This window comes from Peribacillus sp. CSMR9, from assembly GCF_033141925.1.
Lineage (GTDB): Bacteria > Bacillota > Bacilli > Bacillales > DSM-1321 > Peribacillus > Peribacillus simplex_A.
On sequence record NZ_JAOPHO010000013.1, the window covers coordinates 1 to 57,671 of the forward strand.

Annotated in this window: 53 protein-coding genes and 3 pseudogenes; 35 read left to right on the top strand and 21 right to left on the bottom strand. The window is 38.7% G+C overall.

What is annotated here, in order from left to right; genetic code table 11:
• The first annotated feature begins 758 nt into the window (after positions 1-758).
• From treP to treR, 3 genes are all read left to right on the top strand, one after another.
• Positions 759-2,210 carry a PTS system trehalose-specific EIIBC component gene (gene treP, locus N9I19_RS08915; RefSeq protein WP_089364983.1) on the top strand — a complete coding sequence of 484 codons (1,452 nt, stop codon included), beginning with the start codon at positions 759-761 and terminating at the stop codon, positions 2,208-2,210.
• Between the two features lie 80 nt (positions 2,211-2,290).
• A complete protein-coding gene (gene treC, locus N9I19_RS08920) occupies positions 2,291-3,961 on the top strand; it encodes an alpha,alpha-phosphotrehalase (protein WP_317777568.1) in 1,671 nt (556 codons plus the stop codon).
• Between the two features lie 31 nt (positions 3,962-3,992).
• Positions 3,993-4,706: a trehalose operon repressor gene (treR, locus tag N9I19_RS08925; protein ID WP_089364981.1), complete on the top strand. Its 714-nt coding sequence runs from the start codon at positions 3,993-3,995 to the stop codon at positions 4,704-4,706.
• 208 nt (positions 4,707-4,914) lie between these two features.
• On the opposite strand, the gene N9I19_RS08930 is transcribed toward treR, so the two are convergent.
• Complete coding sequence (locus tag N9I19_RS08930; RefSeq protein WP_317777569.1) at positions 4,915-5,262, bottom strand: DMT family transporter; 348 nt, start codon at positions 5,260-5,262, stop codon at positions 4,915-4,917.
• Positions 5,263-5,287: 25 nt separating this feature from the next.
• A complete protein-coding gene (locus N9I19_RS08935) occupies positions 5,288-5,617 on the bottom strand; it encodes a DMT family transporter (protein WP_317777608.1) in 330 nt (109 codons plus the stop codon).
• 570 nt (positions 5,618-6,187) lie between these two features.
• On the opposite strand from N9I19_RS08935, the gene N9I19_RS08940 reads away from it, so the two are divergent.
• The gene (locus N9I19_RS08940) at positions 6,188-6,649 is read left to right on the top strand and encodes a GNAT family N-acetyltransferase (protein WP_317777570.1); all 462 of its coding nucleotides are present in this window, start codon (positions 6,188-6,190) and stop codon (positions 6,647-6,649) included.
• Positions 6,650-6,720: 71 nt separating this feature from the next.
• Here the strand turns inward: N9I19_RS08940 and N9I19_RS08945 are convergent, their stop codons facing one another.
• The 3 genes from N9I19_RS08945 to N9I19_RS08955 all read right to left on the bottom strand — a co-directional run bounded on the left by N9I19_RS08945 (position 6,721) and on the right by N9I19_RS08955 (position 9,012).
• Positions 6,721-7,023, bottom strand: coding sequence for a CotD family spore coat protein (locus tag N9I19_RS08945; RefSeq protein WP_317777571.1), 303 nt, complete (start codon positions 7,021-7,023; stop codon positions 6,721-6,723).
• A 139-nt stretch (positions 7,024-7,162) separates the two neighbouring features.
• Positions 7,163-8,083, bottom strand: a complete 921-nt coding sequence (locus N9I19_RS08950) for a phosphotransferase family protein (protein WP_317777572.1) — start codon at positions 8,081-8,083, stop codon at positions 7,163-7,165.
• Between the two features lie 704 nt (positions 8,084-8,787).
• On the bottom strand, positions 8,788-9,012 hold the full coding sequence (locus tag N9I19_RS08955) for a hypothetical protein (RefSeq protein WP_317777573.1): 225 nt from the start codon (positions 9,010-9,012) through the stop codon (positions 8,788-8,790).
• Positions 9,013-10,004: 992 nt separating this feature from the next.
• Between N9I19_RS08955 and N9I19_RS08960 the strand changes: the two genes are divergently transcribed.
• Entirely contained in the window at positions 10,005-10,694 is a 690-nt protein-coding gene (locus N9I19_RS08960; RefSeq protein ID WP_317777574.1) for an N-acetylmuramoyl-L-alanine amidase, read from the top strand.
• A gap of 1,001 nt (positions 10,695-11,695) precedes the next feature.
• Here the strand turns inward: N9I19_RS08960 and N9I19_RS08965 are convergent.
• Positions 11,696-12,334, bottom strand: a complete 639-nt coding sequence (locus N9I19_RS08965; RefSeq protein WP_089364973.1) for a LexA family protein — start codon at positions 12,332-12,334, stop codon at positions 11,696-11,698.
• A gap of 134 nt (positions 12,335-12,468) precedes the next feature.
• On the opposite strand from N9I19_RS08965, the gene N9I19_RS08970 reads away from it, so the two are divergent.
• The 3 genes from N9I19_RS08970 to N9I19_RS08980 all read left to right on the top strand — a co-directional run bounded on the left by N9I19_RS08970 (position 12,469) and on the right by N9I19_RS08980 (position 15,323).
• Complete coding sequence (locus N9I19_RS08970; protein WP_061462697.1) at positions 12,469-12,693, top strand: helix-turn-helix transcriptional regulator; 225 nt, start codon at positions 12,469-12,471, stop codon at positions 12,691-12,693.
• Positions 12,694-12,740: 47 nt separating this feature from the next.
• Positions 12,741-13,049: a hypothetical protein gene (locus tag N9I19_RS08975; protein WP_317777575.1), complete on the top strand. Its 309-nt coding sequence runs from the start codon at positions 12,741-12,743 to the stop codon at positions 13,047-13,049.
• A 741-nt stretch (positions 13,050-13,790) separates the two neighbouring features.
• Positions 13,791-15,323 carry an esterase/lipase family protein gene (locus tag N9I19_RS08980; protein WP_317777609.1) on the top strand — a complete coding sequence of 511 codons (1,533 nt, stop codon included), beginning with the start codon at positions 13,791-13,793 and terminating at the stop codon, positions 15,321-15,323.
• 245 nt (positions 15,324-15,568) lie between these two features.
• Here the strand turns inward: N9I19_RS08980 and N9I19_RS08985 are convergent, their stop codons facing one another.
• Entirely contained in the window at positions 15,569-15,850 is a 282-nt protein-coding gene (locus N9I19_RS08985; protein ID WP_061462701.1) for a hypothetical protein, read from the bottom strand.
• Positions 15,851-16,153: 303 nt separating this feature from the next.
• Between N9I19_RS08985 and N9I19_RS08990 the strand changes: the two genes are divergently transcribed.
• Positions 16,154-16,768 (top strand): glucosaminidase domain-containing protein, encoded by a 615-nt coding sequence (locus N9I19_RS08990; protein WP_317777576.1) that lies wholly within the window; start codon positions 16,154-16,156, stop codon positions 16,766-16,768.
• Between the two features lie 244 nt (positions 16,769-17,012).
• Here N9I19_RS08990 and lexA read toward each other — a convergent pair whose 3' ends face one another.
• Positions 17,013-17,636, bottom strand: coding sequence for a transcriptional repressor LexA (gene lexA / locus N9I19_RS08995; RefSeq protein ID WP_061462705.1), 624 nt, complete (start codon positions 17,634-17,636; stop codon positions 17,013-17,015).
• A 155-nt stretch (positions 17,637-17,791) separates the two neighbouring features.
• On the opposite strand from lexA, the gene yneA reads away from it, so the two are divergent.
• The 6 genes from yneA to N9I19_RS09025 all read left to right on the top strand — a co-directional run bounded on the left by yneA (position 17,792) and on the right by N9I19_RS09025 (position 22,339).
• The gene (gene yneA, locus N9I19_RS09000) at positions 17,792-18,103 is read left to right on the top strand and encodes a cell division suppressor protein YneA (RefSeq protein WP_061462707.1); all 312 of its coding nucleotides are present in this window, start codon (positions 17,792-17,794) and stop codon (positions 18,101-18,103) included.
• Positions 18,104-18,122: 19 nt separating this feature from the next.
• Positions 18,123-18,779, top strand: a complete 657-nt coding sequence (locus N9I19_RS09005; protein ID WP_061462709.1) for a YneB family resolvase-like protein — start codon at positions 18,123-18,125, stop codon at positions 18,777-18,779.
• Positions 18,780-18,844: 65 nt separating this feature from the next.
• Positions 18,845-19,078: a DUF896 domain-containing protein gene (locus tag N9I19_RS09010; RefSeq protein WP_061462711.1), complete on the top strand. Its 234-nt coding sequence runs from the start codon at positions 18,845-18,847 to the stop codon at positions 19,076-19,078.
• 223 nt (positions 19,079-19,301) lie between these two features.
• Positions 19,302-21,305, top strand: a complete 2,004-nt coding sequence (tkt, locus tag N9I19_RS09015) for a transketolase (RefSeq protein WP_317777577.1) — start codon at positions 19,302-19,304, stop codon at positions 21,303-21,305.
• A gap of 293 nt (positions 21,306-21,598) precedes the next feature.
• Positions 21,599-22,039, top strand: coding sequence for a sporulation inhibitor of replication protein SirA (gene sirA / locus N9I19_RS09020; RefSeq protein WP_317777578.1), 441 nt, complete (start codon positions 21,599-21,601; stop codon positions 22,037-22,039).
• Positions 22,040-22,123: 84 nt separating this feature from the next.
• Positions 22,124-22,339 carry a YneF family protein gene (locus tag N9I19_RS09025; protein WP_034312934.1) on the top strand — a complete coding sequence of 72 codons (216 nt, stop codon included), beginning with the start codon at positions 22,124-22,126 and terminating at the stop codon, positions 22,337-22,339.
• A 352-nt stretch (positions 22,340-22,691) separates the two neighbouring features.
• Here the strand turns inward: N9I19_RS09025 and N9I19_RS09030 are convergent, their stop codons facing one another.
• Genes N9I19_RS09030 through N9I19_RS09040 form a run of 3 tightly spaced genes read right to left on the bottom strand, consistent with a single transcriptional unit; the run spans position 22,692 to position 24,430 of the window.
• A complete protein-coding gene (locus N9I19_RS09030) occupies positions 22,692-23,828 on the bottom strand; it encodes a zinc-dependent alcohol dehydrogenase (RefSeq protein ID WP_317777579.1) in 1,137 nt (378 codons plus the stop codon).
• A gap of 13 nt (positions 23,829-23,841) precedes the next feature.
• Complete coding sequence (locus N9I19_RS09035) at positions 23,842-24,204, bottom strand: spore coat protein (protein ID WP_317777580.1); 363 nt, start codon at positions 24,202-24,204, stop codon at positions 23,842-23,844.
• A gap of 10 nt (positions 24,205-24,214) precedes the next feature.
• Positions 24,215-24,430 carry a spore coat protein gene (locus tag N9I19_RS09040; RefSeq protein ID WP_089363236.1) on the bottom strand — a complete coding sequence of 72 codons (216 nt, stop codon included), beginning with the start codon at positions 24,428-24,430 and terminating at the stop codon, positions 24,215-24,217.
• A gap of 161 nt (positions 24,431-24,591) precedes the next feature.
• On the opposite strand from N9I19_RS09040, the gene N9I19_RS09045 reads away from it, so the two are divergent.
• The 6 genes and pseudogenes from N9I19_RS09045 (at position 24,592) to N9I19_RS09070 (ending at position 27,743) form a co-directional block, all read left to right on the top strand.
• Positions 24,592-24,795, top strand: coding sequence for a hypothetical protein (locus tag N9I19_RS09045; RefSeq protein ID WP_317777581.1), 204 nt, complete (start codon positions 24,592-24,594; stop codon positions 24,793-24,795).
• Positions 24,795-25,093, top strand: a pseudogene (locus N9I19_RS09050) (spore coat protein). Before N9I19_RS09045 ends, N9I19_RS09050 begins: the two are co-directional and overlap by 1 nt.
• Before the next feature lie 187 nt (positions 25,094-25,280).
• The gene (locus tag N9I19_RS09055) at positions 25,281-25,700 is read left to right on the top strand and encodes an RrF2 family transcriptional regulator (protein ID WP_061466045.1); all 420 of its coding nucleotides are present in this window, start codon (positions 25,281-25,283) and stop codon (positions 25,698-25,700) included.
• 91 nt (positions 25,701-25,791) lie between these two features.
• A complete protein-coding gene (locus N9I19_RS09060) occupies positions 25,792-26,178 on the top strand; it encodes an IDEAL domain-containing protein (protein WP_317777582.1) in 387 nt (128 codons plus the stop codon).
• 46 nt (positions 26,179-26,224) lie between these two features.
• Positions 26,225-26,539 (top strand): thioredoxin, encoded by a 315-nt coding sequence (gene trxA / locus N9I19_RS09065; protein ID WP_089363239.1) that lies wholly within the window; start codon positions 26,225-26,227, stop codon positions 26,537-26,539.
• A 79-nt stretch (positions 26,540-26,618) separates the two neighbouring features.
• The gene (locus N9I19_RS09070) at positions 26,619-27,743 is read left to right on the top strand and encodes an NADH-dependent flavin oxidoreductase (protein ID WP_317777583.1); all 1,125 of its coding nucleotides are present in this window, start codon (positions 26,619-26,621) and stop codon (positions 27,741-27,743) included.
• A 268-nt stretch (positions 27,744-28,011) separates the two neighbouring features.
• Here the strand turns inward: N9I19_RS09070 and N9I19_RS09075 are convergent.
• The 3 genes and pseudogenes from N9I19_RS09075 to N9I19_RS09085 all read right to left on the bottom strand — a co-directional run bounded on the left by N9I19_RS09075 (position 28,012) and on the right by N9I19_RS09085 (position 30,082).
• Positions 28,012-28,411: pseudogene (locus tag N9I19_RS09075) on the bottom strand (DoxX family protein).
• Positions 28,412-28,582: 171 nt separating this feature from the next.
• Entirely contained in the window at positions 28,583-29,323 is a 741-nt protein-coding gene (locus N9I19_RS09080; RefSeq protein WP_317777610.1) for a polysaccharide deacetylase family protein, read from the bottom strand.
• A 585-nt stretch (positions 29,324-29,908) separates the two neighbouring features.
• Positions 29,909-30,082 (bottom strand): aspartyl-phosphate phosphatase Spo0E family protein, encoded by a 174-nt coding sequence (locus tag N9I19_RS09085; RefSeq protein ID WP_076368851.1) that lies wholly within the window; start codon positions 30,080-30,082, stop codon positions 29,909-29,911.
• Positions 30,083-30,346: 264 nt separating this feature from the next.
• Here N9I19_RS09085 and N9I19_RS09090 point away from each other — a divergent pair, with 264 nt between their 5' ends.
• The 6 genes from N9I19_RS09090 to N9I19_RS09115 all read left to right on the top strand — a co-directional run bounded on the left by N9I19_RS09090 (position 30,347) and on the right by N9I19_RS09115 (position 37,323).
• Positions 30,347-31,054 (top strand): cytochrome c biogenesis protein CcdA, encoded by a 708-nt coding sequence (locus N9I19_RS09090; RefSeq protein ID WP_317777584.1) that lies wholly within the window; start codon positions 30,347-30,349, stop codon positions 31,052-31,054.
• A 386-nt stretch (positions 31,055-31,440) separates the two neighbouring features.
• Positions 31,441-31,917, top strand: a complete 477-nt coding sequence (locus N9I19_RS09095) for a CcdC family protein (protein WP_317777585.1) — start codon at positions 31,441-31,443, stop codon at positions 31,915-31,917.
• 155 nt (positions 31,918-32,072) lie between these two features.
• Positions 32,073-32,378 (top strand): DUF3219 family protein, encoded by a 306-nt coding sequence (locus N9I19_RS09100; RefSeq protein WP_317777586.1) that lies wholly within the window; start codon positions 32,073-32,075, stop codon positions 32,376-32,378.
• Positions 32,379-32,458: 80 nt separating this feature from the next.
• Positions 32,459-32,887, top strand: coding sequence for a DUF2621 domain-containing protein (locus tag N9I19_RS09105; protein WP_125162006.1), 429 nt, complete (start codon positions 32,459-32,461; stop codon positions 32,885-32,887).
• A 162-nt stretch (positions 32,888-33,049) separates the two neighbouring features.
• A complete protein-coding gene (locus N9I19_RS09110; protein ID WP_284471083.1) occupies positions 33,050-34,195 on the top strand; it encodes an exonuclease SbcCD subunit D in 1,146 nt (381 codons plus the stop codon).
• Positions 34,192-37,323, top strand: coding sequence for an AAA family ATPase (locus tag N9I19_RS09115; protein WP_317777587.1), 3,132 nt, complete (start codon positions 34,192-34,194; stop codon positions 37,321-37,323). The genes N9I19_RS09110 and N9I19_RS09115 overlap by 4 nt, the downstream gene beginning before the upstream one ends.
• A 71-nt stretch (positions 37,324-37,394) precedes the next feature.
• Here the strand turns inward: N9I19_RS09115 and N9I19_RS09120 are convergent, their stop codons facing one another.
• The 3 genes and pseudogenes from N9I19_RS09120 to N9I19_RS09130 form a co-directional block, all read right to left on the bottom strand.
• Entirely contained in the window at positions 37,395-37,802 is a 408-nt protein-coding gene (locus N9I19_RS09120) for an Hsp20/alpha crystallin family protein (RefSeq protein WP_061462741.1), read from the bottom strand.
• A 669-nt stretch (positions 37,803-38,471) separates the two neighbouring features.
• Positions 38,472-38,695, bottom strand: a pseudogene (locus N9I19_RS09125) (glutamate synthase); the annotation flags it as partial.
• Between the two features lie 57 nt (positions 38,696-38,752).
• The gene (locus N9I19_RS09130; protein ID WP_317777588.1) at positions 38,753-39,499 is read right to left on the bottom strand and encodes a hypothetical protein; all 747 of its coding nucleotides are present in this window, start codon (positions 39,497-39,499) and stop codon (positions 38,753-38,755) included.
• A 1,108-nt stretch (positions 39,500-40,607) separates the two neighbouring features.
• Between N9I19_RS09130 and N9I19_RS09135 the strand changes: the two genes are divergently transcribed.
• Entirely contained in the window at positions 40,608-41,177 is a 570-nt protein-coding gene (locus N9I19_RS09135) for a hypothetical protein (RefSeq protein WP_317777589.1), read from the top strand.
• Between the two features lie 252 nt (positions 41,178-41,429).
• On the opposite strand, the gene N9I19_RS09140 is transcribed toward N9I19_RS09135, so the two are convergent.
• From N9I19_RS09140 to N9I19_RS09150, 3 genes are all read right to left on the bottom strand, one after another.
• Positions 41,430-41,633, bottom strand: a complete 204-nt coding sequence (locus N9I19_RS09140) for a DUF554 family protein (RefSeq protein ID WP_317777590.1) — start codon at positions 41,631-41,633, stop codon at positions 41,430-41,432.
• A gap of 311 nt (positions 41,634-41,944) precedes the next feature.
• Positions 41,945-43,378, bottom strand: a complete 1,434-nt coding sequence (locus N9I19_RS09145) for an aldehyde dehydrogenase family protein (protein WP_317777591.1) — start codon at positions 43,376-43,378, stop codon at positions 41,945-41,947.
• A 26-nt stretch (positions 43,379-43,404) separates the two neighbouring features.
• Positions 43,405-45,039: an acetolactate synthase large subunit gene (locus tag N9I19_RS09150; protein ID WP_317777592.1), complete on the bottom strand. Its 1,635-nt coding sequence runs from the start codon at positions 45,037-45,039 to the stop codon at positions 43,405-43,407.
• Positions 45,040-45,206: 167 nt separating this feature from the next.
• Between N9I19_RS09150 and N9I19_RS09155 the strand changes: the two genes are divergently transcribed.
• The 3 genes from N9I19_RS09155 to N9I19_RS09165 all read left to right on the top strand — a co-directional run bounded on the left by N9I19_RS09155 (position 45,207) and on the right by N9I19_RS09165 (position 49,272).
• A complete protein-coding gene (locus tag N9I19_RS09155; protein WP_089363253.1) occupies positions 45,207-46,802 on the top strand; it encodes an FMN-binding glutamate synthase family protein in 1,596 nt (531 codons plus the stop codon).
• Positions 46,803-46,958: 156 nt separating this feature from the next.
• Positions 46,959-47,900, top strand: coding sequence for a glutaminase A (glsA, locus tag N9I19_RS09160; protein ID WP_317777611.1), 942 nt, complete (start codon positions 46,959-46,961; stop codon positions 47,898-47,900).
• A gap of 943 nt (positions 47,901-48,843) precedes the next feature.
• Positions 48,844-49,272, top strand: coding sequence for a hypothetical protein (locus tag N9I19_RS09165; protein ID WP_089363254.1), 429 nt, complete (start codon positions 48,844-48,846; stop codon positions 49,270-49,272).
• A gap of 865 nt (positions 49,273-50,137) precedes the next feature.
• Here the strand turns inward: N9I19_RS09165 and N9I19_RS09170 are convergent.
• On the bottom strand, positions 50,138-50,782 hold the full coding sequence (locus N9I19_RS09170) for a GntR family transcriptional regulator (RefSeq protein WP_317777612.1): 645 nt from the start codon (positions 50,780-50,782) through the stop codon (positions 50,138-50,140).
• A 796-nt stretch (positions 50,783-51,578) separates the two neighbouring features.
• Between N9I19_RS09170 and N9I19_RS09175 the strand changes: the two genes are divergently transcribed.
• The 4 genes from N9I19_RS09175 (at position 51,579) to N9I19_RS09190 (ending at position 56,913) form a co-directional block, all read left to right on the top strand.
• The gene (locus N9I19_RS09175; RefSeq protein WP_317777593.1) at positions 51,579-52,841 is read left to right on the top strand and encodes a cystathionine gamma-synthase family protein; all 1,263 of its coding nucleotides are present in this window, start codon (positions 51,579-51,581) and stop codon (positions 52,839-52,841) included.
• The gene (locus N9I19_RS09180; RefSeq protein ID WP_089363256.1) at positions 52,831-53,871 is read left to right on the top strand and encodes a homoserine dehydrogenase; all 1,041 of its coding nucleotides are present in this window, start codon (positions 52,831-52,833) and stop codon (positions 53,869-53,871) included. Before N9I19_RS09175 ends, N9I19_RS09180 begins: the two co-directional genes overlap by 11 nt.
• 54 nt (positions 53,872-53,925) lie before the next feature.
• Positions 53,926-55,380 carry an aldehyde dehydrogenase family protein gene (locus N9I19_RS09185; RefSeq protein WP_317777594.1) on the top strand — a complete coding sequence of 485 codons (1,455 nt, stop codon included), beginning with the start codon at positions 53,926-53,928 and terminating at the stop codon, positions 55,378-55,380.
• A 96-nt stretch (positions 55,381-55,476) separates the two neighbouring features.
• On the top strand, positions 55,477-56,913 hold the full coding sequence (locus N9I19_RS09190) for an amino acid permease (RefSeq protein ID WP_317777595.1): 1,437 nt from the start codon (positions 55,477-55,479) through the stop codon (positions 56,911-56,913).
• Positions 56,914-57,671: the final 758 nt, after the last annotated feature.

The window sequence follows — 57,671 nt, forward strand, 5'->3', positions numbered from 1 at the left end:
GGGGAGACCCCGCAGGCGAAAGCCGAGGAGGCTCCCCGACCGCCCGCGGAAAGCGAGTGCCTGGAGTGGAAAATCAACGGCCAAATTGTACAACTCATAAAAAATAGACAAACTCGATTTTCATCGAGTTTGTCTACAGTCTGAGGCCACTAATTGATTAGTGGCCTTTGCTTGTTAAAGATTGGTCTTGGTAGAGAATTTTTTGTTATTTCCCCAAAAAATCTTCCATTCCAAACGATGAACCTGGAGTCGAACAGCGGGACATATGCCCTTTCCGGAATTTTATATGCTATTAAATAATATGTCTAACTTTATTGGGTCAGATCAAAGGAGTTCCATCTAACTGTTAAAACAAAGTTGATTGGAACGAGTGCGAGACTCCTGCGGGAAAGGTGCGTCAGAGGGAGACACCGCAGGGCAAAGAGCACTGGGGGACGGACCGCGAGTGCCTTACGTTCCACGCAAAGGTCAAATTTTAAAAACCTAAAAAAAACTGGTCTATAGGTCTGAGAGGAGCATCCTAGCTCCTCTTTTTATTATTTAAATATAAATAAGTACAGATTATTCATTTTTCTCCGATTTTAATACACCTCGTTAAATCGTTAATGAAAGTAAATGAAAATCAATCCTTTTAAAGTGAGGAAAAAGTTCTTGACAGAACCTGTACGTACAGGATAATATGAAAGCGTATACAAAACCTATACGTACAGGTTGTAAAATAAACTATATTTTGCTTTCTAGGGAAAGGAAGTAGTGAAATGGGTAAATACACAGAACCAGCAATGGATTTGCTTCAACATGTCGGAGGGAAAGAAAATATTGCGACAGTTACGCATTGTGCGACAAGAATGCGTTTTGCTTTGAAAGATCCCGCCAAGGCGGACGTAACGAATATTGAATCGATTAAACTTGTGAAGGGAACCTTTACACAAGCTGGCCAGTTCCAGGTCATAATCGGGAATGAAGTATCATCCTTTTATAATGAATTCGTTTCCATAGCTGGACTGCAGGAAGCGTCAAAAGAAGATGTGAAAACGGCAGCTAAACAGAATATGAGCTGGCTGCAGCGGATGATTTCCCATCTTGCGGATATTTTCACCCCGCTGATTCCTGCCATTGTCGTTGGCGGCCTCATTCTTGGATTCCGCAATATCATCGGGGATATAAAAATGTTCGATGATAGCACAAAGACACTTGTGGATATTTCACAATTTTGGTCAGGGGTCCACGCCTTCCTTTGGCTTATAGGTGAAGCTATTTTTCATTTCCTTCCTGTTGGGATTACATGGTCCATCTCAAAGAAAATGGGCACAACTCAAATTCTCGGCATCGTCCTTGGTCTGACCTTGGTTTCCCCACAACTACTTAATGCATATGCAGTGGCAGGAACGAAGGCAAGTGACATACCTTTTTGGGATTTCGGTTTTGCGCAAGTCGATATGATCGGCTACCAGGCCCAAGTCATTCCAGCTATACTTGCAGGGTTCGTTTTGGCGTATTTAGAACGGTACTTGAGAGATAAAGTGCACAATTCCATTTCCATGATCGTCGTTCCATTTTTTGCTTTACTTCCAACTGTGATCATTGCCCACACCATTTTGGGGCCTTTAGGTTGGAAAATCGGTTCAGTCATTTCTACGGTTGTATATTCCGGATTGAATTCATCAGTTGGCTGGCTATTTGCTGCCGTTTTCGGCTTTGCATATGCTCCGCTTGTCATCACAGGCCTGCATCACATGACGAACGCTATCGATCTGCAGCTTATGAGTGAACTGGGCGGAACGAATCTATGGCCAATGATCGCTTTATCCAATATTGCACAAGGTACAGCAGTTCTTGCGATGATTTACATCAACAGAAAGGATCAGGAGGAAAGACAAGTTTCCATTCCCGCCACGATCTCATGTTATCTCGGTGTAACCGAGCCAGCCATGTTCGGCATTAACCTTAAATACGGCTTTCCGTTCTTAGCCGGTATGATCGGTTCACTTTTCGCAGGCATCGTTTCAGTCGGATCGGGAGTAATGGCAAACTCTATCGGTGTTGGAGGGATCCCAGGTATCCTTTCCATCCAGCCACAGTATATGGGAATGTTTGCACTCGCGATGTTGGTCGCTTTCGTTGTGCCATTCATTTTGACTATAGCATTCTCCAAACGTCCTCAAATGAACTTGAAAACAAGAACGAAAACAACGAAATTAAATGCTTGATAATGCGGAGGGAGAGCATTCTCTCTCTTTTTTATCATACTGATAAATGATACACCCGGGACAGCAGAGGAGGAATTACAATGAATGATTTTAAAAAAAGCATCATATATCAAATTTATCCGAAGTCTTTTAAGGACTCGAATGGTGACGGCATCGGTGACATAAATGGTGTTATTGAAAAACTTGATTATTTGAACATACTGGGAGTGGATTATATTTGGCTGACCCCCTTTTATCGTTCACCTCAAAATGATAATGGATATGATGTAGCGGATTACACATCCATTGATCCTGCATTTGGGACAATGGATGATTTCGAGAGATTGGTGAAGGAAGCTAATTCGCGGGATATCCAGATCATGCTGGATATGGTATTCAACCATACATCAATAGAGCATGAATGGTTCCAAAAGGCATTGGCAGGAGAGAAAGAATATAAGGACTATTATATTTTCAAGAAATCGAAAGATGGAGAGCCCCCAACCAATTGGATTTCAAAATTCGGCGGCTCCGCATGGGAATATCTAGCGGAACATGATGAATACTACCTTCATTTGTTCGATCGGACACAAGCTGACCTTAACTGGGAAAATCCCAGAGTAAGGCGGGAAATCTTCAATGTAGTTAACTTCTGGCTGGATAAAGGTGTTAAAGGATTCCGATTGGATGTCATCAATCTCATTTCGAAACCTGATTCCTTTGAAAATGACAAAGAAGGGGATGGACGTTGCTTTTATACAGATGGTCCCAAAATTCATCAATTCCTTAAAGAGATGAATGAAGAAACTTTTGGGAAGGATGAAGAGGTGATGACAGTTGGGGAAATGTCATCGACGACCATTGATCATTGCGTCAAATATTCATCACCAGATGAAAAGGAGCTATCCATGGTATTCAATTTCCATCATCTAAAGGTGGATTACAAGGATGGGGAAAAGTGGTCCATTGCAGATTTTGACTTCAGGAAGTTAAAGGATATCCTAAGCAACTGGCAATATGGGATGCAAGAAGGGAATGGGTGGAATGCTCTGTTCTGGTGCAACCATGACCAGCCGAGGATCGTGTCCAGGTTTGGGGATGATCAAGAGTATCAAAAGGAATCTGCCAAGATGCTAGCAACAGCCATTCACATGCTTAGGGGGACCCCTTATATTTATCAAGGCGAGGAAATAGGGATGACCAACCCGAAATTCAATGATATTGAACAATATCGGGACGTGGAGTCAATTAATTATTACAATATTTTAAAAGAGGAAGGCAAAGATGAGCAGGAAATAATCGAAATCCTTCAAGCTAAATCCCGCGATAACTCGCGAACTCCCATGCAGTGGGAAAATACGGAGCATGCAGGGTTTACAAAAGGGACGCCATGGATTTCAGTGCCTGATAATGCAAAGTTCATCAATGCTGAACATGCACTGATGGATAAGGATTCCATTTTTTATCATTACCAAAAACTTATATTTTTACGAAAGAAACATGATATCATTGCATATGGGGACTATCAGGAAATTCTTGGCGATCACGATCGATTGTTCGCCTATGTACGCAGTCATGAAGATGAGAAACTTTTGGTCATCAATAACTTTTATGCAAAAGAAGTGCCCTTCGAAATTCCAAAAGATGCAGACCTATCCGGATTCAAGTCAGAGCTCCTACTCTCGAACTATATCGATTCGAAAGACTTTGCAGATGACATTATCCTTCGTCCCTATGAATCGGTTGTCTATTTGTTGAAAAAGGACGAGTAGCAGACTAACAAAAATATATTGTGGTGATGAAATGAACAGCAAATACCTATCACTATATGGTGATATCGTTTCAAAAATTGAAGGAGGAACCTTTCCGACAAATTCAAAGCTTCCTTCCGAAAGCAGCTTCATGGAAGAGTATGACATCTCCAGGGATACTGTAAGAAAGTCCTTGCAATTGCTTGAACAAAATGGGTATATCCATAAAATCAAAGGCAAGGGTTCCTTTGTATTGGATTTCAGCAAATTTAATTTTCCTGTAGCAGGCTTGATTTCCTATAAAGAAATGGTGGAAAAGTTGAATCTGCATTCCAAAACGATCATCCATACCATGGAGCTTGAGTCCCCGGACACAAGCATGATCAAGCTTCTTGACTTAACTGAAGGTGAGGAAGTGTGGAAAGTGTTCCGGGTTCGGCAAATCAATGGGAATAAAATCATTCTGGACAAAGACTATTTCAATAGTGGGTTCGTAACTAATCTGACAAGAGAAATTTGTGAGGATTCGATCTATGGATATATCGAAAAGGAACTCGGGCTCCAGATTGGTTTTTCCAATAAGGAAATTACTGTGGAGCCATGCAGTGAAGAAGATAAACAATTATTGGACATAGAAGACTACGATATGGTGGCAGTGGTGAAAAGTACGGTTCATTTAATTGATGGAAGCTTGTTTCAGTATAGCGAATCCAGGCATAGACCCGATAAATTCAAGTTCACGGACTTTGCTCGACGGACTTGGTGAAACCCTGAGAAATATGCTGGCAAGCTAAGGAGGAAATGAAAAAACAAATAGGTTATCATGAAAAAAAGTCTGTAAAAATTAAATTCAATTGAAGGACTGATTCATGAAACTCAGCTCCATTCAAAAGAGAAGGTCGCGCAGGCGGCCTTTTCTAATGCAGTTCAGGGTATCGTGTTTTTCTTATAGACATAGGAGGAATCGCAAACCATTAGTTTGACGATCCTTCTGCTTGTTTGGGAGTATGGGAAGCATTTAGTAAAACCACTCCACCAATGATTAATACTAAGCCTCCTAATGTAGTGATGCTAAATGGCTCACTCCATAATAGTACGCCTATTAATGCAGTTAAAGCTGTGCCAATTCCTGCCCAAATGGCATATGCCAAGCTTAACGGAATTGTTTTAAGACATATGGATAAGCTATAAAATGCGATTCCGAATCCAATAATGACCCCAAATGAAGCGAATAAATGAGTGAATCCTTCAGATAACTTAAGCATGATTGTGCCAAATATTTCACTTATGATTGATATTCCTAAAGCTATGTATCCTTTCATATAATTACCTCCGTTTCTCAAAATATTAATGAGCGTCGCCACTGGAGAGTTTCAAAACAACCACTCCGCCAATGATTAGGGCTAAACCTAAAATTTTTTTCAGGTTAAAGCTTTCTTTATAAACGATAACTCCCACTAATGCAGTTAAAGCAGTACCTATTCCGGACCATATAGCATAAGCCGTTCCAAGTGGAATTGTTTTAAGAGATAAAGACAGGCAATAAAAAGCCAAACCCATTCCAATTACAACACCAATTGAAGGGAATAACTTTTTGAATCCGTTTGATACTTTTAACATCGAGCTGCCAAACACTTCACTTATGATGGCTATTGCCAAATATGCATATGGATTCAAGATGAACTCCTCCAATATTTTCATTATTTCTTCACCAAGCATCTTAACATCCAAAGGCCCCATAATTAAACTAAAACCACCTATATCCAGTCTAATAATCCTTACCGTTTCAGGATATATCCTATCATGTTCCACAATATTAGGCTTATCCTATATGGAAAGTTATATAATAAGCCACTTCAGATTGTTTAGCAGCAGTTCGGATAATAATGAGAACAAACTTCCTTTATGTTAAAAAAACGTCAAGATAGTCTTTCTTATATTGAATAATACCAGGGCTGCTGCCAAGCGCATCCATTACTCTAGTTATTCTTCATTTGATGGGCCATCTCGTATATCAGTAAGATTAAGAGAATCGGTTTGTACGCATTGTCTGCGAGACTTTTCTTTAAATCGAATGCTACTGGGCTGATCTTTCCTTTTGCAAGGCTCGCAATATAAGAAAGTCAAACAGGAACTTTTAGGAATTTTGCCGAATTAAGTTCATTAAATGATTATGATAGGGTGAACTTCTTTCATTGAATTTATAATAAATAATGAATGTTTCATTGTATAGACAGGGGGATTATTATGTATGTTAGTCAAACCAGGGATCATGAAGTAATTGCAAAATTAAATCAAAATGTCCATAGCCTGCATGCGAAACTATATCCTAAGTATTTTAAGGAATATAATTATAGTGCAATGAAAGAAACTTTCAAAAGTTTGGTTGAAAATAAAAGTTTTGTTTTTCTTCTTTTAAAAGAACATGAAGAACCGATCGGTTACGCATGGATTGAAATTAAAACCTATCCAGAAAGTGCTTTTAAAAATGAATATAAATCAGTATATGTGCATCAGCTTAGTATCGCTGAAAGTCAAACCCAAAAGGGCTACGGTAAGCAACTAATGAATGCGATATATGAAATTGCGAAAAAGAATGATATAGATTTAATTGAACTGGATTATTGGTTTGAAAACACTGATGCAAAAGAGTTTTATAAGAAACAACACTTTAAAAAATATAGGGAGTTTGCATTTAGACAGTTGTAAATCCTTTGAATGTCAAATTTCAAAGGTTGATGGAAGGAATTAATAAAAACCCCGAATCGGGGTTTTTTAAATTAATATCTTAACATTCTCCTCGAAAAACTGGGGGATTGAGGAACTCCGCAAACAAAGCTTTGGGTATAACACTCTTTCACGATACTTCGGGTATGCGGTATATATGTGGTGAAATGTTTATTCACGGTAGTTGTATGTGTCGGGTGAAAAACCGGAATCACAGTGTTAATGACATTAGTTTTAACATATTGCTTTGTCGGGGAAATTTGAGGTGGATTATACTGAGTAGGGATTCTGTGAGGTGGGCAATATTGTAGTGGACATTGACCGCCTTTCGGATGCCCCCAGGGCTTATTATACATTTAAACACCTCCTGGATTTTTTTGGGAAGTCATTGTTAGTTTATGAAAAAAGTTGATAAAGGGACTGGTATAAATGCCTTTATCAAAAGTTCATAGGCATATCAGATCTGTCACTCATTTTAAAAAAATTGAAAATACATTAATTTAAACGAATTTGGTTAATTGCTTGACGAACAAATGACTTGTGTCTTTTCTTCCAGCTATTTTCCTTGCTTTTTTCCAAGCCCCATTCAGGAAAATCAGATAACCGTAATGCGGCAAATAATTGCCAGAAGGGTAAGTTTGTAAAATTCAACTCCGGCATCATGGATTTATATTGAATGGTAAAGTCACTCATTGCATCCATTCCAAAATGAAATAAAATCTCGAGTTGACTATTGGCAAGGTCAGCCAAAGGGTCCCCTAAGCCTGAGTCTTCCCAATCAATTATAGAAACTAGTTTATCTTCTTTCCATAATATATTTCCTGGCCAATAATCACCGTGAAGGATCACTTCTTTATTCATTGGGAGTAATGGCATGTATGATTTTAACAAATCTCTGATCAAGCTCAGATTTAAGGTTTCGTCCAGGATTGCCCCATCTTTACTATCTAACATTTCTCCATATGAATTTTCTAGTTTAGGGAGGAAAGATAAAGGTAGCTTCGCACAATCAACATGATGGATTTTTGCTAGATTGATTGCCAATTGTAGGATATGATCATTAAGATTTGAGGGGGTAAAATCTGGCTTGCCCTCAATAAACTCGATAAGTATACATGGCCTGGAAAAAACCTCACAGGATTGCTCGATGTAATAAGGCTTCGGTACAGGCAAACCTGCAGCCTTCAATATCCCTAAAAGCCTGTGTTCATCTGCCGCAATATTCGGATTCCGTTTCAAGTCATTATCACCATGCTGACGAAGGATCATCCTTATGATCCTCCCTGTAGATTGTAACATTTCAAGTCCTGTCACTTGAGCAGAAATTCCGCCTTTTAATTCCCATGCGCGAATGAGTTTGATGCCTGGATCCAACTTTTGAACCAATTGTTCAAACTTACCATATTCATTTTTCATACGTCTTCTCCTTTTAAAATCCCGGACAATGTTCAGGCGTTTAAGTTCACATTATAGATGGGATATCAATATTAGCGTTCAAACACTTTTTTTTCATGGCTCTTTTCGTAAAGATTGTTGTTTTTAAAACGAAACTATTTAAGGTTGATTGGAGCGGAAGTGCGAGACTCCTGCGGGAGCAGCGGGACAGGTGAGACCCCACAGGCGTTTACGCCGAGGAGGCTCACCGCCCGCCCCGCGGAAAGCGAGCATCTGAAGGGGAAATCAACCACAACTCACTACCTGGTAAATAGCAACAAAGTATGTGAAAACAGCCTTTTTCATCTTTTAAGAAGTACCCACAATAAAAAGAGAAAAAAATAGCACAATAGGGAAAGAAGAATCCATATTGTGCAGGATGCAATTGCGAAAAGGAATTTTCAGCTGCTGTTGGCCCAAAATCATTCTAATATAGATTATTAAGCAGCTTAAATGAGTGGAAAGATAGCCAATGGGAATAAAGGAAAGTTTTACATTCGTTTAAAACATTCATCAATTTTTCACCGGTAACGTTTAAAAAGTATTTTTATATCATCACTGTCTTCATCAGTTGCTTCAAAAGAGTTTTGTATAAGGTTAATCAACACCTGTTTCATTAGGTTTTGATCACATACTGCCTTAAGGGAGGTTGTTTGGATTCAAAAATAATCCGGATGCCTTAAATTTCACTGTGGTTTCATGAATTTAATGATATTCGATATGTTGGAGTAAATATTGTTTCTACTGATTTTAATGGTTTCATCAGGTTTTGCTATAAATATAAATTCATTAACGATGTTATTAATCCTATCCAGTTCCACCACTATGATCCCAAGATATTCTAGGATGCTTGCATCATGTATCCGTTCACTGATGATTTGGTTAAGGAAGTCAAAGGATTCGGATTTCATGGGCTATTCCAGCACCAATTCACATGCAGCCGCTAATTTTTCCAATTCTCGAATTCTGCTTTCACTTCTTTTTTTTCGGTGATATCGATTGCCGTTCCGATAACCTCACATCAACCATCAAAGGATTCTATGGTGCAACAAAATGGTTATCATCGACTTCCCCTTCATTTAATTCACCGTTTCCCCACACCATGCCATTTTATAAAATCTTTGTTTTTGTGTTGCTTGTTCTATTGATTTTTTTCCAGATAACCATAGAAGTTGGAGTGATTGATTTTGTAATGAAATCCCCTTCAACGAAAGTATGAATGAAGTCGTTATCCTTTTTTATAAATTTGAATAAAGGTCCATTTCACGGGATTAAATCTCGGTCATAACATTATCCAAATCCTTAATTTCATTTGTTTCCATGTATCAGCATCCTTAAAAGAACCTGATTAGTGAATTCCATATATTATGGAACCTCTATTTGATTTAAGTTATAGTTCAATTTTACCAAAGTAAAATAATAGAAGATAGCTTTTTCAAGAAGTCAAAAAGATTCTCGTGCATTGTAGGGAATGTTTTAATCCTGCCATTTTAAAACAAAAAAGACTGAAGGCAAAAGAGATTTTATCTAAATTTTATAACAAAGTTGATTGGAACGGGTGTGTGAGACTCCTGCGGGAAAAGCGCGTCTATGGGAGACCCCGCAGGCGCAAGCAGAGGGCGGACGGACCGCCCGCGGAAAGCGAGTTCCCTACATTCCAATCAACGTTCAAATTGTACAAGCCATAAAAAACTGTAGGCAAACTCGATGAAAATCGAGTTTGTCTACAGACTGAAACACCAGGAGAGGTGTTTTTTTTTAGGGAAAAGGAAGAACGCATTTCATGTTAACCGTAGACCTAGTGAGGAAACCGAATCTAATATTATGAAACTTTCTTTAATCCGGTAGTTATGTGTACAGGCATTTGTTAATGTGCAACATAAGATTAATAGAGGTGAGTGAAATGGTAAAAATATTTATTGATCCCGGCCACGGCGGTACGGATTCAGGATCAGTGGGTAATGGATTGAGAGAAAAGGATTTAACTTTATCTATTGCAACTAGAATCAAAGACATATTATTAATAGAATATAATAACGTTTCTATAAAAATGAGCAGGCCCCAAGATACGTACCCCTCTTTAGACGATCGGACGAATCAAGCGAACGCTTGGGGAGCTGACTTCTACCTCTCCATTCACATTAATGCTGGCGGAGGCACTGGGTATGAGGATTACGTTTATACGTCAACCAACCAGATAACGAAAACGTATCAAGATCATATTCATTCAGAGGTCATGAAGCTTATCAGCTTTCAAGACAGGGGACAAAAAACAGGCGATTTACATGTGCTCCGTGAAACGGACATGCCCGCACTCCTGACTGAAAATGGATTTATCGATAATGTCAATGACGCAGCCAAATTAAAAATGGCATCCTTTATTGAAACACTGGCTCGCGGACATGTAAACGGTATAGTTAAATGCTTCAATCTTACCAAGAAAATTACAGCGGTATACCATACTGTCGTTAGTGGGGACACTGTATACTCCTTAAGCGGGGCATATGGCAGTACAGTGCAGCAAATTAAGGATTGGAACGATCTTGACAGCCAGTTCACCATTACCGTAGAGCAGAAATTGCGGGTGAAATGAATAATTTATAGTTGACTGGTTAAATTATTTATAGCTTCCAGAAAGCACATCACGCAGGTAGTCCTTCTCTAAAAAGAGAGGGACTTTTCCCGTTTCCGCCATTCTTTCAATAATGGCGGAAGCCTTTGTGAATATATTGAATATATTTTTAACCTTAACTGTTTTTTGGGGAATTATTAAAAAGCAATTCTAAAACTGATAAACGGGGAAATTAAAGATTGAAAGACAGCGATGGCACAGCCTCTTCACAAATCATAAATTTGCGCAGAAGGCAAAAGGGGACTTTGAATGGTATGCCATATAAGGGGAACTTTTTTAACGGAAGGACAAGCTATAACCCGTGATACAAAGGGGAGATCAATAGGCGTAAAGCCATTCTATAAATCGCAGTTCATCATGGAAACAAGCCCCTGACGGATTCGAACCCGCACTCGCACTCCTTTCGTTAGCTTAGGTTAGGGGAGAACACGCTTCCCTACGGATTTTCACCGGCGGAATTCCACCTGCCTCAGCTTATTTGCTTTTCGGTGCTTCTGAAACCCTTACCTTGCGACCAGGTGGCTACAATGTTTTCCGGCGCTCTTCCCTGCTAGAGCTACAGAGGCAAATACGTATCAACCCATTATACGATTCTTATATAGGCTGGTGGACCAAAGAATAAAAAGTAAGGGCATAGGAGAATGGAAAAATGAAAATTAGATTTTCAAATACAGAAGGTTTTTCTTATTTGGTTGAACATTTACTGGGAAAAATAATGGAGCACCTTGGCTGGGTTGACAAAATGGTTTAGTCTGCATGAAAAGCAAGGAGATTGAAAAAAGCGTCCTGGGCGAAGTTAGTTGCCGAATGCATTCACTCATAAAAAATAATATTAAAAAGCACAAACCAAAATGGCTTGTACCTAATATGTATAAGTGGATAAATGTTTGGCTTAACGAATTGAATTAATCTATGTATTATAGCTTTTCTTTAATTTGCCAATGAAACCCTAGAGTTGGGTATTAATCGTATATTTTAATGGCCTGTACCACTTTTCCTAAAATTCGGACTCTATCATTTTTGATATGATAGGTTTTTTCTTCATAAAAAGGATCCGTGCTGCAGGGGATGAGTGTGATGTTTTCTTCATTGATAATCACTTTTTTGACTGTACCATCGTGACCATTTACTAAGACCACACCAATTTTTCCGCTGTCGACGTAGGTTGTTTTTTCAACGAGGATCAATGATCCGTCACTGAATTCTTTGTTCATGCTGTTGCCTTTTACTCTAAGGAAAAAATATTCCTTGTTCGATTTTAGCATGGAATTTAACGTCGGCATATACGCTTCTATATATTCGTTGGTAAAGTTAGGCTCTCCGGCAGGTATATTTCCATAGACACCAATTAATCTGACATTCTTTTCATTTAAAAATTCCATTGCAGGATCATTTCTAATGATAGGTGCTCCTTCAATGAGGTGGGATAGCGGGATTTCGAAGCATGTGGATATCATGCTCAATTTATCCATTAAAGGTTTATTCCGTCCGGATTCCCATGCTGATACTGCCGTTGGGGCCACTTTTAATATGTTTGCCAAATCTTCTTGTGTCATTTTTCTTTCTTTTCTTAACATTTTAATCCTTTCACCAATGTGCATATTTCTTCACCTCTAACTTGAATATACACTATGAGTGAAAGTGAGTAAACTTAAAGTGCGTGAATTTTACAAAAAATCGTTGGTAACTATACTTCAAGTGTGATATCATTTTTTTAGATAGGTGGTGACAAGGTATGACAAACGTTAAGTTTACACTTAAACAAGCGAGGAAGTATAAAGGGTTAACCCAAGAGGAAATGGCTAAAGTGCTAAAAATGGCCAAGAGGACCTACATTGACTATGAGCAATATAAGATTCCTCTGCGAATCGATAAGGCGTATATGTTCGCTGAATGTGTAGGATTCTCCATCGACGATATCATTTTTTTTGACCCTCATCTACACTTCAAATGTAGTTGAAAGTTCAATCGATATTGTGTGTCTATACTAGAGAAGCCATTCCTGGAATGAAAAATCTAATCAATAGTAATCCTAACCTGCCAAGGGACAAAGTTCATGGTTATGATGATTCGAGTGAGAATGGAAAGAAGGTGAAAAAAGTGGAAAGAGAAATTAGGTCTATTGAAGTTGCAGTAGGAGTTGCTGTTAGCACCTTTGCGATTGGAAAGGAAATTCGTGGAGAAATCATTGAGGATATTATCGTACACAACGGTGTATTCAAACTGTACAATCGAAAGGATGAGCTTATCACTGAAGTCAATTATCCAGTTCTCAGGGTGAAATACAGGTATGATGGGGGAGGGGTAAGTGCTTAACGGAGTTAATAATCCAAACTCCGAATCGGCATGCTGGTAGTGTTTTTATGGAAATGTACTTCGATGGCGGACCCAATTGTTATGGACTCACCCACAGGGGGAAACATTTTGATGGAGTATCATGAGAGCTGTTTAAGTGAAATGTATCGATCATTTGTATATAATAGCCGTTTGATACTGGAATTCTATTATGACAGCCAATTGCTGTGATTTATTTCTTACAAAGGACGGATTTCAAAACAACATGATTAGGGGCAATTGGACAGTGGCATATTCGACGGAAAAATTAATAATGTTGTTCATAAGAAAGTCAAGCCCTCTATCCTTTGCAGGAGAAGGGCTTGTTTTCTTTTTTTCTTCGTGTTTACTAGCAATCGCTATTAACATATCCTTCATAAGTTCTTCTGAAGCCAATCGTTCAGGAAGTGATGTGAACCAGATAAACTCATGTAGGCATCAAACTAACCCGGATTTTTTACAAGGCGCACTCTTTTTAACATCTTCATACTTTATCTCTATATATATAATTTTCTTCTAGTTTTTTTTTCCCATCTTTTATGAAGTTAGCAGGTAATGGCAGGAAAAAGTACAAATATAAACTAATGAATGATATAGGAGACCCGTAAAGGAGGGCATTGATAATAGGTGAATTCGAAAAATACCATGGGAGGAGAATAACAATTGAAAAGGAATGTAATCAATTATGTCGTTTTTCTTGTCCTCATACTAACCATATTAATTATGGCAAAGCCGAGCTTTTCCTCAGCGGGAAAATTGAAGCCGCCATCCGAAACTTTCAACCCAGGGGATTGGTTTCTGGGAAGTACCCCTCCCAATCTTGACCCAAATAAACCACCGATCGTATTTGTCCAAGGTAAAAATGGCAATTCAGCCAGCTGGTACGGTGAAACGGACTATCACGGTGTCAATGATATGTATACTAAGGCATACGAAGCGGGCTATCAAACGGTTTTTGTACAGCTTTACGATTCTGCTGGAAATGGATCAGTTAGCCAATATGCTAACGGAAGGCTGCTAGCTCAAATGCTTGCAGAAATCAGTAACCATTTCGGGGGCGAAAAAGTAAATATTATAGCTCACAGCAAGGGGGGGCCAGACACCCAAGCGGCTCTAGTACACTTTGGAGCACACCAATATGTTGGAAGGGTCATCACTTTAGCTTCCCCTCATCACGGTTCCAACTTGGCTGATTTGGCATATAGCTGGTATGCGGGCTGGCTTGGTTCCCTATTGGGCCAAAAAGATGAAGGAACTTATTCTTTACAGGTTGGTAAAATGGCGGAGTTTCGTTCTGTCACGGATAACCATGTTAACGCCCGGAAAAATATGTATTTCACCGTGGCCGGTATGAATAGAGGGCCGGTTCTTTCCGCTTTATCAATGGGTGGACAATATTTATCTTCATATGGAGAAAATGATGGTTTAGTGAATGTATGGAGTACGAAAATACCCTACGCGTCACATTTATTTACGGATCCCAACTATGATCACGACAATATTCGAATAGGTTCAGCTGTATTTTCAAGGATTGAACCCTATTTAAGAAGCACTTCTATTGCTGGGATTCCTGGTTTAAATGTCAATTATAAAGAAAACGTTGAAGATGATGTCATCACAACCGCTCTTTCGCAAACCGTCCTGGGAGATGTCCTGCAACAAAATGTCTGGAACGAACAAAGTTTCCATGTAAATGAAGCAGCTCCAAGTGATATAACCATATACACTGCCACAAATGATGTCGAGGTTGAATTGATTTCTCCATCTAATAAAAAGTATAGACCTTCCTTAAAAGTTCAATCTGCAAAAAATCAAACTTCCTTTTTTAATGGTGCTACCATACAAACATTTAATAGGAATAAACTTGAAATTGGTGACTGGAGAGTGCGAATGAAGACTAAATCACCAAAAGATGCATACCTTTTCACGGCACAATTTAACGAAAAGAATCCGATTATATTAAGTATGGCTGGTAAAGTTAAGCAAAAAGATGCTAAATTTATCATTAAGAATCCGATGAATGATAAAAAAAGGCCAATCAGCACAACATTTCTGGTTCATCTAATAGATGAAAGCGGGAAAGAAATTAGCGAAAAAAGCACAATTCAGGAAATGGATACCGAAAATTTTTCGGGTACCCTTCCAGAAGTGCCTAAATCAGGTGTTTATAATGTAACAATTGACGTCAAGGAAAAAAGCATGAATGGTCCTGAAAGAACCCGTACGCTGATTCGTTCGGTCTATATTGAAAAGTAGTGGAACTTACCAAAAAATCCCCTCTCTTAATTGAGAGGTTTTTTTAGGTTGAAATGTGAGGAGGTGTGAATTGGTTTTATTTACTTTACTTTGGGTTATGTTGATTCAGCTAAGTAAAAAGCTAGGCCGTAATTGCCATAAAGGAATGAATATTGGATTGTTCGATGGGAATATAAGCTAGTTTGGTCTCCTGGCAAAAACAAGATTGATGACCCGAGGCGTGTGCTATCATGTATAGTTCAATCCTACTTTTGATAAGATTCTCTATAAGACAAAATACTAGTTTTGAGAGCAGCATAGTTGCCAATGCTTGCATAGCCATAAAACCAGCCCATGAAAATTCCTGCAACCAAATGGTGTCGATGGCTGATGAAAATGGAAATGAATAAGCCTAGAACCAAAGCGATGGCAGGGATGAATTTTGGAGGAATTGGAAACATGACCTTAATAAGTTGAGTAAGTGTCATGATGGTAGGAATGGCTATCACTGCATCCCAAAAGTTTGTATGGATGGTTGGGAAGTCCATAATGTCACCACCTTAGAAGTTTTCACAATTAACTTTTACCATTTACAAAGGATTTATACCATATTAATTAATGCAATATAAACGATTGATCAATGAAAGTTGATACAACAAGTTTCGAAGACTTTCAGAGTTCAATGTGAAGCCGCTCAATGTATGCTTGCTCTTTTTTGATCATAGTGAAGACAATTAACCAAATATCAGTACCTTTTTTGCTGGACATGCTGTCACCCTTTTCATGGTTTAGAATACGATATGAATGAAGATAACCAGTTAAGAAAGTGAGTCTTAATAATGGAGGTTCTAATGAGCAAGGAAACGTTTATTAAGGAAATTGCTCCATATGCGCTGAAAATTCAAAAGGAATTTAAAATTTTGCCTTCTGTGATCATTGCACAAGCTTGTTTGGAGAGTGGATATGGGACAAGCTTTTTAGCAAATCAAGGAAAGAATATATTCGGTACAAAAGGTGATTTTAAGGGCGAGTCAGTCATTATACAAACAATGGAATACGTCAACGGTGCATCCGTTCAAGTATGGAACAAATTCAGAAAATACCCAACATGGGAAGAAAGTCTAAGAGATCTTGCCAATCTATATGTAAAGGGAACTTCATGGAATAGAAGTTTGTATACAGCCGTCATTGGAGAACAAGATTACAAAAAAGCACTCAAAGCAATATTCGATGCGGGTTACGCCTCGGATCCGAAATATATAGAAAAACTGGCGAACCTAATCGAAACAAGCGATTTAACTAAATACGATGAAAGCATCGAAGAGGTCTATCATATCGTCAAAAAAGGGGATTCCGTATCTGCGCTTGCAAAAGCATATGGTTCTACGCAAATGCAGATTCAACAGTGGAATGGATTGGTCGATCTTAACCTTATTAAAGTGAACCAAAGATTAAGAGTGAAATGAACATTTACAGGGAGCGGGGTTTTATCTCGCTCTTTATTAATTTTATGGTTTCATATTTTTCCTAAAGTACATATATCCAGAAAGCGATACTTTGCCTATCAACCGCCATAAATGAATAATGTGTTAATACTCCTATGAAAACACGCTTCTATTAAAAAAATATTTCAACCCTAGTCTTCCAAATGCATAATGATAGAATTTCGGACATAAATTAAACAAACAAAAAAAAGCGCGTTTAGCGCTTTTAATGTATTTGTCTATATAAGCCTATTACTTTTCCAAGTATCGAAACATCTCTTAAAATAATTGGTTCCATATTTGAGTTCTCAGGCTGAAGCCTTATGTAATCCGGTTCCTTAAAGAATCGTTTTACAGTGGCTTCATCATCTTCCGTCATGGCCACGACGATATCTCCATTATTGGCACTGCTTTGTTGTTTCACGATGACATAATCTCCATCATGAATTCCTGCTTCAATCATACTTTCGCCCATGATTTCTAGCATGAAAACATGGTCATCATGTGGAACCATGCTTTCGGGAAGCGGAAAGTATTCTTCTATGTTCTCAATTGCAGTTATCGGCATGCCCGCGGTTACTTTACCAAGTAACGGCACGTTCACGACACTAGCTTTGGGGATATTATTCGCTTCCTCCAAGTTCAGTATTTCAATGGCCCTCGGCTTGGTTGGGTCACGTCTTATCAGACCTTTACTTTCCAGGCGGGATAAATGCCCGTGTACTGTTGAACTTGATGCAAGTCCCACTGCTTCGCCAATCTCCCGGACGGAAGGTGGATACCCTTTTTGGCGGACCTCTTCTTTAATGAAATCAAGGATATCTTGCTGCCGTTTTGATAGTTTAGTCATATGTGCACCTCTTCTCCAATGTTCTTTGCTCCATTATAGCATGGCCCCCAACTCTATACAAACATAAGTTCGAATTTAGTTGTTGACTGAAACAAACGTTCGTATTATAATTTTGACATGACATACGAACGAACATTCGCTTTGGAGGGATATTTATGAAAAAAATATACAAAAATTATGTATATACGATTCTGTTAGCTGGATCAGTATTCATCTTTTCAATTTTATTCTCTTGTACATTGGACAATGATCAAAAAAAAGATTTCCTTTCTATAGAAGTAGGTGAAGGCGACACCCTATGGGGAATTGCCGAAAAATATGATGAAGCTGATTTGACAAAAAAAGAATTCATTGGTTGGATAGAAGAGCATAATGGAGTCAGGGCAGATTCGATTAAACCTGGTCAAGTCATTGTCATACCGGTTAAAGGGGAAGAACTTGTTCAGAATTTGGCAAGTCAGCAGTAAGCAGTGAAGGTAGGGTATTATGAAGGCAATAATCTATTGTAGGGTTAGCACAGAAAAAGAGTCACAGGAGACATCATTGGCAAGGCAGGAAGATGAATTAGTCAAATTGGCCGAAAAGTTGGATATGGAAGTTGTTTCCATAATAAAGGAGCAGGAAAGCGGTTATGAGTTAAACCGGGATGGCATTTTTGACATGATCGAACTATTTAAAGCCAAAGAAGCCGAAGTTCTATTAATCCAGGACGAAACAAGACTAGGAAGAGGGAATGCCAAAATAGCCCTTTTCCATGTCATCCTTAAAGAAGACGTGAAAATTTATACGCTCTCACACGATGGGGAAATAGAGTTATCGGATTCGGATGCCATGGTCATCCAGATAGTCGGTATTGTAGAGGAATATCAAAGGAAATTACATAACCTAAAAATAAAACGCGGGATGATAAGAGCCGTTGAAAAAGGCTACCGCCCTCAAAATAATCTTCAGAACCAAAGGAATTCTACTGGAAGGGAACGTATGGAAATTCCCATTGAAGAGATTATTAAACTCCGGGCCAATGGATTGACATTTGCAGAAATCGCAGCCACTTTAAGGGGCTTTGGATACAATGTATCCAAAGCTACGGTGAACAGGCGTTTTCTCGAACATCAACTAAATATACAGGAAAGTCAATCATAGAACTTGTAATTTCGCTTTTTTTTTAATACCATGACAATATCCGCAGATTACGAAGGAGCGAAATTATGCTATCAAAAGAAAAAATAGCCCGTATTAATGAACTTTCTAAAAAGGCAAAGGCTGAAGGTTTAACGGAAGTCGAGGCGAAAGAGCAAACCCAATTAAGAAGTGAGTATTTAGAAACATTCAGACGGTCCATGTCCGATACGTTGGAGCACGTGAAAGTCGTTGATCCAGAAGGTAATGACGTCACTCCTCAAAAGATAAAGAATATTAAAGAAAAAAGAAACTTACATTAATGCTTGGACTATTATCATGAAACACCCCATTTTAAGCTTTAAGGATTAAAAAGGGAGTGCATTCATGTATGTATTCTCCTATTTAGCTTAATCTAAATAGGGGACTTCTTTAATTTCCAGAAAATATTGTAATATCGGGGTTGTAAATAGTGTTTTTAGTTGTGATATTATGCTGGTCACTATAATATAAAGAGGTACATTACAGGAAGGGATGTTTTACGATATGTTAGATAAATTAGATGCACTTTCTATCAATACGATTCGTACATTATCGATAGATGCAATTGAAAAGGCTAATTCCGGCCATCCAGGCATGCCCATGGGTGCAGCGCCGATGGCGTACAAATTATGGACTGAATATATGAATCATAACCCGAAAAATCCAGATTGGTTTAATAGAGATCGCTTCGTTCTTTCAGCTGGTCATGGGTCTATGCTGTTATACAGCCTTCTTCATTTATCGGGCTATGGCTTATCTATCGATGATTTGAAAAGCTTCCGCCAATGGGGAAGTAAAACTCCAGGACATCCCGAATTCGGACATACCGCTGGGGTAGATGCAACGACAGGACCTCTTGGACAAGGTATTGCAATGGCAGTCGGAATGGCAATGGCAGAACGCCACTTGGCAGAAAGCTATAACCGTGAATCTTATAATGTGGTCGATCATTATACATATAGCATTTGTGGGGATGGAGATTTAATGGAAGGTGTTTCTGCAGAAGCGGCTTCATTAGCAGGACATCTGCAACTTGGAAGACTTGTCGTTTTATATGATTCTAATGATATATCCCTTGACGGCGACTTAAGTCAATCATTTAGTGAAAGTGTAGCAAACCGGTTCAAATCTTATGGATGGCAATATGTCCGCGTTGAGGACGGGAACGATCTTCAGGAAATTGCCAAAGCGATTGAAGAAGCGAAAACCGATGAGGCACGTCCAACATTAATCGAAGTGAAAACGGTTATTGGTTACGGTTCACCAAACCGTTCAGGTAAATCTGCTGTTCACGGCGCTCCGCTTGGTGCAGATGAGCTGAAGTTGACTAAGGAAGCTTATAAATGGACATTCGAAGAGGATTTCCATGTTCCAGAAGAAGTTTATTCTCACTTCAATGAATCTGTTGTAGAGGCAGGCGCCCAAAAAGAAGAAGCTTGGAATGAATTGTTCAAAAATTACAAAGAAGCACACCCTGAGTTAGCCGAGCAATTGGAGCTGGCAATCAAAGGTGAACTGCCTGCTGAGTGGGATCAGGAAATTCCGGTTTATGAAGAAGGAAAAACATTAGCTTCCCGTGCTTCAAGCGGAGAAGTATTGAATGCAATTGCCAAAAAGGTCCCTAGCTTCATTGGTGGTTCTGCAGATTTAGCAGGATCTAATAATACTGCCATCAAAGGTGAGACAGATCTATTACCTGGTAATTACAGTGGCCGTAATATATGGTTCGGTGTACGTGAATTCGCTATGGGTGCGGCTTTAAATGGAATGACCCTTCATGGTGGATTAAAAGTGTACGGAGGTACATTCTTCGTATTCTCTGATTATTTGCGTCCTGCTATAAGAATGGCAGCACTGATGGGACTACCTGTAACGTATGTCTTCACCCACGATAGCATTGCTGTAGGGGAAGACGGACCGACACATGAGCCAATCGAACAATTAGCATCATTGCGGGCAATGCCTAACCTAGGGGTAATCCGTCCAGCTGATGGCAATGAAACGGCAGCAGCTTGGAAAGTGGCTATGGAGTCTACAAATAAACCGACTGCCCTTGTACTGACTCGTCAAGGGTTGCCAACAATAAAAGATACTTCCGAAACTGCTTATGATGGTGTTTCAAAAGGGGCTTACATCATATCCGCTGCTAAGAAAGAAGAAGCGGATGCATTACTACTTGCGACTGGTTCTGAAGTGAACTTGGCTGTGGAAGCACAGAAAGCTTTAGCGAACGATGGAATTGATGTTTCGGTAATCAGCATGCCATCATGGGATCGATTTGAAACTCAATCTAAAGAATATAAACAAAGTGTAATCAATCCAGCAGTGAAAAAACGTCTAGCTATTGAAGTGGCTTCACCGTTTGGCTGGGATCGTTATGCAGGTGATGAGGGTGAAATATTGGCCATCAATCATTTTGGAGCTTCTGCACCAGGCGGTAAGATCATGGAGGAATTTGGTTTCACTGTAGAAAATGTAGTTGCTCGTGTTAAAGAAATGCTTAAATAATAGTAATGGGGAACTGACACCAACTAGTTTGGTGTCAGTTTTTTTATCGAACCTTCTAATTGTATGTTGAAAGTGCTCTTATTCTCTGGGATAGCATCCATTCGACAAAAAAAGAAAAAAATTTCTCCAGCAAACAACATATCTTTTTAGTTTGTCAATATATAATGAGAATAAATAATTTTCGTTTAAACGTGTCAGTTAAAGGGGAAAGTCATCAAGGGTAGAAATAATGGAAGGTCCTGATGGTAAGTTGTTCTGGTGACCAAAATAGGAATGCTAGGAGGCGTTGGCTGATGAGAACCTATCAAATCTTTTTAATCGAAGATGAATTTGCCCATCATTATTATGGAAGAGAAAAGCTATTTTTCAATTTGTTTTTGGAGTATATTCAAGCAAGGGGCAGACTGAAGAGTATTTTGCAAAAACAAATCGAATTTGTCACCAAAACAGTCCCCATTATCCAGTTGCAGGTAGCAATTGAACAACGTTTACAAAAAAAGATGAATTTTTGGTCTCAAAATGGAAAATACTATTTAGAAAAAACAAACGGATCAAGTAAAGGCGTGTTAATCATCCAGGATGAGTCCATTACGCTTAAAGCTGAAGGAGACTATGAAGCGGAGACGGCTTTCTTTGAATGCATTCGAAAATATGAAGCGAGTTTTCTAGCCATTGATTTTGAACACGAAAAATACGGTTGGTTAAAACCGATAAAAGAAAGAAAATTTGTCTAAATGGGGGACTTTTCGGTAGCGGGTATTGTATAATAACCTTTGGTCTAGTACACTGATGTTAGACAACACGAAGGAGGAAATAGTATGTGGGTTTACATTCTAGTTGGCGTACTGGCATTGATTGCTGGAGTAGTGCTGGGATTTTTCATCGCTCGTAAATACATGATGGATTACTTAAAGAAAAATCCGCCAATTAACGAACAGATGCTGAAAATGATGATGATGCAAATGGGTATGAAACCATCCCAAAAGAAAATTAATCAAATGATGAGCGCCATGAATAAACAACAAACAAAATAATAAGCATGAAATACCGCTATTATAACCTTGTTTTTATAAAAAGATAGGATAAATGTAAAGTTATAACGATAAACCACGTAAGGATCGAACCTTCAATTGATTTAAGTGATAATTAAGTTTATCTTCCTTTTTAAACGTAAAGCCACTTTTCCTGGACGAGTTTCAGGAAAAGTGGCTTTTATTTTGGAGTTTGAATATCATTGGTAACAATTTATGAGGATGGGAAGCAATAAAGGTTTTGGAACTAGAAGAGAAGCAATAGTGGACTTGAACTTGTGAACTAAGCTAAATAGCTTGAACAATAGTACCTGGAGTCAATAAATTCAGTAACCTACAAAATATCACTGCTATGTCAGGGCTTCAGCACCACTTTAATGCATCCGTCTGTCCTTGTATCGAATACTTGATAACCATGTTTAGCTTGATCGATTGGAAGTACGTGGGTTACGACATCGCCAGGATCAACCTTTCCTTCAGATATAAGGTTATAGAGATATGGCATATAAGGGATAACAGGAACTTGTCCGGTCTTGATATCCACGTTTCTTTGAAATATATCTCCTAACGGAAATCCGTTATAACGCCCTCCGTAAACACCTGTTATTTGAATGGTTCCAGCTTTACGCACGGCTTGGGAGGCAATTACAATACCACCCATGGCACCTCCATGCAGCTTAAGGCCAGTTGCAAGATATTCCATAGGAGTCATTTTACCGCTCATGCCAGAACAGTCAATTACGATGTCGGCTCCGCCTTTAGTTATTTCTTTGAGATATTCCCCTACGTTTTCATATTGTTCGAAATTAACAATTTCGACTTTATTTGTCCGTTTAGCATGTTCCAAACGATAGTTGAGATGATCGACGGCAATGACCCTTTTCGCTCCTTTGAACCAAGCGAATTTTTGAGCGAGTAATCCAACGGGACCGCAGCCTAAAATGATAACTGTATCACCAGGTTTAACTCCTGCATGGTCTACGCTCCAAAATGCAGTTGAAGCTGCATCTGCGAGTAATACCAATTTTTCATCTTCTACCTCACAGTCTTCTGGAATCTTAAAAGGTGTGAAATTTCCATAAGGAACCCGCATGTATTCTGCTTGTCCTCCCGCATACCCACCAGTTGTTTCTGAATATCCTAAAAAACCACCCATTTCGCCATGAGGGTTTGAGTTATCGCACTGACTTGTAAGGTCGTTCTCGCAATACCAGCAGCTTCCGCAGCTAACGTTAAAGGGGATGATTACACGATCTCCCTTTTTTAACTTATTTACACCTGGACCGACTTCCTCGACAATTCCCATTGGCTCGTGGCCAATAACATAATCAGTTGGCATATTTGGAATCATTTGATGAATCAAGTGCAAATCCGAACCGCAAATGGCTGAAGTTGTAACTTTTACGATAATATCATCTGAATTTTTGATATGGGGGTCTTTAACATCTTTGACCTGCACGTTTTTATTGCCCTGGTAAGTTACGGCTTTCATAAAACTTCCTCCTCTATTTATTTGGCGTTGCGAACATCCCGAGTCTATCTGTATCGTTAGGGAATAACCTCATCCGAGCGATGCTGATTGCCATTTCAGCTGATTTCAAATCCAATTCACCTTGCTTTCCTATATCATTTGGATAAAGCCAGCCTTTACTTATCATTAAATCGGATATTTCGGCATGTAAATCAATGGATTGCTCCATTTGCCGGTATAGGGCTTGTCCCAATTCTGGACTTATTGTTTCCGTTATAGCTATTGCATACGTATGAATCCCGCTTTTGATTGACAGTAGGAAATCCAGGGCAAAAGAAGAATCAGCCATTTCAGGCATATGTTCAGCGCCTTGGGGATCTAAATAATCCATTTCCATAACGTTCACCTCATTGTATATAGTTTGTTCGGGCACCTTGGTAAAAACTTTTCAGTTCATTAATGGCTATTATGGATTGCTGTACGTCTTTTTCCATTAGTGCCTTTAAATCATTATCGAAACAAATTCCTTGCATTAATTTGGATTTCATCAAGCTTATTGTTTTAAAATTTATTATTTCATGCGTCTCCATGGTCTCATGAAAGGCCAGTTTTTCATTTTCCATCCAATCACCCCCTAAGTGTATGTAACAAAAGTAATTTTCCCTATTCAACTCATTGGTATACAGGGGGTCTAGGTTTTACCTTCTTTAAGAAACAATGAATAAGACCATTTGAACAACGAAAGATAAGTAAGTGAATGTAAATGAAAGGAGAGATACTTTTAATGGGAAAGTTAGGACTGCATGAAACGTTAGAGTTGCATGAAATATTGAATTTCAAAAGCCTTTGTCTATCTAAAAGTTCTATAATGAACGGATTAGTTCTAGATACGGAATTAAAAAACATTCTATTACAAGACATCAGCAGCGGCAGAGAGCAAATTCAAAGATTACAGGAAATTCTGGTTAATCAAGGAGAGGGGAAATAATGACCAATTTTTTGCAAAATATGGCGGGTATGAGTGGAATGACCGATCAGGTGATTGCAACTGACTTTCTGATTTCTGCCAAATCAGGAATTAGAAATGCGGCTTTCGCTGTAACTGAAACAGCTTCACCTGAACTGAGGGCTGCATTACGGGAACAGCTTAGGTCCGCTGTAGAAACACATGGGATCATAAGTGATTATATGGTTTCAAAAGGATATTATCATCCTCAGGATATAAGTGAGCAAGCGCAGGTGAATTTAAAGCGGCTAATACGGCATTGAATCTTTCTCAACAATAAGATTTTGGCGAGTTTGTGAAAAATGGTTCCGCTTTCCAAAAGCTAACTGATGAAGTGCCCTCTATCCTTTGATAGGGGGAAATTTCATTGCAATAATAAACAGATCAACAAAGTTGAGTTTTTTGAGTTGACTTTATCAACTGTAAATATTAAGATTACAGTAATCTCCTTGAGGAGGATGCAAAAAGTGAATAGTGATTTTACAATAGCTGTGCATAGTTTGGTCTATTTAGCTTATCTACCAGATCATATGGCTAGCAGTGAGTCTATCGCAGAAAACGTTTGTACAAACTCGGCAAGGATTCGGAAAATGATGAGCTGCTTACGGAATAAAGGATTTGTTAAGACTAAAGAAGGTGTGGGCGGAGGCTATATTCTGGACTGTAACCCTGAAGAGGTGAGTTTGGCAGATATTTATATAACGGTCTCGCATGGAACCTTGAAGCCAAAGTGGTGTACAGGTAATCCGGAGAAAAAATGTGTCATATCTTCCAATACCCAGGTAGTCATGGATCAAATCTTCGATGAAGCTGAGTTATATTTTGAAAAATATTTAGAAGATATTACTCTCAGCACTTTTTTGGAAAAAATTAAACAATGTCCGTGATGTTGATTTAGTTTTTTCTTTTGTCTCTACTGTACATTTTATTTTTACAGTTAATAATTGATAACAATAGAATATAAAAGGGGTGTTAAAAATGGCCGGAAATAATCAGTTAAATAATGGGGATTGGGTGCAGGGAAGATCAAGAGATGGAGAACTTATCCATGGTTACATTGAAACGGTAAGCGCGAATCGAGAAATCGTTAAAGTGAATGTGGTGGAAAGTGACAATGAAAAAGCGGTCGGGAAATCGATTTCGATTCCGAGTAAATGGACTGAAAAGTTGCCTGATCTAGAAATCAGTAACGAAAGTCATCTTTTGGCATTAATTGATTTGGCTTTACTATCTAAGGATGAAACATGGTTTATGGAGTTATCCGGTAAATTGGAATCGATTAAAATCCATCCGAAAATAAATATCAGGAAATCCGAGTTTCTTATCCCGGGAAATAGAATCGGGAAACTTGATTTAAATAGATGATGAGTCAAAACCATAATATATCGGATAATACAAGGAGGCCATGATCATGACAATAGAACATGTAACAGATGATAATTTTGCTAGTGAAATCAAGGAAGGTTTAGTACTGGTTGATTTTTGGGCACCGTGGTGCGGACCATGTAAAATGATTGCCCCAATCCTTAATGAAATTGATGTTGAAATGGGTGATCGGGTTAAGATCGTAAAATTGAATGTGGATGAAAATTCAGCTACGACAAGCGATTATGGAGTGATGGGAATTCCGGCCCTTATTCTTTTCAAAGATGGAGAAAAAGTAGATCAAGCAATTGGCTTACAGCCTAAAGAAGCGATTGCGGCATTGATTGAAAAGCATGCATGAGTAGTATGTGTTAAATAAAAAAAGGACTTATACCGACCAATACCTGTAAAGGGTTGGTAACAAAATGGAGGATTACTAAATGAATTCTAAATTTACACCATTATTTGATTCGTTCAATCTAGGAAAAGGGATAGAAGTAAAAAATCGATTGGTGATGGCGCCTTTGACAAATTTCTCTTCGAATCCTGACGGGACTGTAACCGATGCCGAAGTTAACTATTATGAACGTCGGTCTGGGGGGGTAGGCATGGTTATAACGGCTTGTACCTACGTGTCGGCAAATGGAAAAGGTTTCCACGGAGAATTTGGCGGTGATCAGGATGAAATGATTCCTAGTCTTAGCCGCTTAGCTTCAGCAATTAAAGCGAAAGGTGCTAAAGCAATCCTCCAAATTTTTCATGGCGGCCGCGAGGTTCCACCGGAATTAATCCCGAATGGCGATGTCGTCAGTGCAAGCAATATCCCATCGGAAGGCGAAGGTAAAACAGTACCTCGCCCACTTTCTGAAAAAGAAATTGAATCGATCATTCTAGACTTTGGTGAAGCAACTAGGCGTGCCATTGAAGCTGGTTTTGACGGTGTCGAAATTCACGGAGCAAATGGTTACTTGCTTCAGCAATTCTTTTCGCCCCATTCAAACCGTCGTGAAGACAAGTGGGGAGGGACCCTTGAAAAGCGCCTGACTTTTCCATTAGCGGTTGTGGATGCAGTGAAAAAGTCTGTTGCTGAACATGCAAATGATCCGTTCATCGTTGGTTATCGCTTTTCACCGGAGGAACCGGAAACACCGGGAATCACTATGGATGATACCCTTGCATTAATTGATGGATTAGTGAAAAAGGATCTGGATTATCTTCATGTTTCATTAATGGATTTTTGGTCAAAAGCAAGACGGGGAGCGGAGGTTGACCGACCTCGGATAGAAATTATAAAAGAACGTATCGGTGATCAAGTTCCTATCATCGGTGTTGGTTCCATCTATACAGCGGATGATGCAATCAAAGCACTGCAATCAGGGGTTCCGTTAATCGCATTAGGCCGTGAAATCATAATTGATCCTGAATGGGTACAAAAAGTGGAACAAGGCAGGGAAACTGAAATCGTGACAAAAATAAACAAGGATAATCAGCAGCAACTTGATATTCCAGACCCATTATGGCAAGCGATCATCCATTCTCCAGGCTGGTTTCCGGGGATTGAATAGGTAGGTCTCCATATTTAATAAAATTTAACGATACTATCTTGTCACAAGAATTCGATAGCACTGGAGAAAGTGAACAACAAAAAGAAGACCTAGTCATTATGATGATCAGGTCTTCTTTTTGTTTACATTTACTTTCCCTTCAAAGAGGATGCCGGCATGGTCTGATAAAAAATCGAATGACAGGCTTTCATGAGGATCAAATTGTGGAAAAAAACATGGAGTGGGTTGAACCCACTCCGTATTTTCATATTGGATTAAAATATCCATCTTAAAATAGAAAGGAATCAAGTGAGTACGTGCCAGCTCCGGTTATCGCTACACCAATCGCCACTGCAAAGAATGGCAAGATTATATTCATACCCATTTTGAGTTGCCCAGTAGCCATTTGCTCCGTGAACTTTAACAATCGCAACGAGCATTGTAATTGCAATTAATATACCTGCAAAGGGTGTAAGGAAACCTAAAGCAAATAAGGCTCCGCCAATAAGCTCTGATAGACCAGCGAATAGGGCCATGGTAACTCCTGGCTTCATGCCAATCGAGTCAAACCAGCCTCCAGTACCTTTCAAGCCATGACCGCCAAACCATCCAAACAATTTTTGAGCCCCATGACCAACAAACGATAATCCGATTGCTAAACGTATAACTAATAAACCTATACCAATCATTTATGATTCCTCCTGGAATTTATATTGAATTTAGATATATTTAATTCGAGATTTATTTTAAAAAAATATCTCAAATATTATCTCTAATTAAATTATCTCTAATTAAATTATCTTTAATTAGAGATAATATTTTTTGAGTGATTTGTCAAACATAAATTTAACTCTTATGGCTCATTCAACAGGAAAGGTTCTGAAAAAATCGGGTGAACTCACCTTGGAGCGAAACAATAAATCAGACACCGTAACACATTCATAGCCGTTTTTATATAAATAATCCAATGTCGATTCTAACGCCTCCACCGTTTGGGGACGGTCGCTCCAATCGTGCAGGAGAATGATATCGCCAGCTCGTAACGACTTAATGATATGAGTGGAAATTTTATTTGGAGCAGGTCTTTTCCAGTCTTGGGGATCCTGATGCCAGGACCACAGTACAACCATATATCCTTTTTTTACAGCTGTATTGATGATTATATCGTTATAAAGTCCACCTACAGGACGATATAGCATAGGTTTGTATTTGGCAATATCCCAAATCACTTTAGCTGTTTTATCTAATTCAGAAGATAATAAATCAGCGGTCATATTTTTATCAAAATAATGATGATAGGTGTGATTGGCAATTTCATGACCTTCTTTTATTTCTCTCATTAAAATGCCAGGGTTACTTTTCACTTTATTACCAGAAACAAAAAAGGTAGCTTTGGCGTTATATTTAGCCAATATATCGAGGATTTGAGGTGTATACGAAGGATGTGTCCCGTCGTCGAAAGTTATGGCTACGATTTTTTCTTTCGTATTGCCCTCCCAAATAACATTACCTGTTTTTTCATATACCTCTCGACTTGAAGTAATGGCATGAATAATTGGAGTGTCAAATGATGAAAAAAGGATGAAAACTGATAAAGCCATAATTAAAGTCTTCAAACGAATGCCCTCCTGTACATGTATATAGGACATAGTATATGGAGTTCAATTTTATTTATTAAGGCGCCGGCCAAGAATAGGAGCCTGTTTAATATTGTTGATTGTAGGCGGAGGATGAAAAGGTTTAAAACTGTTTGTTACTTAAAGATATTTAAATAATGAACATTTGCAATTTGATTGTGTCCCTTTTATTGATGGTATTCAATTTAAGTTTTCCCTTTCATCGGCGTATATGAGGCTTTAAAACGCCATTTATTAAATAAATTCATATAGGATACCTTAGATGGATCCAATATTACCTGATAATCAATGTCAGTAATTCCATCTTAGCTGGATTTCCTATTGTTCTTGTTGTGACAAACTATGAACCGACACAAGATGTTAATGTTGAAATGTGCATCCTTTTAATGAAAAACAGGCAGTGCGCCCGTAGCGTTTGCCTGTTTTTTATATAGAAAGAAAAGGTTATTCTTATGTATTCGAATGGAGAAAGAATCAAAAAAGGAGAGATTGACCGTTAAAATAAATCATATAATAACATGGGTGGTTATCAATGGGAGATGAACGGGATTAAAAACCTGTACCAGTTTTATAAAAAAGTTCATTATATTTATTTAATAATTGATCAAGTTGCTGGCTATATTCAACGGCAACATGGGAGTTTAAACCATCTTTAGCGACAATCTTGATAAGTTCATTTCTCTTTAATTCAATCTGTTCGAGAAATTCATTCTTTTTAGCCATTATATTTCCTTTCTGGCCCCAACATTTTTTCATGGTACCCTTTATTTATGTGTTCTGTTGTAAAATTTGTATGAATATAACAATTATATCGGCTCGGACTAATGAATTCAAATAAGTTAACTTAATGAAAATTAAGCTGTGGCCCCCTTCTCCTTTAAATGTTTGGCATTTAGTTGTCATTAAATATTCACAGTTCCATAAATGTATTTTTTTATCTTATTTGTTACAATGTTTATAGGTTGACATACATAGGAGTGAGCTCATTTGAATGATATTAATATGTTTTTAGCTTTTGGGGCGGGCTTCTTGAGTTTTATTTCGCCATGCTGCTTACCGCTCTATCCAGCCTTTTTATCTTATATCACTGGTATGAGTGTTGGTGAAATCAAATCAGAGAACGCCATGCTCCAAAGTAGAAGTATGCTGCATACTTTATTCTTCCTTCTTGGATTTTCTCTAGTTTTTATTGCAATTGGTTTTAGTACGACCTTTTTAGGTTCTTTTTTCTCGGATTACAAAGAATTGATTCGTCAGATTGGTGCGATCCTGATTATTATTTTTGGATTATTCATTGTAGGAATCTTTCAGCCGAAATCTTTGATGAAGGATAGTCGTTTTGAATTTAAAAACCGACCTGGCGGATATATAGGTTCGATTCTTATCGGACTTGCTTTTGCGGCTGGATGGACGCCTTGTGCTGGCCCACTATTGGGTGCTGTCATCTCTTTGGGTGCGACTAACTCTAGCGCTGCCATGAGTTATATGACTGCCTATATATTAGGCTTTGCCATCCCGTTTTTCATATTATCCTTCTTTGTCGGAAAATTGAAATGGATCAAAAAGTACAGCCAATACATCATGAAGATTGGCGGATATTTAATGATTGTAATGGGTGTGATTTTGTTTTTTAATTGGATGACCAAAATAATAGCAGTCCTGTCTAGACTATTCGGTGGCTTTACGGGGTTTTAGTCCATAATAAGTTATTTTTTCAAAATTATTCTAATGGGAGTTTCCTTGATTAGGTTTTATTGTGCTGTTCGAAATTTGATTCGGCCTGGTGACGATGGATATTACCATGCCAATCATGAAGAAATTAAGAAGAAAATTTGGGCTGCAAAGGATATAATTATATGCTCGATGGGTCAGCAGAAAAATGGTTGTTGAAGCTTGGGCGAAAGATTTTTATCGTCAAGCCTTTTGTCGAGAGCAGGGTATTAAATGCCATCAATAGGTCGCTAAATTAAAAACACGCTCCTTGTTTATCTCAAATAGGTAATATATACTTTGTTTATTAATTGAAGTCATATATAATTTTTAATGGTACTTACCTATTTTTAATTAAAAGGGATGGTTTGATGATATATTTATCAACAGGTATAGCGATTGTGATGGCTATGGGTGTTTTCATGTTACGGATGAAGGAAACGAAAAAACCAGTGAACGAAAAGAAAATCATCTTACCGCCGCTGTTTATGAGTACGGGTGCTTTGATGTTTATTTTTCCAATGTTCCGGGTCACTCGATACGAATTATTGGAGGCTCTTGTTGCAGGGATGTTGTTTTCCATCCTATTAATTAAAACATCCAAATTCGAAGTTAGAGATGAAAAAATTTATATCCTGCGCTCTAAAGCGTTTATATTCATATTGATTGGTCTCATGGTGATACGGCTGGTGGCGAAACTGATGCTGGGAAGCACGATTGAAGTCGGCGTCTTGAGTGGTATGTTTTTCTTACTTGCATTTGCTATGATCGTTCCATGGAGAATTGCCATGCTATATCAATACAAAAAAGTCAAAGCTGCCAGTTTAAGTGGAAGTAATATGGTGTGATACATGTAAAATAGGATCAAAGGGATAATCCAGGAAACCTGAGTCGATATCATAATGACTCAGGTTTTTTGAGCTTTTCAAGGCTGAATCATTGGCGCAGGAAGAACCCTAGTGATAACATGGCTTTAACCACATTTAAAGGAGATGTTGATAAAATGGTAGATGAGGTCATTTTAAATGATGTTCCACTGCATGTTACTGATTTTCTTACTGAAAATGTAAAGGATTCTGAAGGTAGAGAAATTAGAAAAGTCAGTTTTAATTTCAAGGTTACAAATAGTGAATATCATGGTATTACAACACTGCTTTATCAAATGGTATTTGATTTAAAGATTCCTCAGTCAAACGAGGAATTTCGAGCAGAGATCTTTAACTATGCGACTTCGGTCACGAATCTTTATGAAGAAAATGCCGTAGGGGATTTTTCACTGGTCTTGCTGGAAGTGAACGATCCGGAATGATTACATTGCCAGTCTTGTAAAGATATGGGTTACTGTCTATAATAATAGTGACGATCATTCTATACATATGAGGTGGTACTTTGCTTAGTGGATGGTTTTTATGGTTTATTCTATTTTGGGTAGCCCTTTTAATTATTTTGATGAGCATAGGTGGCTTTTTCATGTTTCGAAAGTTCCTGAAAAGATTCCCCAAAGAAGACGGGAAATCCGATATGGATTGGGAAGAATACTATTTGGACCAAACAAAGCACTTATGGTCAAATCAACAAAAGGAATTACTCGAAGATTTAGTGAGCCCTGTACCGGAACTTTTTCGTGATGTTGCACGCCATAAAATTGCGGGGAAAATCGGAGAGTTGGCGTTAAAGGAAAAAGCGGGCGATATTACGGAAGAACTAGTGATACGCGGCTATATCATCGCCACACCAAAACGTGACCATAAATTTTTACAAAAAAAATTAGCTGAAAGAAAAGTGAATATGGGTCCATATGAACACTTATTCAGCTAATGATGAAAAGGGCAGACTCTTTTGAGTTTGCCTTTTTTTATTCTGAATAATTGAAAAGAATGGGACAGTGTGGTAATAATTAGAACGTTTGTACCCAAGCCATGCTATTCTTTAAATTTTTGATATAATAATAGTAAGTAAAAGTGAGGACGGAGTGAAACTATGAAATTTATCCATACGGCTGATTGGCATTTAGGGAAAATCGTACACGGGGTACATATGACAGATGACCAAAGGCATGCCCTTTTGCAATTCATAGAAATTGTTGAAGAAGAAAAACCTGATGCGGTTGTGATTGCCGGTGATCTTTATGATCGTTCGGTTCCACCGACTGAAGCTGTGGAGCTTCTTGATGAAATCCTTTATACGATTAATGTGAAAATGAATACACCAATCGTTGCAATATCGGGAAACCATGATTCTGCGGAAAGGCTTGCATTCGGTTCATCATGGTATCGTCATAGTCAGTTATACATTCATGGGAAATTGACAAAAACATTTGAGCCGGTTCGCATTAAGGGAGTGAATTTTTATTGTGTTCCATATGCAGAACCTGGAACGGTTCGCCATCTTTTTGAAGATGAAAGTATCCATTCCCATCAAGAAGCGATGAAGCGGATAACCGGAATGATTGCAGAGACTTTCAATAAGGATGAACCGAATGTCTTCGTAGGACATGCTTTTGTATTAGGCGGAAAAACGAGCGATTCAGAGCGAGTTTTGTCAGTAGGTGGTTCCGGATGTGTTTCATCAGACTTATTCGATGCGTTCGATTATACGGCACTTGGACATTTACATAGTCCTGACGCGATACGTCATCCTAAGGTGTTTTACTCTGGATCACTATTAAAATACTCTTTTTCTGAGGCCAAGCAAAATAAGTCGCTTTCCATTGTCGATATGCAAGAAGATGGTAGCTTCGATATACGCTATCGATCTTTGGCGCCCAAGCTGGATATGAGGGAAATATCCGGAACGATGGAAGAGTTACTAGATCCCGCTTTTTATCAATTGCAAAAAAAGGATGACTACTTGAAAATAACATTAAATGACGAGGGGTCACTCATCGATCCGATTAATCGTTTGCGCCAGATTTACCCGAATGTACTTCATCTGGAACGAAAATGGGATTTGACCGACCTTAGAAGAAAAAAATCCTTCTCTTCTGTAAAAGATGAACGGAAATCAGAATTGGACTTGTTCGAAACGTTTTATCAAGAAATGACAGATCGGGACTTTGATTCTCAAAAGCAAGATTTGATGGTTTCGGTAATTGAAGCCGTGAAGAAAGAGGAGGCTTTGAAATGAGACCCCATATTTTAACGATGCAGGCATTCGGACCATATGCAGGGAGGGAAACCATCGATTTTAATTCCCTTGGAGAACGGACCATGTTTGTCATCTCTGGAAAGACAGGCGCAGGGAAAACAACGATATTTGATGGGATCAGTTTTGCGATTTATGGAAAAGCCAGTGGTGAAGACCGAAGCGGGCAAGATTTACGAAGTCAGTTTGCCGAAGATGATGTGATGACGGAAGTCTCGCTGCAATTTACCCTGCGTGGGAAAACATATTGGGTGACCCGGTCACCGCAGCAGGAACGAAAGAAAAAAGCAGGAGAAGGAACGACAACGGTTGGAGCAAAGGCTGAATTATATGAGATATTGGCTGAAGGAAAAAAATTGCTTGGTGCGAATGTGCGTGAGGTTGAGGAAAAAATCAAATTACTCATTGGACTTGATGCCAATCAATTCCGGCAAATCCTGATGATTCCACAAAATGAATTCCGAAAACTGTTAACTTCCGACAGCAAGGATAAGGAACAGATTCTTCAGAAATTATTTCATACTGAACTTTATAAACGAATAGAAGAAAAGTTAAAAGAAGAGGCTTCGATCCTAAGAAAGCAAAGTGAAAAAAGTGCTCAGCGGAGAATCGAATTAATGAAAGGCATCCAGCCTGGTAATCATGTAGAATTGCAGGCACAATTGGAAGCGGAAGTGCCTAACGAACAGCTGATCTTACCACTGTTACAGGAAGTCATTTTGGCAGCGGCAGAAAAAAATGAGGATGTAAATAAACAAATACAGGAAAAGCAAAAAGCCCGTGATCAAGTTAATCAAGAACTTTCAAAAGCTGTCGATTTATTAAATCGATTTTCGGAAAAAGAAACACTGCGAAAAGAAAAGGAACACCTTGAAGCAAAGCAGCCTGAAATGGAACTCGTGAAAGACCAAATTAAAATGGCACATAAAGCGGCTTCGCTTGAAAAGCAGGAACAATATTATTTGCGAATTGGCAAACAAGTCCAAGATGCGAATGCTGAACTTCAAAAGTTAAGTGTACAGGCCGAGAAATTACAGGCTGAACGCATTGAGAAGCAGGATTCCTATGAACAGGAAATGTTGAAGGAAAACCAGAGGGAGCAGGCCGTACGGAATGTTCATCAGCTTGAGCAGGTAAAAGAGGCTGTCATGACTTTTGCAAGCTTAAAAGCACAAGTTACGTTAGATGAAAAAGAGTGGCGAACTAGTAAAGGACTTCGAGAAAAAAATGTTTCGGAACATCTGGCAATCGAAGAGGAAGCAGAGAGAGTCACTCATGTAAAAACAGAAGCGGAAAAAGCGGCGGTTCTTCATCGTGAAAAGGAAATCGAAGCGGAAAGAAATGATCAATCGTTAATGAAAATAAAAAAGCTTCAAGAAGTTCTTTCCGAAGTTCAGAATACGAAGCGGGTTCTGGAAGAAAAGAATATTCGGTTCAAAGAGATTCAAAGAATTCAGATTCAGGAAAAGGAAAAACTGGAAGCCCTGAATCAAAACTGGCGATCAGGCCAAGCGGGTATGCTTGCGTCCATGCTGCACTCAGGGGAAAATTGTCCTGTGTGCGGTTCGCTAAGTCATCCAAAACCAGCGCAATTGCATGAGGATATGCCAACGGATATGGAACTGAAAGAGCAAGAAAACAGGCTGAAAACTGCAGAACAACAAAAAAGCCAAGCCGAAAGTGAATATTACCAAGCAAAATCAAAGTATGATGCACTGGCCGAGTCTTCAAAGGAAAAGATGATGGACTTACAAAATGACATGCCGGAGTTTAGGTTTGAAGACATTGATGATAATTTGAAACAGTTTATACAAAAAGGAAAAGTGCTGCAAGAGCAGTTAAAAGAATTGGTACGGAAAAAGTCATTATTTAATGATCTTGAAAGCAGGTTGCTGGAATTAAAAGCGAAAGCATCCCAGTTAAAGGAGAATCTTGCTTCTTTAGAAATAAAAGAGGACCAAGGGAAAACCAGGTATATTGAAAACTTTACAAAACTGACAGGATTAACCGATTCCCTGCCAGACGGTATACGGACAGAGGAAGAATATAATGCAGCCTTCCAAATGGCTGTAAAAACGCACAAACGCTTACAAATTGCTTTGGAAGATGCACAAAAAAACATTCAAATGGTTAAAGAAAAAGAATCGGCAATCAATGCAAAAAAAGAATCCCTAAGTGGAAATATAGAGGCATTAAATCAAGAATTGAAAGAGGAACGGGAAAAGTTAATTACGGATATGACCAATCAAGGCTTTTCCAATTATAAAGAATATACAGCAGCCAAAAAGTCGGAAGCGGCTCTTGGGAGTTTAGAGGACCAAGTGCTGCAGTATAATCAAAATTGGCAAAGTGTTTTAAGTCTGTTTCATGATTTGGAAATGAAGTTAAAAGATGTAGTCAAACCGGACCTTGAAGGATTGAAAAAGACATTTGATTTCATAGATGCAGAATTGGAGTCGCTACGCCAAAATCAGAATGAATTACATGCCGAAAAAAGGACTAATGAAGAAATCGAAAGGAAATTGGCGCATATCAGGGAAGATCAGAAAAATCTGGATGAAAGGTACAGTATCGTCGGTCATCTGTCTGAGATTTCCAAAGGTCAAAACTCCTTCAAAATAACTTTTGAACGGTATGTATTGGCAGCCTTTTTGGATGATATCCTAAAAGAAGCCAATTCAAGATTACTGAAAATGACAAGCGGCAGATATCAGCTGCTGCGAAAGCTGGATCCTACACGCAGGAATATCCAGAGCGGTCTGGAGTTATCCGTGTATGACCAATATACAGGACAGGAGAGGCATGTCAAAACCCTTTCGGGAGGAGAGAGCTTTAAGGCATCCCTTGCACTTGCTTTGGGTCTTGCGGATGTCGTCCAGCAGAATGCAGGCGGGATCTCACTCGAAACGATGTTCATCGATGAAGGTTTCGGTACCCTCGACCCTGAATCTCTTGATCATGCGATTGAAGCATTAATGGATATACAAAGCACCGGGAGATTAGTCGGGATAATTTCTCATGTTCCAGAATTAAAAGAAAGAATAGATGCCCAGCTCCAAGTCATCTCGACACAAAAAGGGAGTCGTACGTCCTTCTATTTTGCTGGATAAATCAAGAAAAAAAGAATGGCTAAGGAGTGAATGTGGCTCCTATGCCATTCTTTTTAATTTTTAGGAATGAACTACTCTATGTTAATATCATCAGCTGTTTTTCCGGGGGAAAACTTATGGATGCGAATCACCAATATTGGATTTGAGAATTCAGCGGTAATTCTTCGTGAGCAAATCGAAAAGGGGAAAGGGATTTTTCTCTGTGTGGGTATTGTATCCGCTTTTTTTTCAAGTAATGGCTTATGAGTATCATCAACGATGATCGATAGCTCATTATCACGTAAACAAACTTTAATATCTTTCACATCATGATTTTCCAAAACCGCTTCCACCATATACTCATCGTCACTTTCGTATATATCAATTGAAAAAAGTTGATGATCCAACGCACAAGTTTCCGGATCCAGAAAAAACTTTTTTACCCATTCATCAAACTTTTCAACCTCATTCATTTGCAATCCATGTTGATTGTCTTGCATGTTGATACCCCCGGTTTTCCTTTGTTGTATTATATGTTGAATTATGAATGTGGTGATTGATAAAGTGAAAATGGATGATGGAAAGATACAGGAAAACGTGGTTCAAAAAATGCAGGAATATCAATGTATAAAAAGTATCCAACGATTTTTAGAAAAGTAACCAAAGCACAGGAACGAGGGCTGTGTGTGTATTAACGGGAATCATAAAGTAGAAGGAAGCTAACAGTGATGACCAATTCTAAATGAGTTGGTCATCTCTTTATTTACATGATCATTTTGATCTATAACGCGTCACCTCCATCTTAATATTCAAAACTAGGCTTTACTGCTGTCGAAATGAACAAGCTCAATCCTTGTTAGTACAGTTATAAATATCGTAAGGAATGTAATTTTTAAATAACTCACCGCCGCCTCGTATTGGAATCTTAATGAAGAAAATACGCCCTCTTATCACTTCCCGAAATAGTGGAAATTGCTGTTGTTGCTATAAAGGCGCCATAACCCAAAAAGACGCTCTTTAAAGCGCCCGATTGCTTGCATTTAATGATTGAAAGAGATCACGATATTTGTAGATTAGCTTTTCATAGGATGTCGACTTCTTACTCTTTTTCTTCAGATTGGTCAAAATAGCAAACCTTCCTTTAGGGTGAAAAAGGTGGAGGGGGGCGCTATTAATTGATCAAAGAAGTGTGGAAACAATTTCTCAATTGCTGCTTCTCCTCCTTTTAATCAAACATGAGGATGGTAGCTTTATGGCACTCTTTTGCCTAGCGGCTTTTTCCGTCCATCTTTCACCTGCTTCCAAGATGATTAATTCTCGAAAAGTATGTGATAGGGCTTGGCAGCTGTTTCCCTGCGATGCTTCCTCCGATAATTATTGCTTTTTCCAATATGATTCGTCCCCCAATCCCGCTGCAAGTATTCGTGTTCTCTCGATAAAACTACTTTCCTTATAGGTGAACATCAAATGAAGTCCCATCCACCAATAATTCGTGAGACTCACCATCTGCTATATCGTCGGTAGTGAATGAAAAGGACTTGAGCCCGTCGATTTTTTCTTCGGAATCGACTAATAAGCCAATTGTGCCTTTTCTTGTTTCTCCTGGTTGGTAATCTAATCGACTTACTTTTTTTGTCCCCATAAAAGTATCCCCGGAGTGGATGAAATTTTTAGAAGGCACATTATATGTAAGGTCATCATTGAAAGTAACATGTTCCATGCTGAAGAACTGCAGTTCCTTGGGACCTTTATTTTCCACAGAATAAGTTATTTCAAGATAAGTTACCTCTTTGCCAATATCCGTTTTAGACCAGGCAGACTGCTGATCGATTTCCTCCATGGATAAATTCTCTTTATAGTATATCGAATAGGCTTCTTCAAAACTCAATCCCGTATAGGATTTGAGCTCCTCCTTTACTTCATCTGTGAGTGAAGAAAATTGAATCATGCGGATATCCTTGATTGTGATGGCCATGGGAGCCAATTCAAATGACTCATTTATAGACTTCGTTTCTAGTAATGTGAGTGTTCCCCAATCTTTTTGGCGGACCTTATCGCCGACTCTTTCAAGATGGGTCCCGCCATATTCCTGTACCTCAGGAATTTTGGACTCCTTGGCTTCTGCATATTTCCGTTTTTCGGTCTTATTATCGCTGCCGAAATAATTGAAGGCTATAACACTTGAAAAAATAAGCAATAATCCAGCAATTATTGAAATGGTCCATCTTTTACGAATATTTCATCACTCCTTAAACTATCGATGTCATAAACTATAATATACCTTTTTTTCGCAAATGAAGGAAGAGTACCCATCTTGTTGCCGAAAATCGATATAGTTTGAGTTTGCATAAAAAATTAACTGCATTCATGTTGCTATATAATTATTTCTCTTTTTATTAAGGCATTGTTCTTTAATTAGACTACTGGGGCGTTTTATCTTTTTATCAAAAGCGAAAATAATGTAAAAAGGAGAGAAAAACCAACAAGGGGCTTTTTGAGATATGTAGGGGACATAACGGGACATCTTCTTAGCGGAAGCAACAGTCTTCATGAGCAACGGCTTTATTAATCTATGCGTAAACTTGCCGATCAGGAACTATTCTTCTCGTGCCGTCAGCGATTTTAGGCTTTTTTTTTGGAGGAATCCGGATTCCAGGGCATCTGACGTCAAGATGGTCTCGCACAACATAATCTGGTGGGAAAAAAGAAAAAAGCCGTGGCAATTCATCTGGGGTACCATGGTCTTTCTGTCTTGATCTCTCCATCCTTTGGTGTGTTTTCGCGAGATTTCTCAGCTATAGTACAAGCGGTTTTATATTAAAGTCATATCATATTACAAGGGAAAATCCTAAGAAACTGAGGACATGCTAGGTAATGGATCAATGGATGATGAAAATGGCTTAGGAACGAACAAATAGAAAGGTCTTTACTTCCTGGATTTAATTTTTGCTTTGAATTTCCAATATAAACAGCCAGAACTAAATCTTTTGTTTAGGCTCTTTTCGTAAAGATTGTTGTTTTTAAAACGAAACTATTTAAGGTTGATTGGAGCGGAAGTGCGAGACTCCTGCGGGAGCAGCGGGACAGGTGAGACCCCACAGGCGTTTACGCCGAGGAGGCTCACCGCCCGCCCCGCGGAAAGCGAGCATCTGGAGGGGAAATCAACCACAACTCACTACCTGGTAAATAGCAACAAAGTATGTGAAAACAGCCTTTGTTTTATTCTTCTATGTACTTGTTTTTTCATCTACCTGGAAATCCATCTCTCTAGTCACAAATTTTTTTAAAAAGGAGACGTATATGGAATGTGGCCAATTAACAATGGTAAGGAAAGGATACATCAGCCGAATAAAAGTAAAATGCTGTCCCAGCAAGAGATAAAAGCCATTGAGTCTTGGATATCTCAAATGTGGACATACCAGTTTTATAAAACCGCAAGACAAATAGTGTCTACTGCTAGTAAAACGCTAAAAATCAAGCATAAAATGATTGGGTATGGTTTAAACCGAGTTGTCTATGATTTAAATAATGGCTATATATTAAAAATTGCATTATCAGAAGTAGGCTTAATAAGCAATGCAAATGAGGTCTATATATATAATAACTGTAAGAAGGAAGTCAAAAAGTATCTATGTCCGGTTAAAGAGTATGGGCTGGGCTGGATTATCATGAAGAAGGTGGACACGAAAGTGTCAATCAGGGAATATACGAAACTGATCAAGTTGGAATTGAAATTCCTGAGGTACGGTATCATTCCAATAGATTTGCGTTTAGCTAATGTCGGATTTACTAAGAATAATAAAATGGTTGTCATTGATTACGGTCTATTCACCATGGATCTCATAAGTCCTGTGCTGCGAAGGTTAGTTTGGTGATGTTTTATCCAATTTTTTGAGAATCCAAATCCATTAATCCAATTGTGAATAATAGAAATTTTATTTACAAATTTAACCTATTTGAACCATTTCAACGCGAACATACTAATGGGTATTAAATTAAACAAATTATAATATATTTAGGTAAAGACCTCGCTAGAATATTTAAATTGAAGTTTTCACAAGGAAGTGGTGGTCAAAGAAGGATTGGGTAATTAGAATTTGGGTAATAATCTTAAAAGCTACACGAATTTACTTAATTCCTAACATATTTTCACCAATAACAAAGTTGGGTGCTCCACATGTAGCGGTTAGTTCTGCAAGTAAAGGTTCTGACAAGTATGTTTTAATTACATTTGGATAGATTATTTCACCTTGGTAGAGAAACATTTCGGAAAAGGTTACGCCAACACCTAAAGTACTAGCTAAAACCATGCTAGTAAAACCATCAATCATTAAAAAAGTCGTTACTCTTCAAACCCATGTCAAGACAATGAATTTCCTATTACCAAGCATATAAAACCACCTTAATCAAGTATTCATCTGAAAGGTGGTTTTGTTATGCCATTCTTAACCATTTTTCACTTAATGACCTATGTTTTCTAAATAAGGTAGTTCATTTTAAACTATAGCTAAATTGAATTTTCTTAGGTTCCATACAGTGAAAATGGAGAAAGTTGACTTATCAAGTTGTACCACAAATGCCCGCTTGCAATTCCGGTCGAGCGATTCGTGCCGATACAAACAAGTACTAATGGGTCTTGCTATCATTCATCTCTTATTTTAAAGCTAATAAACTTCTGTTCCATCATCTCATTCATCGCATATTTGACGCCTTCTCGACCAACACCGCTGTCCTTCCAGCCGCCATAAGGCATATTATCGATCCGATAAGTTGGGATATCATTGATGACAACTCCACCTGTTTCCAAGCGTTCTGCCGCATAGAAAGCACGTTCTATACTCGGTGTCATCACTCCTGAGTTCAATCCGTAACGTGAATCATTTGCATCCTTGATGGCATCATTCAGCGTTTCGAATGGGAAAATACAGACGATCGGACCAAATACTTCGAAACGAAATACCTTTGAATCACGATTTACATTGGTTAAGACGGTAGGCACTAGTACATTGCCTTCCACTGTACCGCCGCACTCGATTTTTGCTCCTTCCTGTACTGCCTCGTCAATCCAACTTTGTAACCGTTCCAATGATTTTTTCGAAATGACTGCTGTAATATTTGTATTTTCCTCCAGGGGGGAACCGATGACAAGCTGTTTTGTTGCACTGACGAATCGTTCTAAAAATTGTTGGTATAGTGATTTGTGGACATAAATTCGTTGAATCGAGATGCACACCTGACCATTATTCGTAAATGAACCCATCACACTTCGTTGAATAATTTTATCGATGTCAACTCCTTCATCAATGATGAAAGGCGAATTGGATCCGAGTTCAAGGGTAAGCTTACGGAAGCCTGCCTGCTGCTGGATAAGGTGTCCGACCTCTACACTGCCTGTGAAAGTCACTTTTTTTACATGTGGATGGGTTGTCAACGCTTCACTTAAAACATCTCCCTTACCCGGAATGATGTTCAAAACTCCCTCCGGCAGCCCTGCTTCTTGAAAGATATCGGCAAGAACCAGTGCACTCAAAGGGGTTTGTTCGGCAGGTTTTAACACGATCGAATTACCAGCCGCAATAGCTGGACCAACTTTATGGGCGACAAGATTAAATGGAAAGTTAAATGGGGTAATCGCCGTTACGACGCCAATCGGGGTACGAATTGTGAAGCCAAAACGGTTTACCCCACCCTGTGCAGCATCCATCGGAATTTGTTCTCCATAATTGTTCTTTGCCGCTTCTGCAGCAAAACGATAGGTCTGAACCGTACGATTCATTTCCTCACGAGCATTTCGAATCGTTTTCGCCGCCTCTAGAGAAACGATTTTCGCAAGCTCTTCACTGCGTTCTTCCATGATTGCTGCAGCTTTCACTAAAATTTCGGCTCGAGCATGCGCCGGGTAGGATCGGTATTTCTGAAAAGCGGCATTTGCCTCAACTATTGCTTCAATGGCATCCGCAGGCTCAGCCTGTCCGATTTGTGCAATTTCTTCATTTGAATGGGGATTAAATAACGGCTCATACGATTTAGCTTCCCGCCATTTACCACCGATCCACAATTGCCACTTTTTCTTCATCTGACATTCCTCCAATACTACATGTTTTATAATTTACAAATATAATCACCCAGTGTTTTCGAGAGCTTTACATTTTCCGAATAATCGACATCCACATCAATCAAGACAATTTCCTGACTCGAAATCGCTTCTTCTAATGCATGAAGCAATTCATCGGAATGGGTTACTTTCACTCCTTTAACACCAAAACTTTTTGCGAAGCTTAAAAAGTCTGGGTCGGTAAATTCAATCGCATTCGTACGATCAAATTTATTCAATTGCTTCCACTCAATTAGGCCGTATTTTGAATCATGGAAAATGACTATCACGAAGGCAAGGCCCAGACGTTTTGCAGTTGCCAATTCAACCCCATTCATTAGAAATCCGCCATCCCCTGTAACCGCAATGACGGGTTTATCAGGTTTTGCCAGTTTTGCCGCAATCGCACCGGGAATGGCAATCCCCATCGATGCAAAGCCATTAGAAATGATAGTGTGATTAGGCTTTTCCGGTTGATACATCCGGGCCATCCATAATTTATGTGCACCCACATCAGAAATGACAATGGCATTTCCCTTTTCCGCCTTTTTCAAATCAGCGATAATCCGCTGAGGGATGATAGGGCTTCCTGATACATCATCTGAAGAATGAAATTTTTCAATAATTTGAGACCTTAATCTTTTCACTTCTGGCCAAAGCTCTTTTTTAACTACATCAGTGGTCAAGGCTTCAAGTGACTCTGTTACGTTCCCGACCAATTCAGCTTGAACGGGGTAATAAGCATCAACCTCAGCCGGTCGAGCATCAATATGAATAATCTGATTCATTGCCTCATCGTTCCAATACTTTGGCAAATATTCGACGAAATCATAGCCGACGGTGATAATAAGATCGGCCAAATCAAACCCGCATAGAACATAATCCCTTGCTTGCATCCCTACTGTAAAAAGGGTCAACGGATGGTTAGAAGGTAAAACTCCTTTGGCCATGAACGAATTCACAACAGGAATTTGTTTCTCTTCAGCAAATTTACGTAAGGACTCCGTAGCTCCATCGCGGATTACGCCATTACCAGCTAGAATAATAGGCTTTTTAGCACGATTTATTAATTCTACAGCTTTTTTGATTTCTTCTTCGGCTGGATTGGATCTAGGCATTGGTGTAACCGGAAGTGGCTCACCTTCTGTATCCATCATTGCCACATCTTCCGGGAGCTCGATATGAACAGCACCCGGCTTTTCAATGACTGCAGTCTTAAATGCTTTACGGATAATTTCCGGAATCGTATGAGGCACCTTAATTTGTTGATTCCATTTCGTTACTTCCTTAAAAACTCCAATAATGTCCACATATTGATGCGACTCCTTATGAATTCGATCAAGCCCCGCCTGACCAGTAATCGCAACAACAGGGGAATAATCCAAATAAGCACTTCCTATCCCTGTTAATAAATTGGTTGCACCCGGTCCCAATGTACTCAAACAAACGCCAGGCTTTCCAGTTAGCCGCCCATAGATGTCTGCCATAAATGCTGCAGCTTGTTCATGGTGGACTAAGATAAATTTAATATCAGAGCTTATTAGAGAATCAACAAGATCCGTATTTTCCTCACCAGGTATCCCGAAAATATACTGAACACCTTCATTCTCTAAACATCTTATAAACAAATCAGATGCCTTCATACTATTCCCTCCTCGACCATTGATTTCTTCCCTATATGTTGGCTTTGCCTACATGAAATTATGTAATTGAGCATTAAAAATCTTTTCAATAATATTCGCTCCATTGTATAAAGAGATTCAAGTTAGAGTAAATTAAACACAATATAATCATTACTAGGAGGGGTAAAATGGATATCGCAAGTCGTTTAATTATCATTTCATTTATTACTATTGCACTTGTTGTAATAGCACTTGTCATTTTTCTAGTCTATTTATTAATATTAGACCGAAATCAGAAGCATCACGCCATACTACGGAATTATCCAGTACTAGGGAGGGTCCGCTATTTTTTAGAAAAAATCGGACCGGAATTTCGTCAATATTTATTTAACGAGGATACTGAAGGGAAGCCATTTTCAAGAGATGATTATGAACATATTGTAAAAAGCTCAAAATATATGCGGGATGTAATCGGGTTTGGTTCAAAACGTGATTTTGATGAAGAAGGCCTTTTTGTTCGGAATGCTATGTTCCCCAAATTAACAGAAGAAGAAAAATTCGATAGAGAAACAAAGGTGATAACTAAAAGATATATCTTATTGAGAGATCCGCTTCTTATGCAGCGAAAGGAAAAATGGGAGGATGAGGAATCGTCTGCTTACTTATTACATGACCATGATGCCGTAATCATTGGCCCAAATACAAAACATCCATTTAGATTAAAAGGTTTAATTGGGATGTCGGCGATGAGCTATGGTTCATTAGGACATAATGCCATAACAGCTTTATCAGAAGGATTGGCTTTAGCGAAAGGCACATGGATGAATACTGGGGAAGGCGGACTCTCTTCTTATCATTTAAAGGGTGGCGTCGATATTATTATGCAGATTGGCCCAGCCATGTTCGGAGTGCGCGATAAGCATGGCGAAATGGATTGGGACGAGTTAAAGCGGAAAAGTGAAATCCCTCAAATAAAAGCATTTGAGGTTAAGCTCGCTCAAGGTGCCAAAACACGCGGGGGACATATCGATGCTGAAAAAGTTACTCCAGAAATTGCCGAAATTCGCAAAGTGGAACCATTCAAATCGATTGATAGCCCCAATCGTTTTCATCAGTTCAATGATGTACCGACAATGTGTGAATTCATTGAAAGAATCCGCAGCCATACGGGTAAACCTGTTGGAATGAAGATGGTTGTAGGAAGTAATGATAGCGTAGAGGAATTAGCCAAATATATGAAGGAAACCGGCAAAGGTCCGGACTTTATCACTGTGGATGGAGGGGAAGGCGGAACAGGGGCTTCTTATCAAGAATTGATTGATAGTGTCGGTTTGCCGATTAAATCAGCCCTGCCGATTGTTGTCTCCACCCTTCAAAAATATGGGGTACGCGACCGGGTTAAAATTATTGCTTCAGGTAAACTGTTCACCCCTGACCGGATTGCGATTGCTTTGGCGATGGGGGCTGATCTTGTCAATATAGCTCGTGGATTCATGATTGCCATAGGATGTATCCAAACATTGAAATGTCAATCTAATGCCTGTCCAGTTGGGGTAGCCACAACAGACCCAGAATTGCAAAGGGCTCTCGTGATTGACGAAAAGAAATACCGCGTCGTCAACTTTCTCGTGACACTTCGAAAAGGACTATTTCGAATTTCAGCAGCAGCAGGTTTGGATTCGCCCGTTCATTTTCAACCTAAGCATATTAGTTATAAGGATGAAAAAGGCGTCGTGACATCACTGGAAACCATCATTCAGGAAATCAGGCAGCAAATAGGGTGAAATCCTGATTATTCTTTTCTCCTATTAATATTAACTTTACTTTCTGTTTATTATCTGCTTCCTGGTTTTGTGAAAAATAACAATGGGATGTTGTAAAATAATCAGTCCACTATCTACCAAGAATTCGCCTTTAAAGGAGGGGAAATTGTGAAAAATATGGGATATCAATGCAGGTCCAATGTAGAATTGCAGCAACTTGTTGATGAGGCAAAAAAATTTACCGTTAAGGGAAACGTGGCAAACTATATACCGGCTCTTGAAAAGGCGAATCCTGGAGATTTATCTGTGGCTATTTACTATCCTGACGGAAAAAGATATTGTGCGGGGGATGTAAGTGTCAAAATGACCCTCCAAAGCATTTCAAAAGTATTGACACTTGCTATGGTATTAATGGAAAAAGGAGAGGACTATGTCTTTTCTTATGTAGGAAAAGAACCTACCGGTGATCCTTTTAATTCCATTGCCAAGTTAGAGACAAACAAGCCATCAAAGCCGTTAAACCCGATGATCAATGCAGGAGCATTGACTGTGACCCACATGGTTTCAGGTGACAATGTAAATGAGAGGTTTAAGCGTATTTTACATTTTATCCGGGAGTTGACCCAAAATCCTATTATCGATTTTAATGAAGCAGTTGCCAGTTCAGAATACAATACAGCAGACTTAAATCGGTCGTTAAGCTATTTTTTAAAGCAGCATAATGTAATAAACGAAGATGTGGAGGACCTAATCGAATTGTATTCGAAGCAGTGTGCCATTGAAATGGACAGTCAGGATTTGGCGAGGATAGGCTGTGTGCTGGCCATGAATGGGAAAGATCAGTTGACGGGAAAGCAAATCATCCCCGGAGACATTGCTCGTATTTGCAAGACATTCATGGTTACCTGCGGCATGTATAATGCCTCAGGTGAATTTGCCATTAATGTTGGCATTCCGGCCAAAAGCGGCGTGTCAGGAGGAATCATGGGGGCTGTCCCTGGAAAATGCGGAATTGGAATTTATGGTGCAGCGCTGGATGAGAAGGGGAACAGCGTTGCCGGGGTAAAACTCTTGGAAATGATGGCGAAAAAGTATTCATTAAGTATGTTTAATACTTAAACAAGGTTTCCTGTTGCACATTTATTATAGATAGTCCTACAGGTCATGTTTGAATATTCTCATAGAAGCCGTATAGTTATCTTTTTAGAATATGTATGATTTCGAAATGACTTCCCTTATCAAACTCAGTTTTGGGATATTGAATGGAGTTTCAAACTACGCATTTTCATTGAATCCTTCATGCTTTAGCGAACGTTTAAGGTTATCTGTTACTAAGGTAATCGCCCCCCGGCTTCATTTCATATTTCAAAAATAATAAAATTTGTCCATTGCAGAGATAACAAATCTATTTTTAGCTTGATGGAGATGTTGGGCCCTGCAACAAGTTGTTTTCATATTTAATCTGGTTCAATAATGCTGCGGCAACCTTTTTCTCGCGGGCAAAATGGATAGATTAAGAGTGTTCAAGAAGGAATAGTTAGTGAGTAAGTTTTTTGTAGACTAATAAATGAATAAAATAGATGACTTCTTTATTGATACTGGATAGCATTCGATCTAGTATTCGGTAGCTCCCACGTGATGCACGAATAGGCCTTACGCATCGCTTTATACTTTCAAAATGTTTCATCAATCTTACAGATCGCATTTTAGGAATATATTCTGAAAAAAAGCCAATTTTCTTTAAGAACAATCTAAGGGTCCCAGAAAATTGTTTATCCTGGGTATATCCGATAGAGGCCATGTCGTCATATCATATGATTTTGTATAATTCCAATTTTTGTATTATTTTTTTGAATATTTAAAAAATATTTGTTGGTTTCTGTAGTTTTATATTAGATTCTGTGGTTCCTGTGATAAATTAAAGCTACTTTTTAAGAGAAAATACTACATTAAATAACAATATCTGTGTTTTTGGGGTTAATGGCATACAAACTTCAAAGAACCGGCAGAAAGAAGCTTAAGAATTCTCACAAATGAAAGAAAGTTAAAAGGAGAAACAAATATGAACGATCTACAAAAGCAAATACTCTTTTTCCTTGAGGAATGCAATAGAGAAAGATGTGTAAGTAAAATTGCTGAAAAATACAATAAAAGTCTTGAAGTGATAAGGGCCGAGTTAGTGATACTAGTGAACAAAAACCTCATAGATATCAAAAAGAGTACGACTGGGAAGATAAGCAAAGCAACGATAAAGCCAGAAGGTAAACAATACTTCAGAGACGCTATTGCAATTGTTACTAAGGAGTCAGTACAAGGGCAAATCAATGAATTGAGACAAAAGTTGTCAACTCTGGAAGCCTCCTTTCTACAAGCACAAGCGAATCCAACTGCGGAGAATAAACGGTCACTACTAAATAATGCGAATACGGTTCAATCAGTGGCTAATGGATTAAACTCATTTTTTAAAGCTGGAATGGATATCTTTAAGTAAATCGTTTGGTTGTTCCGTCATTAGCATCAAAAGAAAGAGTGGCTGATGCCTCCAATTTTTCTTCTGGGAGCTCTTGTACAATCTACATGCACCTGTGGCCAAAACAGGACTCGCTCATTTCTATTGTTTAGGTGAACTGGTTAGAGCAGAGCTGGTGAGGTTAAGTAATGAGTGTCATACATAAATACTTAATAACCAAAGTGTCCGAATCAGTTGAATAGAACTAAGTGGGTTTTACTGAAAAGGGAGCACATGGATGTGGATGTTTTAAGATTTAAAGAGCGTGAAACAAACGTAATCGGTGTAAATGACACAGTGAAAGATACAGGCGTTCCACGTTACTTGCTATAGAAAAAATTAATATAAAGAAAGCCTGCTTCTTTGAATATAAGGTTCGTAGGTTTTTTTTTCACTATGCCTTAAGGAAATCTTCATGTCCTGAAATCACTCCATTTAATAGTGAACATAAATTCAAGGGGGATGAAATCCTGAGATTAAGCGAGTATTTGTGAGAAAATCATATTAAACTGAGGTAGTTGAAGAAGAAAAACTGGAAATTCGGTATGGACATTTGTAAATAAAAAGTGGGGTATGAAAAGATACTAATGGCAATAAACCGAAAAATTTAATTGTTTTGCTAAAAAGGGGATTGGTTCTATAGTGCAAGTAATAAATTTAAAATTAAACAATCTAAACCCTTTTGCACATTATCAAAAAAGGACAGATTCATTAAAGGGTCAAATCTGCCCAAAAACAAAAGAAATTTATCCATAAATTGATTAGAATTAAATGAAAATCTGTAAGTTGATAGGAAAGTTACGACTTTTCCTTCAAGTAAATCATTTTTGTACCAAAACCATCTATCCTATATCATATCAATATGTGTTATTTTCCAATGCTCATTCTTAATAAGTTGCTCTAAATTTTCTTTGTCTTCTTTTTTAAAGTAAGTGATCATTTTTTTATGATGTTCATTCATTTGTTCTAATACGGCAAAAAGTTTTTCTTCGTCTTTGCTCAAATAGATTTGTCTAACAAAACTGTTTTGTAAAGAATTAAGAAGGTCTATTAATGTATCGTTTTTACATTTATCAATATATACTTTATGGAATTGATTTTGGAATTGCTGATAATCCGAATAATTTTTTTGTGAAATTGACAGGTCAATTTTTTTAACCAGCTCTTCCATTAGTTCAATATCACTCTCTGTAATATGCGCAATAGATAATGAGGCTGCTAGGGCGTCCAGCACACCAACAACTTGAAAAACATCAAGCTTCTTCTTTGTATCAAGTTCTTTAACGATAAATCCCTTTCGAGGAAAATACTCAAGTAAATTTTCTGAAGCTAATTGTATCAAAGCTTCCCTTACAGGGGTTCTGCTTACTTCTAACTTCTCGCTTAGTGCTACTTCATTTACCTTATGCTTAGGAAGCAATGTTCCATTCTGAATTTCTTCAGCAATATGATTATATACATGGTCTTTAAGTGATTGGTATCTCTTTTTGATAGTCCTTCTCCCCTATGCTAAAAATTGATACATTTATTATACAATATACAATATAAAATTGAAAATTCTTAATTTTTGTATAGCATAGGCTTCTAAATTCTTCAATAGCTCTACTGTTTAGTAATTATCGCAGCTCACTATTACCTGCATCCCAATCAGTCTCTAAGTCCACATGAGGCGATGCTGCCATAGAAATTCAGATCTTAAACGAATTGAGAGAACCACGGAGTGTGGGAACAATTGTAGTTTGGGTTTTAAGACTTCTGCAAGGATATAGAATATTGAACATCATTAAAACTATACGTGTTAATTGAAAGTATTTTTAAGATTAAACTAATAAAATATATTGAAAAGGGGAAGAGTCCAGTGTATCATATGTCTTAATACGAATGATATTTCTGATTATTCAGCATATTATACAATATACAATATACAATATAACAAGAAAATATGCTGAGTTAATAGCTCTTCTAACAAAAGCACCTTCATATTAAAATTGGCAAAGAATAAATTTAAGCAGGTGAAAAAAAGGAAGTGGTGACTAGTATAAAGAAAAGGAGAGGTTAATTAATATACAATATACAATATACAATATATTAAAACATGTTGTGTTATTAGTTGCTAACAAAAGCACGTTCATAAAAAAAAATGGCAAAAAAAATGTAAGCACATAAAAAAGAAGCGAAAACAAGTACGGCAAAGGAAGCTATAAAAATACAATATACAATATATTATATAAATCCGAACAACAAAGAGATGTGGTTGACAAAACTATGAACATTAGAGGTGAAAGAACATGAGTGAGCAAAACTTTAAAGATATACAAGCCGGTACAAAGGCTGTATGGGCAGGAGAAAAAGAATCTCTTGCTTACAATGCAACTCAAGTTCCTGTGGTGCTAAGTGTTGCCTACAATTACGAGGACATAGACGAGTGGCATGAAGTGGCCATTGGAAATAAGCCTGGGTATATCTACAATCGCATGACAAATCCCACTGTTCAAGCTTTGGAGGAAAAAGTGAGAATCCTCGAGGGAGCTGAGGCAGCAGTTGGTTTCTCATCAGGAATGGCCGCTATAAGCAGCACACTATATACTTTTTTAAGACCGGGGGACCGGGTTATATCGGTTAAAGACACTTATGGGGGAACCAATAAAATCTTTACCGAATTCTTACCGAATCTCGATGTAGATGTGCAGTTATGCAACACAGGAAATCATGAAGAAATCGAGGCGGAAGTGGCCAAAGGCTGCAAGGTTTTATATTTGGAGTCTCCAACCAATCCGACGATGAAGATCACTGATATTGAGAGAATGGTAAGAGCCGGAAAATCGGTGGGGGCATTGGTTATCATAGACAATACTTTTGCTACTCCCATTAATCAAAATCCAATTCAATTAGGAGTTGACATTGTCATTCATAGTGCAACTAAATTCTTAAGCGGACATGCCGATGCATTAGGAGGTGTTGCATGCGGTACCAAAGAACTGATGAAAAAAGTCTATCATTATCGAGAAATCAATGGAGCGACGATGGATCCTTGGTCAGCCTATCTTATTTTAAGAGGGATGAAAACGTTAAAACTTCGAGTACGCCAGCAAGAAAAGAGTGCAATGGAAATCGCAAAGTATCTGCAAAAGCAAAAGCTTGTAGAAGCGGTTAATTATCCTGGATTAGAAACACATCCCCATCACCATATTGCAAAGAAACAGATGAGGGGTTTCGGCGGAATTTTAAGTTTTGTATTGAAAGGTGAGATGGATGCAATAAAAATTTTATTGCCAAAATTACAATATGCAAATAAAGCCGGGAATCTTGGAGCTGTTGAAACTATATATGGACCCGCAAGAACGACCAGTCATGTGGAATGTACTCTTGAAGAACGTCAAGCTCTTGGTATCCCGGAAGGTTTGGTTCGTATCTCCGCAGGAATTGAGGATACGGAAGATCTTATTTCTGATTTGGAACAAGCTTTTGCCCATTTGGAATCACAACTACCAGTAACGGTAGCTGCAAATAAAGATATTAATAATGGAAGAGGTATGGGATATGACACATAAAATTGCTTTGCTTGGATTTGGTGTAGTCGGCCAAGGATTGGCAGAAATTTTACAAGATAAAGGTGAGTCTTTACGCAGTGAACTTGGCTTTGATGCTAAAATTGTTGCAATTTCCGATGTCATGAAGGGCTCTCTTTATCACCCTGAAGGGTTGGATATCTCTCAAGTATTACAAGTTGTAAAGGAAACGGGAAAGCTGGAGAGTTACCCTGAAACCCCTGGGTTGATAAGGGGATGGGACAGCTTTAAGACAATCCTTGAGAGTAATGCGGATACCATCGTAGAGATCACTTTCACGGATGTAAAGACTGGACAACCTGCCATCGATCATTGTAAGACGGCATTTGAAAGTAAAAAGAACGTAGTAATGAGCAATAAAGGTCCCGTTTCTTTAGCTTACCAAGAACTAGCTGAGTTGGCCAAAAAGAATGATGTGCGATGGGGCTTCGAAGGTACTGTTATGAGTGGAACACCAGCATTGAAAATGCCTCTCGTTTCATTGGCGGGAAATAACATTTTTGAATTGCGGGGGATTTTAAATGGAACGACTAATTATATTTTGACCAAAATGGAAGAAGGATTGAGCTATAAGGATGCATTAATTGAGGCACAAGCTCTTGGCTATGCAGAGGCAGATCCTACTAGCGATGTAGAGGGATATGATTCTCAGTATAAAGCTACTATTCTTGCTAATGTTGTAATGAATATTCCGATGAAACGAGAGGAAGTAGAATGTGTAGGAATTAGTCATCTTACACAGCAAGACATTCAATGGGCAAAGTCTGCAGGGAAAAGGTGGAAGCTTATTGCTGAATGTAAAAAGGATGGTGATAAAGTAATCGCAAAGGTAGGTCCTGAAGCTATACCTCTTACAGATCCTCTAGCTGGGGTTTTGGGAGCACAAAACGCTATTACGTATAACTGTGACTTGGCCGGTCCGATTACGTTGATTGGTGCCGGAGCTGGTCGCAAAGAAACAGGATTCTCTATTCTGATTGATTTAATCAATATGAGCCGTGGGCAATTATGATCTTATATACCACAAGTTATAAGCTGGAAAATTACTTATACGGGGTGATTATCGATGACACTTATTGAAGCGCTTACAAAGAAAAATAAGATGTTTCTTGCTGGAAAATGGGTATCCGGCGAAAAAATATTTGAAGTGCTCGATCCACAGGATAATAGTTTAATTGCAACCGTTCCTGCTGCTAATGAGAAGGATGTACTTCATTCCATTGAAGAGGCAAAAAAAGGAGCGAAAATAGCCGCGGACATGCCAACACATGAAAGAATCGCCATTCTAAATCGTGCTGCCGATTGGATCTATGAGCATAAGGAAAAATATGCAATGACCATCGCTCGTGAGGGAAGTAAGACCATTAAAGAGGCGAGAAAAGAAGTGGTGCGTTGTATCGAAACACTTCGAATTAGCGCAGAAGAAGCAAGGCGAATTAATGGCGAAACGATTTCGTTTGACCAAATGCCGGGAAGTGAAGATCGCATGGGTTATTATTATCGTTTCCCTGTTGGGATTATTGTAGCTATAACGCCTTTCAACGATCCATTAAATCTTGTTGCCCATAAAGTGGGACCTGCTATTGCTTCTGGAAATGCCATCATCGTAAAACCGGCACCCGCTACACCTTTAAGTGCTCTTTTATTGGCAGAAGCCTTTGAAAAAGCAGGTTTACCGCCTAAAGTATTGTCCGTCATTACGGGGTATCCGAGTGATATGGGCGAGAGTCTGATTACTCATTCAGCCATACGAATGATTTCTTTCACAGGAGGTCTCGCCACTGGCCAAGCGATCATGCAAAAGGCAGGTTTGAAAAAGATGAATTTGGAGCTGGGATCGAACTCACCGGTTATCGTTCTGGAAGACGCTGACTTAGAAGAAGCGGTTGAATCGACAGTATCCGGCGCCTTTTGGGCAGCAGGTCAAAATTGCCTGGGAGTGCAAAGATTATATGTTCAAGAAGATATTTATAGGGACTTTGTTGGAAAGTTTGTTAACCGTACTCAACAGTATCGAGTAGGCAATAAACTCTCAGAGGAAACCGACATGGGGCCTATGATTTCAGAGAAAGAAGCAAAGCGAGTTGAGAGTTGGGTTAATGAAGCTGTTGGGAAAGGCGCAAAATTGCTGTGCGGCGGCAAACGTCAAGGTTCTTTTTACTATCCAACTGTTTTAGAGAATGTTCCAGCAGATTGTAAGCTGGCAACTGAAGAAGTTTTCGGACCAGTTGTTACCATTCACAGTGTGCCCGATCTGGATACCGCCATTTTCCAATCTAACAATGTGGATTTCGGCTTGCAAGCAGGTATATTCACCCGTGACTTAAATAGGGCGTTGGGAGCTATACGTGAATTGGATGTAGGCGGGGTTATGGTAAATGACAGCTCTGATTATCGTATAGATGCTATGCCTTTTGGGGGAGTGAAGGGTTCTGGTTTAGGCCGTGAAGGAATAAAGTTTGCACTTCAAGAAATGACTGAAACAAAAGTGGTTTGTTTTAAAGTTTCGAGCAAAAGATGATAGAAAAGGTTCATGTGATATTGATAGCTTTATAGGCATCGACCCGAGGTCAATCGTATTATTGTACTGCATCATATATATAAAGGAGGAGACTGGATGCTAGACGCCAATAGTACCGATCAAAATCAGTTGAAGCGTTCAATGAAAAGCAGGCACTTGTTCATGATTTCGCTAGGTGGGGTAATTGGAACGGGTCTTTTTCTAAGTACAGGTAATACGATTAATCAGGCTGGACCGGGAGGAACGATTCTCGCTTATTTGGTTGGTGGGCTTATCATGTATCTAGTCATGCTATGCCTTGGCGAATTAACTGTAGCTATGCCGGTAACCGGTTCGTTTCAAACATATGCTACGAGGTTTGTGGGTCCTGCTACCGGATTTACCATTGGTTGGCTGTACTGGCTTACATGGGTAGTTACGGTAGGTTCGGAATTTACTGCATCCGGTCTGCTGATGAAGAGATGGTTCCCTGAAACTTCCGTTTGGATGTGGAGCGCACTCTTCGCGATTATACTTTTTCTGCTGAACGCCTTTTCTGTAAAATTTTTCGCGGAAACTGAATTTTGGTTTGCCGGCATTAAAGTAATTACTATTATTTTCTTTATCATATTAGGTGGAGCAGCGATGTTTGGCTTCATTCCTATGAACGGGAGTGCAGCTGCTCCGATGCTTTCTAATTTTACCGGGGAAGGGGGCCTTTTTCCAAATGGACTCCTTCCGATATTTATAACCATGATTTCCGTGAATTTCGCCTTTTCAGGAACAGAGCTTATCGGCATTACTGCTGGAGAAAGTGAAAACCCGGAAAAAGACATTCCACTAACCATTAGAAATGTAATTTGGCGAACTATGTTTTTCTTTGTTGGTGCCATATTTGTGCTATCTGGATTAATCTCCTGGAAAGAAGCGGGAGTGATTGAAAGTCCGTTCGTTATGGTTTTTGATAGCATAGGGATACCTTATGCAGCTGATATCATGAACTTTGTTATTATTACAGCTTTACTGTCAGTAGCAAATTCCGGTCTCTATGCATCTACCCGTATGTTATGGTCTCTTTCAAACGAGAAGATGATAAATCCTTTCTTAGGAAGGGTAACGTCAAAAGGAGTTCCGTTTAATGCTTTGATTGTAAGTATGGCAGTAGCCTGCTTGTCATTATTCTCAAGTGTAGTTGCACCGGATACAGTTTATATGGTGCTTGTGGCTATATCTGGATTTGCGGTTGTTGCAGTATGGATGGGAATTGCATTATCACAGTATGTGTTCCGTAAACATTATCTTAAAGCGGGTGGCGATATTAAAGATTTAAAATTTCGTACACCACTTTACCCTTATGTGCCCATAGCCGCTTTTGTTTTATGTTTCGCTTCTATTGTAGGTCTTGCTTTCGATCCGAGCCAACGGATTGCCCTGTATTGTGGAATACCATTCATTGCTTTATGCTATCTTCTCTACTATATAAAAAATCGGGGAAATAAGAATCAAATAGATTCTTATGGTGAATCAGATCAATATGTTGAGAATATTAAGTAGAGAGGGGCTGGCATTAGAAACCTATTACCGATACTAATAGGTCTATTGCGAAAAATGAGAAAGAATAGAAAGAATTACAAAATCTCCGGTTTGTTAAGCTATTAACCAAATAAGAATTTCAATTGACTCTACTCTGGTCAGACCTCTCTCTCTCGCAGGAAGGTCGGGCCTTTTTTGTCCATATTCATCGCTTAGACTCTACTCAAAATCTGTTTAACTTAGTTAACAGACAAGCCATTTGTCCAATTTTGGGCTATATTGAGGAACTCAATGAATACTGATGATTTTAGCGATAGTAAGGCTCTTTGGAACTGTCGGGGAGTTTGGTGAAAACTGAGAGTGAGGTCTTTAAGGGACTGGTAACTTGCAGCGGATTTTTACGAAAGATGCTTTTCTAAGACAAGCAATTTCTTTTAGTTCGTCCACGTATTCTTGCCAAATGTGACGAGACACTACTTTTTGATGATCTTTACTTTCCGTACTTTTGTATGTCTTTCACCATGTAATATAATGAAAGAGAAATATATGTCGGCCTCCATTTTACGAACCAAATGGTTCTCAGGCACCAGTTGATCTAACGTAAACATTTCAAGTTGATTGGAACGGGTGTGCGAGACTCTTTCGGGAAAAGCGAGTGCCCCTACTTTCCACACTAATTTCAATCTCCGAATTTTTTTTAAAAAGCAATTATAAACACTATATTTTGTTTTTATAAATGATTTTGTTTACATCGTATCTTACTGTTTTATGACCTTCTA

Bases quoted from the DNA above. Each gene is read 5' to 3' on its own strand.
- treP (WP_089364983.1), top strand. From the start codon at position 759: ATGGGTAAATACACAGAACCAGCAATGGATTTGCTTCAACATGTCGGA.
- treC (WP_317777568.1), top strand. From the start codon at position 2,291: ATGAATGATTTTAAAAAAAGCATCATATATCAAATTTATCCGAAGTCT.
- treR (WP_089364981.1), top strand. From the start codon at position 3,993: ATGAACAGCAAATACCTATCACTATATGGTGATATCGTTTCAAAAATT.
- N9I19_RS08930 (WP_317777569.1), bottom strand. From the start codon at position 5,262: ATGAAAGGATACATAGCTTTAGGAATATCAATCATAAGTGAAATATTT.
- N9I19_RS08940 (WP_317777570.1), top strand. From the start codon at position 6,188: ATGTATGTTAGTCAAACCAGGGATCATGAAGTAATTGCAAAATTAAAT.
- N9I19_RS08945 (WP_317777571.1), bottom strand. From the start codon at position 7,023: ATGTATAATAAGCCCTGGGGGCATCCGAAAGGCGGTCAATGTCCACTA.
- N9I19_RS08950 (WP_317777572.1), bottom strand. From the start codon at position 8,083: ATGAAAAATGAATATGGTAAGTTTGAACAATTGGTTCAAAAGTTGGAT.
- N9I19_RS08955 (WP_317777573.1), bottom strand. From the start codon at position 9,012: ATGAAATCCGAATCCTTTGACTTCCTTAACCAAATCATCAGTGAACGG.
- N9I19_RS08960 (WP_317777574.1), top strand. From the start codon at position 10,005: ATGGTAAAAATATTTATTGATCCCGGCCACGGCGGTACGGATTCAGGA.
- N9I19_RS08965 (WP_089364973.1), bottom strand. From the start codon at position 12,334: ATGCACATTGGTGAAAGGATTAAAATGTTAAGAAAAGAAAGAAAAATG.
- N9I19_RS08970 (WP_061462697.1), top strand. From the start codon at position 12,469: ATGACAAACGTTAAGTTTACACTTAAACAAGCGAGGAAGTATAAAGGG.
- N9I19_RS08975 (WP_317777575.1), top strand. From the start codon at position 12,741: ATGAAAAATCTAATCAATAGTAATCCTAACCTGCCAAGGGACAAAGTT.
- N9I19_RS08980 (WP_317777609.1), top strand. From the start codon at position 13,791: ATGGCAAAGCCGAGCTTTTCCTCAGCGGGAAAATTGAAGCCGCCATCC.
- N9I19_RS08985 (WP_061462701.1), bottom strand. From the start codon at position 15,850: ATGGACTTCCCAACCATCCATACAAACTTTTGGGATGCAGTGATAGCC.
- N9I19_RS08990 (WP_317777576.1), top strand. From the start codon at position 16,154: ATGAGCAAGGAAACGTTTATTAAGGAAATTGCTCCATATGCGCTGAAA.
- lexA (WP_061462705.1), bottom strand. From the start codon at position 17,636: ATGACTAAACTATCAAAACGGCAGCAAGATATCCTTGATTTCATTAAA.
- yneA (WP_061462707.1), top strand. From the start codon at position 17,792: ATGAAAAAAATATACAAAAATTATGTATATACGATTCTGTTAGCTGGA.
- N9I19_RS09005 (WP_061462709.1), top strand. From the start codon at position 18,123: ATGAAGGCAATAATCTATTGTAGGGTTAGCACAGAAAAAGAGTCACAG.
- N9I19_RS09010 (WP_061462711.1), top strand. From the start codon at position 18,845: ATGCTATCAAAAGAAAAAATAGCCCGTATTAATGAACTTTCTAAAAAG.
- tkt (WP_317777577.1), top strand. From the start codon at position 19,302: ATGTTAGATAAATTAGATGCACTTTCTATCAATACGATTCGTACATTA.
- sirA (WP_317777578.1), top strand. From the start codon at position 21,599: ATGAGAACCTATCAAATCTTTTTAATCGAAGATGAATTTGCCCATCAT.
- N9I19_RS09025 (WP_034312934.1), top strand. From the start codon at position 22,124: ATGTGGGTTTACATTCTAGTTGGCGTACTGGCATTGATTGCTGGAGTA.
- N9I19_RS09030 (WP_317777579.1), bottom strand. From the start codon at position 23,828: ATGAAAGCCGTAACTTACCAGGGCAATAAAAACGTGCAGGTCAAAGAT.
- N9I19_RS09035 (WP_317777580.1), bottom strand. From the start codon at position 24,204: ATGGAAATGGATTATTTAGATCCCCAAGGCGCTGAACATATGCCTGAA.
- N9I19_RS09040 (WP_089363236.1), bottom strand. From the start codon at position 24,430: ATGGAAAATGAAAAACTGGCCTTTCATGAGACCATGGAGACGCATGAA.
- N9I19_RS09045 (WP_317777581.1), top strand. From the start codon at position 24,592: ATGGGAAAGTTAGGACTGCATGAAACGTTAGAGTTGCATGAAATATTG.
- N9I19_RS09060 (WP_317777582.1), top strand. From the start codon at position 25,792: ATGGCCGGAAATAATCAGTTAAATAATGGGGATTGGGTGCAGGGAAGA.
- trxA (WP_089363239.1), top strand. From the start codon at position 26,225: ATGACAATAGAACATGTAACAGATGATAATTTTGCTAGTGAAATCAAG.
- N9I19_RS09070 (WP_317777583.1), top strand. From the start codon at position 26,619: ATGAATTCTAAATTTACACCATTATTTGATTCGTTCAATCTAGGAAAA.
- N9I19_RS09080 (WP_317777610.1), bottom strand. From the start codon at position 29,323: ATGGCTTTATCAGTTTTCATCCTTTTTTCATCATTTGACACTCCAATT.
- N9I19_RS09085 (WP_076368851.1), bottom strand. From the start codon at position 30,082: ATGGCTAAAAAGAATGAATTTCTCGAACAGATTGAATTAAAGAGAAAT.
- N9I19_RS09095 (WP_317777585.1), top strand. From the start codon at position 31,441: ATGATATATTTATCAACAGGTATAGCGATTGTGATGGCTATGGGTGTT.
- N9I19_RS09100 (WP_317777586.1), top strand. From the start codon at position 32,073: ATGGTAGATGAGGTCATTTTAAATGATGTTCCACTGCATGTTACTGAT.
- N9I19_RS09110 (WP_284471083.1), top strand. From the start codon at position 33,050: ATGAAATTTATCCATACGGCTGATTGGCATTTAGGGAAAATCGTACAC.
- N9I19_RS09115 (WP_317777587.1), top strand. From the start codon at position 34,192: ATGAGACCCCATATTTTAACGATGCAGGCATTCGGACCATATGCAGGG.
- N9I19_RS09120 (WP_061462741.1), bottom strand. From the start codon at position 37,802: ATGCAAGACAATCAACATGGATTGCAAATGAATGAGGTTGAAAAGTTT.
- N9I19_RS09135 (WP_317777589.1), top strand. From the start codon at position 40,608: ATGTGGCCAATTAACAATGGTAAGGAAAGGATACATCAGCCGAATAAA.
- N9I19_RS09140 (WP_317777590.1), bottom strand. From the start codon at position 41,633: ATGATTGATGGTTTTACTAGCATGGTTTTAGCTAGTACTTTAGGTGTT.
- N9I19_RS09145 (WP_317777591.1), bottom strand. From the start codon at position 43,378: ATGAAGAAAAAGTGGCAATTGTGGATCGGTGGTAAATGGCGGGAAGCT.
- N9I19_RS09150 (WP_317777592.1), bottom strand. From the start codon at position 45,039: ATGAAGGCATCTGATTTGTTTATAAGATGTTTAGAGAATGAAGGTGTT.
- N9I19_RS09155 (WP_089363253.1), top strand. From the start codon at position 45,207: ATGGATATCGCAAGTCGTTTAATTATCATTTCATTTATTACTATTGCA.
- glsA (WP_317777611.1), top strand. From the start codon at position 46,959: ATGGGATATCAATGCAGGTCCAATGTAGAATTGCAGCAACTTGTTGAT.
- N9I19_RS09165 (WP_089363254.1), top strand. From the start codon at position 48,844: ATGAACGATCTACAAAAGCAAATACTCTTTTTCCTTGAGGAATGCAAT.
- N9I19_RS09175 (WP_317777593.1), top strand. From the start codon at position 51,579: ATGAGTGAGCAAAACTTTAAAGATATACAAGCCGGTACAAAGGCTGTA.
- N9I19_RS09180 (WP_089363256.1), top strand. From the start codon at position 52,831: ATGACACATAAAATTGCTTTGCTTGGATTTGGTGTAGTCGGCCAAGGA.
- N9I19_RS09185 (WP_317777594.1), top strand. From the start codon at position 53,926: ATGACACTTATTGAAGCGCTTACAAAGAAAAATAAGATGTTTCTTGCT.
- N9I19_RS09190 (WP_317777595.1), top strand. From the start codon at position 55,477: ATGCTAGACGCCAATAGTACCGATCAAAATCAGTTGAAGCGTTCAATG.